At 52.4% G+C, this 57,204-nt stretch carries 60 protein-coding genes, 1 pseudogene and 1 other annotated feature (1 of these 62 only partly in view); of the genes and pseudogenes, 45 read left to right on the top strand and 16 right to left on the bottom strand.

Annotation, left to right across the window (positions count from 1 at the left end):
* The 9 genes in view from DPV68_RS11865 to DPV68_RS11825 are tightly spaced (at most 12 nt apart) and all read left to right on the top strand, a layout consistent with a single transcriptional unit that may run on beyond the window.
* On the top strand, positions 1-652 hold the 3' portion of the coding sequence (locus DPV68_RS11865) for a polysaccharide biosynthesis protein (RefSeq protein ID WP_114167013.1). Its footprint begins 374 nt before the window's first position; only the last 652 of its 1,026 coding nucleotides appear in the window; the start codon falls outside the window, past its left edge; it ends in the stop codon at positions 650-652.
* The gene (locus tag DPV68_RS11860; protein WP_114167012.1) at positions 649-1,833 is read left to right on the top strand and encodes a polysaccharide biosynthesis C-terminal domain-containing protein; all 1,185 of its coding nucleotides are present in this window, start codon (positions 649-651) and stop codon (positions 1,831-1,833) included. Before DPV68_RS11865 ends, DPV68_RS11860 begins: the two co-directional genes overlap by 4 nt.
* Positions 1,760-2,917: a non-hydrolyzing UDP-N-acetylglucosamine 2-epimerase gene (gene wecB / locus DPV68_RS11855; protein ID WP_114167011.1), complete on the top strand. Its 1,158-nt coding sequence runs from the start codon at positions 1,760-1,762 to the stop codon at positions 2,915-2,917. The genes DPV68_RS11860 and wecB overlap by 74 nt, the downstream gene beginning before the upstream one ends.
* Positions 2,914-4,044: a glycosyltransferase family 4 protein gene (locus tag DPV68_RS11850; RefSeq protein ID WP_114167010.1), complete on the top strand. Its 1,131-nt coding sequence runs from the start codon at positions 2,914-2,916 to the stop codon at positions 4,042-4,044. The genes wecB and DPV68_RS11850 overlap by 4 nt, the downstream gene beginning before the upstream one ends.
* A gap of 12 nt (positions 4,045-4,056) precedes the next feature.
* On the top strand, positions 4,057-4,773 hold the full coding sequence (locus DPV68_RS11845; protein WP_114167009.1) for a WbqC family protein: 717 nt from the start codon (positions 4,057-4,059) through the stop codon (positions 4,771-4,773).
* Between the two features lie 10 nt (positions 4,774-4,783).
* Positions 4,784-5,947, top strand: coding sequence for a DegT/DnrJ/EryC1/StrS family aminotransferase (locus DPV68_RS11840; protein ID WP_114167008.1), 1,164 nt, complete (start codon positions 4,784-4,786; stop codon positions 5,945-5,947).
* Positions 5,947-6,918: a glucose-1-phosphate thymidylyltransferase RfbA gene (gene rfbA, locus DPV68_RS11835; protein ID WP_114167007.1), complete on the top strand. Its 972-nt coding sequence runs from the start codon at positions 5,947-5,949 to the stop codon at positions 6,916-6,918. The genes DPV68_RS11840 and rfbA overlap by 1 nt, the downstream gene beginning before the upstream one ends.
* Positions 6,824-7,882, top strand: a complete 1,059-nt coding sequence (rfbB, locus tag DPV68_RS11830) for a dTDP-glucose 4,6-dehydratase (protein WP_114167006.1) — start codon at positions 6,824-6,826, stop codon at positions 7,880-7,882. Before rfbA ends, rfbB begins: the two co-directional genes overlap by 95 nt.
* 12 nt (positions 7,883-7,894) lie before the next feature.
* Positions 7,895-8,506 (top strand): sugar transferase, encoded by a 612-nt coding sequence (locus tag DPV68_RS11825; RefSeq protein ID WP_114167005.1) that lies wholly within the window; start codon positions 7,895-7,897, stop codon positions 8,504-8,506.
* A 52-nt stretch (positions 8,507-8,558) separates the two neighbouring features.
* Here the strand turns inward: DPV68_RS11825 and DPV68_RS11820 are convergent, their stop codons facing one another.
* Positions 8,559-9,218: an excalibur calcium-binding domain-containing protein gene (locus DPV68_RS11820; protein ID WP_198662302.1), complete on the bottom strand. Its 660-nt coding sequence runs from the start codon at positions 9,216-9,218 to the stop codon at positions 8,559-8,561.
* 224 nt (positions 9,219-9,442) lie between these two features.
* Here DPV68_RS11820 and DPV68_RS11815 point away from each other — a divergent pair, with 224 nt between their 5' ends.
* Positions 9,443-10,087: a thioredoxin domain-containing protein gene (locus tag DPV68_RS11815; RefSeq protein WP_114167003.1), complete on the top strand. Its 645-nt coding sequence runs from the start codon at positions 9,443-9,445 to the stop codon at positions 10,085-10,087.
* A gap of 42 nt (positions 10,088-10,129) precedes the next feature.
* Here DPV68_RS11815 and DPV68_RS14865 read toward each other — a convergent pair whose 3' ends face one another.
* Positions 10,130-10,282, bottom strand: coding sequence for a hypothetical protein (locus DPV68_RS14865; RefSeq protein WP_157964174.1), 153 nt, complete (start codon positions 10,280-10,282; stop codon positions 10,130-10,132).
* Positions 10,283-10,501: 219 nt separating this feature from the next.
* Here DPV68_RS14865 and DPV68_RS11805 point away from each other — a divergent pair, with 219 nt between their 5' ends.
* The 3 genes from DPV68_RS11805 (at position 10,502) to DPV68_RS11795 (ending at position 12,846) form a co-directional block, all read left to right on the top strand.
* Positions 10,502-11,743: a UDP-glucose dehydrogenase family protein gene (locus tag DPV68_RS11805; RefSeq protein WP_114167001.1), complete on the top strand. Its 1,242-nt coding sequence runs from the start codon at positions 10,502-10,504 to the stop codon at positions 11,741-11,743.
* Between the two features lie 105 nt (positions 11,744-11,848).
* Positions 11,849-12,583, top strand: a complete 735-nt coding sequence (locus DPV68_RS11800; protein WP_114167000.1) for a DUF3784 domain-containing protein — start codon at positions 11,849-11,851, stop codon at positions 12,581-12,583.
* Positions 12,580-12,846: a hypothetical protein gene (locus DPV68_RS11795; RefSeq protein ID WP_114166999.1), complete on the top strand. Its 267-nt coding sequence runs from the start codon at positions 12,580-12,582 to the stop codon at positions 12,844-12,846. The genes DPV68_RS11800 and DPV68_RS11795 overlap by 4 nt, the downstream gene beginning before the upstream one ends.
* Positions 12,847-12,877: 31 nt before the next feature.
* Here the strand turns inward: DPV68_RS11795 and DPV68_RS11790 are convergent, their stop codons facing one another.
* Together DPV68_RS11790 and DPV68_RS11785 are read right to left on the bottom strand one after the other, a co-directional pair.
* A complete protein-coding gene (locus tag DPV68_RS11790; protein WP_114166998.1) occupies positions 12,878-15,583 on the bottom strand; it encodes an EAL domain-containing protein in 2,706 nt (901 codons plus the stop codon).
* Between the two features lie 116 nt (positions 15,584-15,699).
* Entirely contained in the window at positions 15,700-17,271 is a 1,572-nt protein-coding gene (locus DPV68_RS11785; RefSeq protein ID WP_114167096.1) for a C40 family peptidase, read from the bottom strand.
* A gap of 301 nt (positions 17,272-17,572) precedes the next feature.
* Between DPV68_RS11785 and DPV68_RS11780 the strand changes: the two genes are divergently transcribed.
* Positions 17,573-19,426 carry a sensor domain-containing phosphodiesterase gene (locus tag DPV68_RS11780; RefSeq protein ID WP_114166997.1) on the top strand — a complete coding sequence of 618 codons (1,854 nt, stop codon included), beginning with the start codon at positions 17,573-17,575 and terminating at the stop codon, positions 19,424-19,426.
* A 112-nt stretch (positions 19,427-19,538) separates the two neighbouring features.
* On the opposite strand, the gene DPV68_RS11775 is transcribed toward DPV68_RS11780, so the two are convergent.
* Entirely contained in the window at positions 19,539-19,979 is a 441-nt protein-coding gene (locus DPV68_RS11775) for a MerR family transcriptional regulator (RefSeq protein WP_114166996.1), read from the bottom strand.
* A 321-nt stretch (positions 19,980-20,300) separates the two neighbouring features.
* Between DPV68_RS11775 and DPV68_RS11770 the strand changes: the two genes are divergently transcribed.
* The 9 genes from DPV68_RS11770 (at position 20,301) to DPV68_RS11730 (ending at position 28,688) form a co-directional block, all read left to right on the top strand.
* A complete protein-coding gene (locus DPV68_RS11770; protein ID WP_029594867.1) occupies positions 20,301-20,513 on the top strand; it encodes a hypothetical protein in 213 nt (70 codons plus the stop codon).
* A 71-nt stretch (positions 20,514-20,584) separates the two neighbouring features.
* Positions 20,585-20,725: a YvrJ family protein gene (locus tag DPV68_RS11765; RefSeq protein ID WP_016510821.1), complete on the top strand. Its 141-nt coding sequence runs from the start codon at positions 20,585-20,587 to the stop codon at positions 20,723-20,725.
* Positions 20,726-20,751: 26 nt separating this feature from the next.
* Positions 20,752-20,964 carry a hypothetical protein gene (locus tag DPV68_RS11760; RefSeq protein WP_114166995.1) on the top strand — a complete coding sequence of 71 codons (213 nt, stop codon included), beginning with the start codon at positions 20,752-20,754 and terminating at the stop codon, positions 20,962-20,964.
* Between the two features lie 29 nt (positions 20,965-20,993).
* Positions 20,994-21,206, top strand: coding sequence for a DUF2922 family protein (locus tag DPV68_RS11755; protein ID WP_114166994.1), 213 nt, complete (start codon positions 20,994-20,996; stop codon positions 21,204-21,206).
* Positions 21,207-21,319: 113 nt separating this feature from the next.
* Positions 21,320-24,061, top strand: a complete 2,742-nt coding sequence (locus DPV68_RS11750) for a hypothetical protein (protein WP_114166993.1) — start codon at positions 21,320-21,322, stop codon at positions 24,059-24,061.
* 120 nt (positions 24,062-24,181) lie between these two features.
* Entirely contained in the window at positions 24,182-26,005 is a 1,824-nt protein-coding gene (locus DPV68_RS11745; RefSeq protein WP_114166992.1) for a methyl-accepting chemotaxis protein, read from the top strand.
* Positions 26,006-26,202: 197 nt separating this feature from the next.
* Positions 26,203-27,462 carry a methyl-accepting chemotaxis protein gene (locus DPV68_RS11740; protein WP_232819631.1) on the top strand — a complete coding sequence of 420 codons (1,260 nt, stop codon included), beginning with the start codon at positions 26,203-26,205 and terminating at the stop codon, positions 27,460-27,462.
* Positions 27,463-27,587: 125 nt separating this feature from the next.
* Complete coding sequence (locus DPV68_RS11735; RefSeq protein WP_114166991.1) at positions 27,588-28,337, top strand: SDR family NAD(P)-dependent oxidoreductase; 750 nt, start codon at positions 27,588-27,590, stop codon at positions 28,335-28,337.
* A gap of 93 nt (positions 28,338-28,430) precedes the next feature.
* On the top strand, positions 28,431-28,688 hold the full coding sequence (locus DPV68_RS11730; protein WP_114166990.1) for an AbrB/MazE/SpoVT family DNA-binding domain-containing protein: 258 nt from the start codon (positions 28,431-28,433) through the stop codon (positions 28,686-28,688).
* Between the two features lie 67 nt (positions 28,689-28,755).
* On the opposite strand, the gene DPV68_RS11725 is transcribed toward DPV68_RS11730, so the two are convergent.
* Positions 28,756-29,640, bottom strand: a complete 885-nt coding sequence (locus tag DPV68_RS11725) for a tetratricopeptide repeat protein (RefSeq protein WP_232819630.1) — start codon at positions 29,638-29,640, stop codon at positions 28,756-28,758.
* A 125-nt stretch (positions 29,641-29,765) separates the two neighbouring features.
* On the opposite strand from DPV68_RS11725, the gene DPV68_RS11720 reads away from it, so the two are divergent.
* Positions 29,766-29,993: a DUF3221 domain-containing protein gene (locus tag DPV68_RS11720; RefSeq protein WP_114166989.1), complete on the top strand. Its 228-nt coding sequence runs from the start codon at positions 29,766-29,768 to the stop codon at positions 29,991-29,993.
* A 19-nt stretch (positions 29,994-30,012) separates the two neighbouring features.
* Positions 30,013-30,177, top strand: coding sequence for a hypothetical protein (locus DPV68_RS14985; protein ID WP_198662301.1), 165 nt, complete (start codon positions 30,013-30,015; stop codon positions 30,175-30,177).
* A 12-nt stretch (positions 30,178-30,189) separates the two neighbouring features.
* On the opposite strand, the gene DPV68_RS11715 is transcribed toward DPV68_RS14985, so the two are convergent.
* Positions 30,190-31,314: a S1 family peptidase gene (locus tag DPV68_RS11715; protein WP_114166988.1), complete on the bottom strand. Its 1,125-nt coding sequence runs from the start codon at positions 31,312-31,314 to the stop codon at positions 30,190-30,192.
* Positions 31,315-31,569: 255 nt separating this feature from the next.
* Between DPV68_RS11715 and DPV68_RS11710 the strand changes: the two genes are divergently transcribed.
* The 6 genes from DPV68_RS11710 to DPV68_RS11685 all read left to right on the top strand — a co-directional run bounded on the left by DPV68_RS11710 (position 31,570) and on the right by DPV68_RS11685 (position 34,564).
* On the top strand, positions 31,570-31,851 hold the full coding sequence (locus DPV68_RS11710) for a hypothetical protein (RefSeq protein WP_232819629.1): 282 nt from the start codon (positions 31,570-31,572) through the stop codon (positions 31,849-31,851).
* 281 nt (positions 31,852-32,132) lie between these two features.
* Positions 32,133-32,366, top strand: coding sequence for a DUF6440 family protein (locus DPV68_RS11705; RefSeq protein ID WP_232819628.1), 234 nt, complete (start codon positions 32,133-32,135; stop codon positions 32,364-32,366).
* A gap of 28 nt (positions 32,367-32,394) precedes the next feature.
* Positions 32,395-33,099 (top strand): ABC transporter ATP-binding protein, encoded by a 705-nt coding sequence (locus DPV68_RS11700; RefSeq protein WP_114166987.1) that lies wholly within the window; start codon positions 32,395-32,397, stop codon positions 33,097-33,099.
* Positions 33,096-33,869, top strand: coding sequence for an ABC transporter permease (locus DPV68_RS11695; RefSeq protein WP_114166986.1), 774 nt, complete (start codon positions 33,096-33,098; stop codon positions 33,867-33,869). The genes DPV68_RS11700 and DPV68_RS11695 overlap by 4 nt, the downstream gene beginning before the upstream one ends.
* On the top strand, positions 33,866-33,991 hold the full coding sequence (locus DPV68_RS15195; protein WP_370447076.1) for a VOC family protein: 126 nt from the start codon (positions 33,866-33,868) through the stop codon (positions 33,989-33,991). The genes DPV68_RS11695 and DPV68_RS15195 overlap by 4 nt, the downstream gene beginning before the upstream one ends.
* A gap of 252 nt (positions 33,992-34,243) precedes the next feature.
* Positions 34,244-34,564 (top strand): hypothetical protein, encoded by a 321-nt coding sequence (locus tag DPV68_RS11685; protein WP_114166985.1) that lies wholly within the window; start codon positions 34,244-34,246, stop codon positions 34,562-34,564.
* 162 nt (positions 34,565-34,726) lie between these two features.
* Here DPV68_RS11685 and DPV68_RS11675 read toward each other — a convergent pair whose 3' ends face one another.
* Complete coding sequence (locus DPV68_RS11675) at positions 34,727-35,770, bottom strand: Fic family protein (protein ID WP_232819627.1); 1,044 nt, start codon at positions 35,768-35,770, stop codon at positions 34,727-34,729.
* A 283-nt stretch (positions 35,771-36,053) separates the two neighbouring features.
* On the opposite strand from DPV68_RS11675, the gene DPV68_RS11670 reads away from it, so the two are divergent.
* The 4 genes and pseudogenes from DPV68_RS11670 (at position 36,054) to DPV68_RS11660 (ending at position 37,336) form a co-directional block, all read left to right on the top strand.
* Positions 36,054-36,272, top strand: coding sequence for a DUF6440 family protein (locus DPV68_RS11670; RefSeq protein WP_114166983.1), 219 nt, complete (start codon positions 36,054-36,056; stop codon positions 36,270-36,272).
* 30 nt (positions 36,273-36,302) lie between these two features.
* Positions 36,303-36,440, top strand: coding sequence for a hypothetical protein (locus DPV68_RS15085; RefSeq protein ID WP_232819626.1), 138 nt, complete (start codon positions 36,303-36,305; stop codon positions 36,438-36,440).
* On the top strand, positions 36,427-36,975 hold the full coding sequence (locus tag DPV68_RS11665; RefSeq protein ID WP_232819625.1) for an ATP-binding cassette domain-containing protein: 549 nt from the start codon (positions 36,427-36,429) through the stop codon (positions 36,973-36,975). Before DPV68_RS15085 ends, DPV68_RS11665 begins: the two co-directional genes overlap by 14 nt.
* Positions 36,972-37,336, top strand: a pseudogene (locus DPV68_RS11660) (VOC family protein). Before DPV68_RS11665 ends, DPV68_RS11660 begins: the two are co-directional and overlap by 4 nt.
* A gap of 33 nt (positions 37,337-37,369) precedes the next feature.
* Here DPV68_RS11660 and DPV68_RS11655 read toward each other — a convergent pair.
* The 4 genes from DPV68_RS11655 to DPV68_RS11640 all read right to left on the bottom strand — a co-directional run bounded on the left by DPV68_RS11655 (position 37,370) and on the right by DPV68_RS11640 (position 39,413).
* Positions 37,370-38,092 (bottom strand): SH3 domain-containing protein, encoded by a 723-nt coding sequence (locus tag DPV68_RS11655; protein WP_114166982.1) that lies wholly within the window; start codon positions 38,090-38,092, stop codon positions 37,370-37,372.
* Positions 38,093-38,226: 134 nt separating this feature from the next.
* A complete protein-coding gene (locus tag DPV68_RS11650) occupies positions 38,227-38,562 on the bottom strand; it encodes a DMT family transporter (protein WP_114166981.1) in 336 nt (111 codons plus the stop codon).
* 13 nt (positions 38,563-38,575) lie between these two features.
* The gene (locus DPV68_RS11645) at positions 38,576-38,884 is read right to left on the bottom strand and encodes a DMT family transporter (protein ID WP_114166980.1); all 309 of its coding nucleotides are present in this window, start codon (positions 38,882-38,884) and stop codon (positions 38,576-38,578) included.
* 1 nt (position 38,885) lies between these two features.
* Entirely contained in the window at positions 38,886-39,413 is a 528-nt protein-coding gene (locus DPV68_RS11640; protein WP_114166979.1) for a TetR/AcrR family transcriptional regulator, read from the bottom strand.
* A gap of 111 nt (positions 39,414-39,524) precedes the next feature.
* Here DPV68_RS11640 and DPV68_RS11635 point away from each other — a divergent pair, with 111 nt between their 5' ends.
* The 6 genes from DPV68_RS11635 (at position 39,525) to DPV68_RS11605 (ending at position 45,487) form a co-directional block, all read left to right on the top strand.
* Positions 39,525-39,815, top strand: a complete 291-nt coding sequence (locus tag DPV68_RS11635) for a hypothetical protein (protein WP_114166978.1) — start codon at positions 39,525-39,527, stop codon at positions 39,813-39,815.
* Between the two features lie 447 nt (positions 39,816-40,262).
* Positions 40,263-41,630: an IS30 family transposase gene (locus tag DPV68_RS15190; protein ID WP_114166976.1), complete on the top strand. Its 1,368-nt coding sequence runs from the start codon at positions 40,263-40,265 to the stop codon at positions 41,628-41,630.
* Positions 41,627-42,703: an iron chelate uptake ABC transporter family permease subunit gene (locus DPV68_RS11620; protein ID WP_114166975.1), complete on the top strand. Its 1,077-nt coding sequence runs from the start codon at positions 41,627-41,629 to the stop codon at positions 42,701-42,703. The genes DPV68_RS15190 and DPV68_RS11620 overlap by 4 nt, the downstream gene beginning before the upstream one ends.
* The gene (locus tag DPV68_RS11615; RefSeq protein WP_114166974.1) at positions 42,700-43,452 is read left to right on the top strand and encodes an iron ABC transporter ATP-binding protein; all 753 of its coding nucleotides are present in this window, start codon (positions 42,700-42,702) and stop codon (positions 43,450-43,452) included. The genes DPV68_RS11620 and DPV68_RS11615 overlap by 4 nt, the downstream gene beginning before the upstream one ends.
* A gap of 21 nt (positions 43,453-43,473) precedes the next feature.
* Complete coding sequence (locus DPV68_RS11610) at positions 43,474-44,169, top strand: dihydropteridine reductase (RefSeq protein WP_114167091.1); 696 nt, start codon at positions 43,474-43,476, stop codon at positions 44,167-44,169.
* 100 nt (positions 44,170-44,269) lie between these two features.
* Positions 44,270-45,487, top strand: coding sequence for a hypothetical protein (locus DPV68_RS11605; RefSeq protein ID WP_114166973.1), 1,218 nt, complete (start codon positions 44,270-44,272; stop codon positions 45,485-45,487).
* Between the two features lie 8 nt (positions 45,488-45,495).
* Here the strand turns inward: DPV68_RS11605 and DPV68_RS11600 are convergent, their stop codons facing one another.
* From DPV68_RS11600 to DPV68_RS11580, 4 genes are all read right to left on the bottom strand, one after another.
* The gene (locus DPV68_RS11600) at positions 45,496-46,074 is read right to left on the bottom strand and encodes an anthranilate synthase component II (protein WP_114166972.1); all 579 of its coding nucleotides are present in this window, start codon (positions 46,072-46,074) and stop codon (positions 45,496-45,498) included.
* On the bottom strand, positions 46,071-47,402 hold the full coding sequence (gene trpE, locus DPV68_RS11595; protein WP_114166971.1) for an anthranilate synthase component I: 1,332 nt from the start codon (positions 47,400-47,402) through the stop codon (positions 46,071-46,073). The genes DPV68_RS11600 and trpE overlap by 4 nt, the downstream gene beginning before the upstream one ends.
* 51 nt (positions 47,403-47,453) lie before the next feature.
* Positions 47,454-47,676 (bottom strand) — a binding site (T-box leader).
* A gap of 117 nt (positions 47,677-47,793) precedes the next feature.
* Positions 47,794-49,857 (bottom strand): WG repeat-containing protein, encoded by a 2,064-nt coding sequence (locus DPV68_RS11590; RefSeq protein ID WP_114166970.1) that lies wholly within the window; start codon positions 49,855-49,857, stop codon positions 47,794-47,796.
* A 428-nt stretch (positions 49,858-50,285) separates the two neighbouring features.
* The gene (locus tag DPV68_RS11580) at positions 50,286-51,608 is read right to left on the bottom strand and encodes a nuclease-related domain-containing protein (RefSeq protein ID WP_114166968.1); all 1,323 of its coding nucleotides are present in this window, start codon (positions 51,606-51,608) and stop codon (positions 50,286-50,288) included.
* A gap of 247 nt (positions 51,609-51,855) precedes the next feature.
* On the opposite strand from DPV68_RS11580, the gene DPV68_RS11575 reads away from it, so the two are divergent.
* The 4 genes from DPV68_RS11575 to DPV68_RS11560 all read left to right on the top strand — a co-directional run bounded on the left by DPV68_RS11575 (position 51,856) and on the right by DPV68_RS11560 (position 56,865).
* Positions 51,856-52,230 (top strand): nuclear transport factor 2 family protein, encoded by a 375-nt coding sequence (locus DPV68_RS11575; protein ID WP_114166967.1) that lies wholly within the window; start codon positions 51,856-51,858, stop codon positions 52,228-52,230.
* Positions 52,231-52,402: 172 nt separating this feature from the next.
* Positions 52,403-53,710, top strand: coding sequence for an Ig-like domain-containing protein (locus DPV68_RS11570; protein ID WP_114166966.1), 1,308 nt, complete (start codon positions 52,403-52,405; stop codon positions 53,708-53,710).
* Positions 53,711-53,959: 249 nt separating this feature from the next.
* On the top strand, positions 53,960-54,094 hold the full coding sequence (locus tag DPV68_RS15150) for a hypothetical protein (protein WP_255418325.1): 135 nt from the start codon (positions 53,960-53,962) through the stop codon (positions 54,092-54,094).
* A 125-nt stretch (positions 54,095-54,219) separates the two neighbouring features.
* Entirely contained in the window at positions 54,220-56,865 is a 2,646-nt protein-coding gene (locus tag DPV68_RS11560; protein ID WP_232819624.1) for a S8 family peptidase, read from the top strand.
* Positions 56,866-57,204: the final 339 nt, after the last annotated feature.

The raw sequence follows: 57,204 nt of genomic DNA, 5'->3' as shown, positions 1-57,204 counted from the left end.
CAAGGCGGCCTATCCGATCAACGCGATGGGCATCTCCAAGGCGATGATGGAAAAAGTGTTCGTCGCCAAAGCGAAAGCCGTCGGGCCGGATCAAACGTTGATTTGCGGCACCCGCTATGGCAACGTCATGGCGTCACGTGGCTCGGTCATCCCGCTCTTCGTGGATCAAATTAAACGGGGTGAGCCGTTGACCGTGACTGACCCGTTCATGACCCGCTTCTTGATGAGTCTCGAGGATGCGGTCGAACTCGTCGTCTTCGCCTTCAAACATGCGCATGCGGGCGACATCATGGTGCAAAAATCACCAGCATCCACAATCGGGGTACTGGCACAGGCGCTACTCGAACTGTTCCATGCGAACAACCCGATTAAAGTCATCGGCACGCGGCACGGTGAGAAGTCATACGAGACGCTATTGACACGAGAAGAGAATGTCGTGGCGGAGGACATGGGCGGCTTTTACCGGGTCCCGGCCGACACGCGCGACTTGAACTACGATAAATATTTCAACGAAGGCAGCAAGCGCTTGACGGTCGAAGGTGAATACAACTCGGCAAATACCGAGCAACTGAACGTCGAGCAAGTGAAGCAATTGTTGTTGACCCTTCCTTATATTCAACAAGAACTCGCGAGCTGGGTGAAAGTATCATGAAGATTCTCGTCACCGGTGCAACAGGATTCATCGGTAAGAATCTGGTCGCGGAATTGACCGCCCGAGGCCATGAAGTGTTCTCGTCCACGCGTGATACGTCAGAAGCCGAACTTCAACGATTTTGCCAACACGCCGAGTTCGTCTATCACTTGGCCGGGGTGAACCGTTCGGAAACGGAAACCGACTTTGTGGAAGGGAACACCAAGTCCACGGAGCGATTGATCGCTTCGTTGAACGCTCATGAGAATGACGCGCCGATCATGTTCGCTTCCTCGATCCAAGCGGTTCAAGACAATCCATACGGGCGCAGCAAGCTCGCGGCAGAGAACGTCTTGAGACACGAACATGAGACGACGGGACGCACCGTCCATCTGTTCCGCTTCCCGAACCTGTTCGGAAAGTGGGGACGGCCGAACTATAACAGTGTGGTCGCGACGTTTTGTGATCGGGTGGCGCGTGATTTGCCGATAGAAATTCACGACCCGGCCCGCACGCTGCAACTGGCGTACATCGATGACGTGCTCGAGGCGTTGGTCGGCTTGCTCGATGCGAGAGGACAAACACCGGCCGTGTATGAGGAAGATGTTACAGTCCATCCACCAATCGCGCTCGGCCGGATCGCCGACCTGTTACAGACGTTCAAAGAAAGTCGTCAAAATCTGACTGTCCCGAAACTCGACGATGCGTTCATGAAGCAACTGTACAGCACATATCTCAGTTACTTGCCTGTCGATCGCTTCGCCTATGACTTGAACGTGAATGAAGATGCGCGCGGGTCGTTCACCGAATTCATCCGGACGCCGGACCGGGGACAAGTGTCAATCAATGTGGCGAAGCCTGGAATCACGAAAGGGAACCACTGGCACCACACGAAGAACGAGAAGTTCCTCGTCGTCAGCGGCGAGGCGTTGATTCGCTTCCGCAAGGTCGGAGAGAGCGAGGTCCATACGTATCACGTCACAGGAGAGATGATGCGTGTGCTCGACATCCCGACCGGCTATACGCACAACATCGAGAACGTTGGAACGACCGACTTGGTGACCGTCATGTGGGTGAATGAGGCCTATGACCCGAACGACCCGGACACATACTTTATGGAGGTGCACGATGAAACGACTCAAAGTGATGACCATCGTCGGGACGCGTCCCGAAATCATACGCCTGTCGGCCGTTATTCATAAGCTGGAGCACTCGGAGGCAATCGAGCACGTCCTCGTGCACACGGGACAAAATTATGACTACGAATTGAACGAGGTGTTCTTCGAGGATTTCGCGTTGCGAAAACCCGACTACTTCCTTCATTCCGCGACAGGGGGCCCGATGGAGACGATCGGCAATATTCTCATCCAAGTCGATCCCGTGCTCGAGCTCGAACGTCCGGACGCGGTGTTGATTCTCGGAGACACGAACTCGTGTCTCGCGGCGATTGCGGCCAAACGCCGGAAAATCCCGATTTTCCATATGGAGGCGGGCAACCGGTGTTTCGATCAACGCGTCCCGGAAGAAATCAATCGAAAGATCGTCGATCATACAGCGGACATTAACTTGACGTATAGCGATATCGCCCGGGAATATCTTCTCCGGGAAGGGATTCCGGCGGAACGGATCATCAAGACCGGGAGTCCGATGTTCGAGGTGTTGATGTCGAAACGCGAGGCGATCGAACAGTCGGACGTGCTCGGACGACTCGACTTGACGCAGGACAAGTACTTCGTCGTCTCGGCGCACCGGGAAGAGAACATCAACTCGGATACACACTTTTTGGCACTCGTCGGCAGTTTGAACGCAATCGCGGCACAATATGGACTGCCTGTCATCGTCAGCACCCATCCTCGGACGTTGAAGCGGATTGATGAACTCAACGTCTCGTTCCATCCGTTGGTCCGGCTCCTCAAGCCGCTCGGATTTGTCGACTACAACCACTTGCAACTGCACGCCAAAGCGGTACTCAGTGACAGCGGAACGATCAGCGAAGAGTCGTCCATCCTTGGATTGAGAGGGTTGAATATCCGAGAGACGCATGAGCGGCCGGAGGCGATGGAAGAAGGGGCCGTCTTGATGGTCGGGCTCGAGACAGAACGGATTTTGCAAGGGTTGTCGGCCGTCATGGAGCAGGAGCGGCCCCGCATCGTCAACGATTACAGTATGCCGAACGTCTCCGACAAAGTGGTCCGGATTTTGATCTCGTACACGGATTACGTCCGACGTGAGGTATGGAAAGGCACGACCGACCCTCGTCAAACTGTAAAGGAGGGTGAACGATGAAACAAAAACTCGTCTTTATCGGGAATATCGCTTCCCCTTATCAAGTGAAACTGTGTTACGCGCTAGAGGAATATTTCGATGCTGAATTTTGGTTTTACGAGCATCTCGACCAAAACCGGCCGGACTGGTGGAAGATCCCGCTCGGCGACAAGTGTCGCATATTGAACTACTCAAAATGGTTCCCCAAAATCGGGTATCTCTCACTCGGCTTGATTCCTGAATTGATGCGGTTCAAACCGGACGTCATCTTGCTCGGGGGCTTCATGGCCGGCCACGCCGCCATCGTGCGAGTGGCCAAACTGTTCGGAATCAAGACCGTCGTCATGAGCGAGCCGCTTCGCCCGCTGCAAAACGATGACGATCCGTCGGCTCGGCTGACAAATCCGGAAGACAATCCATACAAGGTGAAGCTGCTCCATTGGCTGTTCAAGGACGCCGACCTCTACTTCGGGATGGGGACGGTGGCGGTCGAACAATTCAAGCATCAACTCGGCTTTGACCCGGACAAGGTTGTTCACGCAACATATGCCCAGGACATCGACGCCTATTTCGATCACGGGTTGAGACGGAAGCGGCCGGGTGATACGTTCAAATTACTGTTCGCGAATCGGCTCGTCGAACGTTATCAGCCGCTACTCGTGTTAGAGGCGTATCGGAACTTATCACACCGCTATTCCCTCGAACTCTATTTAAACAATTCGGGGCAACAACTCGAGGCGTGTCAATCCTACATCGCCGAACACGATTTGAAGAACGTCCACTTCTTAGATGAGATCCGGGCGTGGGACGAGATGCCAAAAGTGTATGAACAAGCGGACATTCTGATTTTGCCGGCCACGTACTCAAACGGGAACGGGACAATCATCGAAGCGAGGGCGTCAGGAATGGGGGTCGTGATCAGCAATCAAATCAACAACGTCGCCCATCACTCCGTCGACGGAAAGAACTGTTATATGTGTGACGTCACGGTCGAGTCGATTGAACGAGGGATCGAACAGTATCTCGAACATCCCGAGCGTCTCATCGAACATGGCACGTTGTCGCGGGAGCTCGTCAAGTTCCACCGAAACGATGTCACGGCCAAAGGGTACTATGACACGTTGCGCGCGAACCAAATCATTTCGTAAAGGAGAGACGTCATGAACGTCGCCATCATGCAACCTTACTTCTTCCCTTATCTCGGCTATTTCCAATTGATTCACGCAGTCGATGCATTCGTCGTGTATGACGACGTCCACTTCATCAAGAAAGGATGGATCCATCGCAATCGCATCTTGCTTGATAGCGTTCCTCATCCGTTCACGTTGTCCGTCCAAAAGATGAGTCAAAATCGTTTGATTGGTGACCATGAACGGGCGCAACCGGATGAGATTGCCGAACAACAGTTGCAGTTGTTGCGACACGCTTATTCCAAAGCGCCCCAGTTCGAACATGCCTATCCATTGCTTGAGCGGGTGATTCGTCACCCGGAACGAAACGTTGGGAAGTATTTGGCATATGGCCTCGAAGAAGTCGCCCGGCACCTCGGCATCTCGACGACGTTCATCCTGTCCTCAGAGCTGAACGCTGGGGTCGGGTTGAAAGGTCAGGCGAGAATCATCCATATATGCGAGCAGTTGGGAGCGACGCATTATATCAATGCGATCAATGGGGTAGACTTGTACGATGCCGACGTGTTCGAGCAGACGGGAATCGATTTATCCTTCATCGAGACCGAGTCGATCGCGTACGATCAAGGACCGTGTCCGTTTCAACCGAATTTGTCCATCATCGATGTGATGATGCATTGTTCCCCACAAGAAATCCGGCTCATGCTCGACCGTTACGCACTCGTCTCGAATCGCCAAGTGACCTAGGAGGTGCTGTATGCTACACATCGTCGATATCCAATCCGCCGCTTTCCCGGCAAATCAGCCTGACCGTCCGCCAAAAGCCATCCCCGTCACGAAATCTGTGCTCCCATCGTTGGACGAATACATGAATGAGATTCGTGAGTTGTGGACGTCAGGATGGTTGACGAACAACGGCGCAAAACACCAGCAACTTGAACGAGAACTTGTCGATTATCTCGGGGTCGAACACGTCTCCTTGTTCACGAACGGCCATTTGGCACTCGAGGCGGCGATCGAAGCCCTCGGATTGACGGGCGAGGTCATCACGACCCCTTTCACGTTCGCCTCAACGAGCCATGCCTTGATCCGTAAAGGATTGACGCCCGTGTACGGTGATATCCGTCCAGACGACTTTACGCTCGACGCTTCCAAATTAGAGCGGCTGATCACGGCGAAAACTTCGGCTATCCTGCCCGTCCATGTGTATGGAAATGTATGCGATGTCGAAATGATCGAGGCGATCGCCAAGCGGCACAACTTGAAAGTGATTTATGACGCGGCCCATACGTTCGGCGTCAACGTGAACGGACGAGGGATCGGCACGTACGGGGACGTCTCGATGTTCAGTTTCCACGCCACGAAAGTGTTCCATACGATTGAAGGGGGTGCGTTGACGTATAACGACCCGGCATTGAAATCCCGTTTCGACCAGTTGAAAAACTTTGGTATCACGGGCCCGGAAACGGTCCAAGCGCCAGGCGGGAACGCCAAAATGAATGAGTTTCAGGCGGCGATGGGGTTATGTAACTTGCGTCATATCGATGAGACGATCGCCCGGCGAAAACGCGTGCGCGAACAATATGATGCGTTGCTCAAAGATGTCCAAGGGGTTCGGATTTTGACACCTCAACCTGGCGTCGAAACGAACCATTCCTATTATCCGATCATCTTGACGGCAGAACAGAATCGACGAGATGAGTTGCATGATGCTCTGGCGCAGGAAGGCATCTTCACCCGGAAATATTTCTATCCGCTCGTGACCGACTATGCATGGAACCAGAATCGGTTTGCGAGCCGTCGCACCCCTGTCGCCCGTGAGATTGCCGAACGTGTGCTGACTCTTCCGCTCTACCCGGACCTTGCCTTAGAAGATGTGACCCGGATTTGTACGATGATTCAAGAAAGGGTGAAGACGTGATGAAAGGGATTATCTTGGCAGGTGGGAACGGAACGCGCCTCTACCCGATGACGAAGGCCGTTTCCAAACAACTGTTACCGATTTACGATAAGCCGTTGATTTACTATCCGATGTCCGTGTTGATGCTTGCCGGGATTCGGGAAATCCTGCTCATTTCGACCCCGCAAGACATCAAAGGATATGAGCGTCTGTTCGGGGACGGTCATCAACTCGGGATCGACATCTCGTATCAAGTGCAGACGAAGCCGGTCGGACTCGCCGATGCATTTATTCTCGGGGCAGATTTTATCGGTGACGACTCGGTCTGCCTCATTTTAGGAGACAATGTGTTTTACGGCCCAGATTTGACGCGCTTCTTGAAGCACGCACAGGCAAAAAAACAAGGGGCGACCATCTTCGGCTATCCGGTCAAAGACCCGCGTGCCTTTGGCGTCGTCGAGTTTGATTCAGAAAACCGGGTCGTCTCGATTGAAGAAAAACCGGCGGTGCCAAAATCGAACTATGCGGTACCAGGCCTTTACTTCTACGACAACCAAGTCGTCGACTTCGCCAAACGCGTCGAGCCTTCCGCTAGGGGCGAACTTGAAATCACGTCGATCAACAACATGTACCTCGAGCGCGGGGAGTTGAATGTCGTTCTGTTCGCTCGTGGGATGGCATGGCTCGACACCGGGACGCCCGAAGGCATGATCAAAGCGTCCGTCTTCGTCCAAACGGTCCAAGAGCGCCAAGGATATTACATCGCCTGCCTCGAGGAGATCGCTTGGCGTCGCGGGTTCATCACACGAGACGAGTTGAAAGATATCGGGTTGACGCTCAAGATGACTGATTATGGACAATATGTCTTATCACTCGTCGAGGAAGGGGAGAGAACGGATGCGAACAATCCTAGTGACTGGCGGAGCCGGGTTCATCGGTTCAAATTTCATAAAACACTTTCGGGCAAAACATCCAACGTACCGCATTCTTAACGTCGATGCGCTCACATATGCCGGGAATCTGGAGAACCTGCGGGAGTTTGAGGCAGATTCGCTCTACCAGTTCGAAAAAGCCGATATTTGTGACCGAGAAGCGATAAACCGATTGTTCACGACGTATGAAGTCGATGAAGTCGTCCACTTCGCGGCAGAGTCACATGTGGACCGGAGCATCACCGAGCCTGAACTATTTTTGACGACGAACGTTCTCGGGACACAAGTGCTGCTCGACACGGCGATGCGGCATTGGAAAGTCACGCCTGACGATAAGTACAGCCGTGCGTATAAGGAAGGCGTCTGTTTCGTCCATGTCTCGACGGACGAAGTGTACGGGTCACTCGGCGCGACCGGTTATTTCACCGAAGACTCGCCGATTGCCCCGAACAGTCCGTATTCGGCATCGAAAGCGAGCTCCGATCTGCTCGTTCGGGCCTATTATGAGACGTACGGGTTGCCCGTCAAGACGACGCGATGCAGCAACAACTATGGACCGTACCAGTTCCCGGAGAAGCTCATCCCGCTCATGATTCATAACTGTCTGTCGAACTTGCCGTTGCCGGTTTACGGTGACGGGCAACAGGTTCGGGATTGGCTCCACGTGAGTGACCACTGCGCGGCCATCGATGTCGTTCGAGAGAGCGGACGCTTCGGCGATGTGTACAACATCGGGGGGCACAACGAAAAAACGAACTTGGAGCTCGTCCGCATCATCCTGAAAGCGCTCGGACGATCTGAAGAGTTGATTCACTTCGTGCCAGACCGTCCGGGACACGACCGGAGATATGCCATCGATGCGACAAAAATGAAAGACGAACTCGGATGGATCCCACGATATCGGTTTGAAGATGGGATCGCCGAGACGATTCAATGGTACGTGGAGCATCCCAAATGGATCGAACGGATCGTGTCTGGCGCCTATCAATCTTACTACGACTCGATGTATTCTTCGTTCCGATAGGAGGGGTTTTCCATGTATGCACGTTTCATAAAACGCCCCCAGGATGCGGTACTCGCATCGACCGCGCTCGTCGTACTGAGCCCCGTCCTCGTGACGATTGCCGGTCTCATCAAGTGGAAGCTCGGTGGGCCGGTGTTGTTCAAACAGAAACGTCCCGGGAAAGACGGTGTCATCTTCGAGATGGTGAAGTTCCGGACGATGACCGACGAACGGGACGAGCACGGGGAGCTATTGCCAGACGAGAAACGTCTCACGCCATTCGGGCAAGCGCTTCGCTCACTCAGTCTCGATGAATTGCCGAGTCTATACAACATCGTCAAGGGTGACATCGCCATCGTCGGACCGCGCCCGCTACTTCTCGAGTATTTGCCACGGTATAATGCCGAGCAGTGCCGCCGACATGACGTCCGCCCTGGACTGACAGGTCTCGCCCAAGTGAATGGCCGGAACCGGTTATCTTGGCCGGATCGCTTTGCGCTCGACGTCAAGTACGTCGACAACGTCACGTTTTTAAACGATTGGAAAATCATTGTGCAGACGGTCGCGAAAGTCGTGAAGAAGGACGGTATCTCGTCGGATACGGCGGCGACGATGGAGGCGTTCATGGGAGAGGAATTTAAATAACAAAGGCATCGCACTTGAGCTCATATGCTTAAGTGCGATTCTTTTGTCGTTGCTACTGTTCGAACGGACCGCAGGCAATGCCATCCCCGTCCATATCCAATGCGAACGAATAAGCGTCATGAGCGAGCTCGACGCCGTCGGGATAATACAGGTTCAACTCTTCGCATGAGTGATACACTTCAAGGAACGCTTCTTCAGGAGGTTGTTCTCTGTAGGGGTTGTTGTCGTAAGAGTGAAAGTTGTCGAGTTCTTTCTGCAATAGCTCATTATCGGACAATGCGACACGCAACTTGTCTTCAAGCGCGTAAATCTCACTGCGCTGGCTTTGAATCGTCTCTTCTAAATCGATTGTCTTCTCGATTAACGTTGCGTTCAATGAGGTTTCTTTATACGCGTATTTGGCTTCGAGTTCTTCGCGAACTTCCCGCTCGATTTCGATGCGCTGCCATTCCAACTCTTCCTCATGTTCCTCGGTCAGTTTTAAGCGTTCTTCATCATGGGTTGACGCTAATGTCTTCAAGTCGGTGGTCGTTTCATTCAATGCTCGTTCGGTTTGATAAACGTAGAAGCTCGTGCCAACTAACACGAGACAGAGTAGCGTCGCGAACATTTTCAGCTTCGTGCGATTGACCGGACGTTCGGCGAACCAAATGAAGACGAGACTGATTGCGCTGAGTAGGCAGACACCTGTAAGGACATACGTGACGGACATGAATAGGCTCCTTTCGTTCGTTTTTCGACTCATTCTCTTATACCACATCCAAATCCTGCCTAATCTTTCCTCCTTATTCATTATTTAGTCAGGTGTATGGTTAGTGACCACAATGGCATGGCTCATCAGTTTTGTCTCCTCGTTCAACAGAACGTCACTCGAGTTTGCCGTTCAGACGTGGTATAACTAAATATGTGAATCATTGAACAAATGGGGGTTTTGACATGAAACGATGTTATCTGCTTTTGGTTGGATTGATCTTTGTGCTCGCAGCTTGCGATCGAAGCGAGGCCGTCGACGCGACGAAGCTGCACACGTACACGAAGTACGAACTCCCGCTCGAGGACAAAGTCGCGCTCGGGGAAGGGGAGCATGAGATCGTGTTCGTCTTCGACTACAGTTGTCCGTGGTGCAAGAAATGGATGGAAGAGGTGCTGCCGGAAATCGAGGAACGCTGGCTTGAGACGGGCGACGCGACGTTCAAAGGTCAACCGCTCGTGTTGTTGAACGAACAGTCTCAACTGCTCGCGAATGTGGATTATAATGTGGAACGGCTCATCCCGGACCGCTACTATGAGGTACAGCGCGCCATCGGGCTCGACTCCGGCTCTGACGGGTTCGGGACGGAAACTTACGCTCGGGAACTCGCGGCTCAGTTCAACCTCAATGTGGACGAGTTGCTTGAGGGCCATGTCGACATCGGGATTCAAAACTCACGCTTGTTCACGCGCGATTTTGGCGTCGCCTACGTGCCGACGGTGTACGTCGACGGCATCCGACTCGTGGACGCGTTCAGCTTAGAGGAAATGGCACATATCATGGAAGGGACGATCAAAGCAGGGGACACGGTGAAATTGCCGCAACAATGAGAGGTTTCTTGCTGAACCAAAATAAGGCATTCGACATCGCTGTCAAATGCCTTGCTGCTTGTTCTGTTTATTTTGTCTGTCTTTGCGCCACTTCCAAACGAACAGACCGATGAGCGCGAGGACGGGTGCCGCAACCCAAGGACGGGCTTCGATGATGGCGACGAGCTCGAAAATCGAGAGCCATCCGCTAATCATGATGAGAATCAGCAGGAAAGTCTTGAGTCCACCTCGAATAGGAAACCAGTAGAACACGAAAAGCGATATTAAAAAGAAAGCGAGCAATCCCATGCGATTATTCCTTTCTAGCCTCATTTTGACTCATTATAGCAGAGAATATTCAGAGAGTGTTAGAGCCTTCCCTTGTGCGCCGCTTTTCGGTACTGTTAGTAGAAGACTATTGAAGGAGGAACTATCGTGAAATTTGGAATCATCGGCCTTGGCTATGTCGGGCTGGCCACCTTGTGCGGGTTAGTGAAGGCGGGGCACGAGGTCATCGGTGTCGAGAAAGATCAACCGAGACTACTTCGTCTCATGAACGGGGACGTCCCGTTCCATGAACCAGGCATGGCAGACGTATTACGTGACTATCCAGGTTCAATCACGTTCACGGACTCGATTGCCGATACGGAAACGGTCGATTATATCGTCCTCGCCGTCGGTACGCCGAGCAAGAAGGACGGAAGCTGTGATTTGACGTACGTCGACGCCGCCTTGTCGGAGGTCAAGTCAGCACACAAAATCATCATCCGCAGCACCGTGCCACCGGGAACGACCGACATGCTGTCCATCATGTACCCGGCCCACACGTTCGCCGTCGTGCCGGAATTCCTCCAAGAAGGACGCGCCCTCGCCGACGTGTTAAAACCGCACCGCGTCGTCATCGGCAGTGACGACCTTGAGATGTGTGAAGAACTCGCGGGCATTTACGGACGTCTCGGTGTCCCGCTCGTCTGCACGTCACCGATTGATGCCGAATTCATCAAATACGCCTCGAACGCGTTCCTCGCCACGAAAATCAGCTTCATCAACGACCTGGCGCGCCTTGCTGACAAGGCTGGGGCAGACATCACGACGATTGCCGACGGGATGGGGCTCGACCCGCGCATCGGACGTTCGTTCTTGAATGCCGGACTCGGCTATGGAGGCTCGTGTTTTCCGAAAGACATGCAAGCGCTCTTGAACGTCGCGCGTGAGAACGAGCTCGACTTGCCTGTGATCGGTGCCGCCATGCATGCGAACGATGCCCAGATGGCATACGTCGCCTCGAAAGTTGAACGAAAGCGCGGGCTCAAAGTCGCTTTTCTCGGCCTCGCCTTTAAACCGGGGACGGACGATATGCGTGATGCGCCTTCCATGACGCTCGCGCGGCACTTGGCGCTCCGTGACGTCGATATCATCGGGTATGACCCGCTCGCCACGTGGAGTTTCCCACAAGCGACGACGGTCGAAGCGGCGCTCAAGGGAGCGGACATCGCCATCCTCGTGACGGAATGGGATGAGCTCGTCAACTTGAAGCCGGAAGCGTTCGACGGGATGCGGACGAAGCGATTGATTGACGCCCGCAACGCCTGGAAGTACGGACGTAACCCGGGTGGCGTCCAGTATGAAGGTGTCGGCCGAATGCAAAATAAGATGAATACGCCGTCTTCGACGTGACGAGAGGTGAGACCCCGCGGGGCCTCACCTTTTATCATGTCTTCAAACGGATGAAACGTCGCCAGCTTTTTTTCGTATACTATGGAAGAAAGGAGTGACGTCTCTATGTGGGGATTCATCATCGCAGCACTTATCTTGTTCTTCCTCGGCTTTGCCGTCCATCGCTTGGGCTGGCACTTCCTCATCTCGGGCTATAATACGATGAAGCGTGAGGACAAAGCGCGCGTCAACATCAAGGCGATGGCGCGATTGATCGGCCTCATGTGTTACGGCTTAGCCACGATTTTCCTGTTGATCGCCGCCATCCATGGGCTCGGATTCGGACTCGACATCCCGGTCGAGCCGTTCTTCGTCCTGATGCTCGCCCTCATCGTCGTGACGCTTTGGCGCGCCCAAAAATACGACGGCAACATTTATGACGAGGACGGACATCTCCGTCCCGGCGCTAAGAAAAAACTTGTCCCGGTCGTTGTCGTGTTGATTCTTCTCGTGACGCTCGTGCCGGGCCTCTGGTTCTGGTTCAGCCAACCGACCGAGGTGACGTTCACCGACACGGCGCTCGTCATCGAGGGCAGTTACGGGGAGACGGTACCGTACGAGGAAATCGAGGCCGTCACGTTGACGTATCGGCCGAGCCTCGACCGCCGGACGAATGGCGCCGCCGTCGGCTCACGTTTGACCGGCCACTTCCGGACGACGGGCGGAGAGGACGTGCTCGTCTTCCTCGACCGGGACATCGAGGCTGCCGTTCGCATCGACTGGAGCGGCAAGCCGATTTATGTGAACGTGGAGTCGAACGAGGCGACGGAAGCGTTATATAGGGAGGTACGACTGAAATGAAGCAACCTTGGTATACACGGCACATGCCGTTCTTTTTCTTGACGTTCTTGTTCGCCCCGCTCGCCCTGCTTCTCCTCGTCTGGCGTTGGGAGAAGTTCGAGGGACATGAGCGGGGCGTCAAGCTGTTCTTCGCCATCGGGATGACGGTGTTCATCGTGTTCGGACTGTTGCCGCGCGGGTCGCTCCCGATCATCTTACCGGTCATCGGCCTGTTGATCGCCCTGAAGCTCGTCTTCCAGCTCATCAAACGAAAAACCGGCTGACATATGTCAACCGGTCGCATGAGGTCCTCGCTTAACGGGGACCTCTTTTTTCATTCACCCACGCCTCGAAAGCGGCTGCGTCGAGGGCGGGGGCGTAGTAATAGCCTTGCCCGAGCTCGACACCTTCGGCGAGGAGACGCTCCAAGTCTTGTTTCGTCTCGATGCCTTCGGCGAGCGAGGTCAGCTCTTGTTCGCTCGCGAAGCTTGAGACGGCCCGGAGGAACGACGTACTGTCTTTCGCTTTGCCGCTGACGTACATGCGGTCGATCTTCACTTCTTGGATCGGCAAATGCCAAATCGCTTCGAACGAGGCGTAACCGGTGCCGAAGTCGTCGATCGAGAGACAGTAGCCGAGGTCGGCGATGTCTTCGAGCCGTTCGAGCTCGTTCGGATGCGACATGATGTCGGCCGACTCGGTCAGCTCGATTTTCAAGTGGTCCGGGAGCCATGGATGTGCGTCAATCAAGTCCCGTAATTTCATGACGATGGACGGGTCGACCGAATGGGCCGACAAGTTGTACGACAACGAGATGTCGGCGAACGGCGTATCGCGCCAGGCGACGAGTTGACAGACGACCAAATCGAGAATCGAGTGGGAGAGCCAAAGGATCTGGTCCGAGCGTTCGGCGATGCGGATGAACTCGTTTGGTGGTACGTCGCCGATGTCCGGATGGTGCCAACGCGCGAGCGCTTCGGCCCCGACGACACGGCCTGTTTCCAGCTCGACCTGCGGCTGATAGGCCACGGTGATATGGCCTTGCTCGATCGCTTCGGGGAGCGCCTGTTCAATCAAAGCGGCCCATTGAAGCTGCGCGAGGATGCTAGCGTCGTACCAGACGAACGGGGTCCGTGTCTCTTTTGCATGTTGCAACGCCTTCATTGCTTCAAATAGACAATCGGTATAGTTCGGCGTCGTCTGCGTCGCCCCGATCTGCAGATGGACGGTCTGGCGTTTTTGATTGATCAACAGCTCGGTCGGGAACAGTTCCAGCAATTCAAGCTCGTCAAGAGTGTTGAGTCCTTTCACATACAGCATGAGCGTGTCATCACGATAGCGCCCGAACAAATGATGTGCGTATTTCTCAAGCCGCTCCTCGACGTGACGGGCGAACTCGGTCACGAGCAGGTCGGCATACGTCGGGTCGTACCAGTCGACGAGATGATGAAAATCATTCAGTTTGATCAACAGGAACGTGCCGTCGATGTCGTGTTTCTCCCATGCTTGAAGGAAACCATACTCGTTGTATAGCTCGGTGGCGAGGTCGAACCGAACGAGCCGGTCGACTTTGCGCTCGCGCTCGACGCGTTCGGTCTCATCTTCGAGGATGAGGTAGTACGTGAGTGTCTCGCCGCGCTTGAGGGGGATGATTTTGACATTCAAGAAGCGAACCCGTTCCCCTTTCAAATGCAGGATGAACTGGGCGCTCGTCCCGTTCTCGTTCACGCCGGCAAGTGCCTCGCGCAACAGGCGGCGTCCCGTATCGGTGAACAGTTGGTTGATTTCATATAAGTTGCGTTCCCCGAAGAATTGGCGGAACATCTCGTTACGTTCGATGAAGTTGTACGTGTCATCGATCAACGCGATGGCGAGACCGGTCTCGGAGAAGAGCGACGACCAGCGCTCGTGGTAGCGGAGCAGGTCGTTCGATTTCGTCTCGAGCGCATGGACTGTCGAATGTACACTGACAGCAATGTCGCGGAGCTCGTCTTCGATGCCGCGGAAGTCATGGTTTGGCGGAAACGTATCCGCGACCGGTTCTGTGCACGGGTCGATGGCGAGGGCCCGTGCCTTTAAATGCGCCAAGTCGTCCGCGTACCGCTTGCGCGTATAGCTCAGGGCGAACAAGAGCCCGGCCGACAACAAGAGTGTGGCGATGAGAGCGGTAAAGGCGAGCGTGGTGTAACGGTCACGCTCGGCCAAGAGCATGTCGTCTGCCGTCGAACGCACGGTTTCGAGGGCGGCGTGTGAATCTTCATAAAAGTTCGCACCGTTGACGTAACGGGCCTCGAGCGTCGAATTGGCTGCCGTCACCCGACCGAGGGCGAGCGCGCTCTCCATCAAATCCTCGACCGATTTGGTTTTGAGCGCCGGGTCGTTCGCGACGATGTCTTCGATCAGCCGGGCCTCGTTCGCGATCCTCGTCACCTCAGAGTCGAGCCGGTCTTGGTCCGGTGTCTCGGCGAGCAGGTTCGTGACGCCCTCGACGAACGACATCTGCATCCGCATGACGGCATCGGTCAGCTCATAGGCCGTGTTCGCTTGGGCGGTCCGTTCAAGTCCTTGATACAGCCAGCGCCGGTTGATCGACTCGATGACATCGAAAGGCACGGCCTCGAATCGGCTCGACCCGTCCTCGTTCAACGTGTCCTCGAGTTGTTCGGAGAAACGGAGCAACGCCTCGCGTTCACGCTCGTCGACCCCGGTCTCGAAATCGTTGAGCAATTGAACGTTGTATTGAAGCGCCCGTTCACGGTACGGTGCCGACAACAGGGCCGTCGGTTGATTCGAGTTCGTCTCGTAAAGCTTTGCCGCATGGTGCAAGACGAGATAGGACTCAACCCCGGCCAAGTCGTCGGCATGACGCAAGTCGCGCACCGTCTCGTCGACGGCGACGTGCTTTTCTTTCCAGTAGTAGCTCAGTCCGAGCCCGAATGACAATACGCCGATGAGACAGGCGACGGCGAGGGCCATCGTGTAAATCCGGTACGGAATGTTAGCGAATCGATTCTTTCCCATCGGACACCTCCTTCTTTCTCTTCCCATTCTCTAGGTCGTGTTCGAGTCTTACAAGGGAAATCCTGCCCAATGAAAAAAAAACCCGACAAAGGTCGGGTCAGCTTATGCGTCAAAGGTCACGGTCGTTTGTAGCCGATGACGCGAGACTTCCAGTAAGGTTCTTTACTGAGCGCGTTGTACCCGAGGCCGTGCGTCCCGGCGTGGATGAACGTGTCCGCGTCGACCATGATACCCATATGGGACGGGCCGGCCGTATATGTATTCTCGAAGAAGATGAGGTCACCCGCTTGCGGGACGAACGATTCGCTGAGCTGGGGCCCGAAATAAGCCCCGGCCCAATAGTTGGCGACGTTCGTGCGCGGGATGTTGACGCCTGACTGGTTGAAGACGTAATAAATCAGTCCCGAGCAATCAAAACCGCCATTGGCCGGGCTCGATGAGGCCCATACGTAAGGCGTGCCGACATACTTTTTGGCGACGGCGATCGTCGCAAGACGGGTCGCTTGGGCACTCTTTCCGTTGATTGCCGTGACGAACGCTTTCGACACGAAACCGGTCGTCCCGTTTTCTAGGACACGGTAGTGCGACGAGGTCTCGCCGACGACGTTCAAGAAGCCGCCGCGGAGTGTCGTGCCGACGATCGCGCTCGAGTCATTCGCCTGTGCGCGGATCGCCGCCGGGCTCGCCGTGAAGAACGTGTGCGCGTCGTAAGATCCCGTCTCCCATGTCGGGGCCGTCGTCGCGCCTTTGGATACGGATTTGACGTAAGATGCCGAGACGAAACCGACCGTGTTGCCGATGTAGATTTGATGCCATCCGTTCGACGTCTGGACGACGCGGAGCGTCTGGCCGGCCGTGACACTGCCAATGACGGCAGCGCTCGTCGCCGCCGAGGCGCGGACGTTGAGGGATGGGGTATTGACGACGTAATCCACTGTCGCGTTGCCCGCACCGCCGTCCCCGGCGTTCGGTGTGACCGGCGCGCTCGGCGCCGTCGTCGTCTGCTTCAAGTAACCGGTGCTGACGTAGCCGCTCTTGCCGTTATACGTGACGTACACCCATGTGCCGCTCTGTTTCGTCGCGTTGACGCTTGTGCCGTTCGGGATATTCGTGACGAGGGCATACCCAATCCCTGGGCCTTGACGCACGTTCAAGTTGGCCGTCGTGACGAACGACTGGCTGATGGTTTCTTCTTTAAGCGCGGGCTTCGCTGGTGCGACCGGTGTGGCCGGTTGACTCGGTGCCGATGTCGAGGCGGCTTTCTTCAAATATGTATTGGCGACAAAACCGGTCTTCGCACCGTATTTGACACGGGACCAACTGCCCTCGGTGTTCAAGACAATGACCGCCTTGCCTTTCGGGATCGTGACGAGGACGTTTGCCTTCGTCGACTTCGAGGCACGAAGGTTCAAGTTGACGGTCGTCGTTTGGACCACACTTGACGAGGTTTGAATGGTGGCCGGTTTGACGGTCTCTACGGCGCCTCCGCTCAACTTGAGTGCTTGGCCAATGGCGAGACGATCAGAGCTTAAGTTGTTGATGGTTTTCAACTGGGCGACCGGCACGTCGTGGATTTGACTGATCGACCAGAGCGTGTCGCCGGCACGGACGACGTGTGTGCTGGCTGCGGCGGTTTCATCGGCCTGGGCGACGATGCTTACGGCGGCGATGGCTGCGAATGAGTACATAAGACCGGACTTAGCGGACATGAGGTCACTTCCTTCTTTTCAATTCCAGTGACGAGATCGACAGGTAAAGCAATACATGTTTATTGTATGGGGTACGCATAGGGCAAGCAATGGTGTAAATGGCTCAATCAGTGGGTTTTTGTTGAAAACGAGGTCAATATTTTTGGGACGGGGATGAGTGGAAAGGACTAAAGAAATAAGGGAAACCGATAATTGACTTTCTGTTGAATTTTGGGAATCAATCGGCAGCGTGATTCATGCTATCATGGATGCATAACGTTTGAACGGGAGTCGGGAACTTATGAACGAGGGGAACCAGTTATCACATATGTATCGCAACCACCAAGAGAAACTGTTCGAACTCATCCGGATGCCTGACGTGACAGAGGAAGCGGTCCGGCAGACGCTCCATTATATGTGCGAAGTCGTAGCCGACATGCTCCATGTCGATACGGTCTCGATTTGGCACTTCGACGAAACCGATGCCTCGATCCATTGCCAAGTCGCCTATTCCAAAGAGCATGGCCCGAGCGAGCCGACGCTGACGATTTTGCGAGAAGATGCGCCGGATTATTTTGATGCGTTGCGGACGAATCGAATTCTGCGAATCGAAGACGTGCGGACGCATGAATGGGTGAAAGACCTGTATCAGCAATACTTCATCGAAGGCCAACGTGTCCAGTCGATGCTTGACGCGCCGATTTATGCCAACAGCCGGGTGAAAGGTGTCATCTGTTGCGAGACGTTCGCCCCGCGTCAATGGACGTTCATCGAGGAGTTGATGGTCAGCACGTTGTCCGACTTTATCGCCATTCTTTATCTTCGGCTTGACCGCCACGTGACCGACGAACGGATGGCCCAACTTGCCTACACGGATGAACAGACCGGTCTGATGAATTTGAACGGGTTTGTCGAACGGGTGGACGCGCTCAGAGAACAAACGCCTCATCAGCTGGGCTCGTTGATTTATATACGAGCGGACGAGTTCCGTTCTGTCGAGACGGCGATTGGCATCCGACGTGCTGATGAGATCGTCATCGAGCTCGGGAACCGGCTCCGGCAAGTTGTGGATTCGACGTTACTGGCCCGAGTCTCGCAATCCGGGTTCGTGCTATGGACGCCTTACGGGGACCGAATTAAAGTCAAAGGGTACGCCGATTTGATTTGCGAGGCGGTGACGAGTGAACCGTTCGCGGTCGAGGAGCTCGACGTGATTTTAACGATGAGCGCCTTCATCTCGATCGAGGACAAGGCCCGCTCGACGCTCGAGCTGATGGACACGGCCCGGATCACGGCCAATGAGCGACACGTGCAACGCGGCGGCATCGCCTTCTATGAAGAAGAGATGAGCGAAAAGGCGACAGCCCGGTTGACGCTCGAGATGAACCTCCGGAAAGGGCTCGCCATGAACGAGTTCACGTTGTATTACCAACCGAAGATGGATGCGGCGACGGGTAAGTTGAACGGATTTGAAGGGTTGATGCGCTGGGTGCATCCGAAACAAGGATTGATTCCCCCGCTCGACTTCATCTCGCTCGCCGAATCGACCGGCGTCATCATCGCGCTTGAAGAGTGGGCGCTCGCCGAGGCGTGCCGTCAATTGAAGACGTGGCACGATGCGGGTCGAATGTATCACCTGGCCTTGAATTTGTCGGCTCGTCACTTCTTATCGGATGGGGTCGTCGACAAACTGGCCTTGATCGTCAAAGAGATGGGCGTCTGTCCGACCTATTTGACGTTTGAGATTACCGAAAGCGTCGGGATGGAGAACCAGCAGCACGTCATCGATCGTTTCATCGCCTTTCGAGAACAAGGATTCTCGATTTCGATCGACGACTTCGGCACCGGTTTCTCGGCGTTCGTCTATTTGAAACACTATCCGATCCATGAAATCAAAATTGATCGTCAATTCATCCAAGTGACGGAGAATGACCCGACCGGCAACGTCATCGTCCAGACGATTATCGAACTCGCCCGCGGGCTTGAGCTGAAGACGGTATGCGAAGGCATCGAGACGCCGGAACAGCTCGACACGCTCCGTTCGCTCGGTTGTGACGAGATGCAAGGGTATTATTTCTCGCGGCCGCTCCCGATCGATGAACTTGAGACGTGGATTGAGGACTATGAGACGACAAACGATGATTTGCCGCGGTGAACGGTGGCGATTCATCCGTTCATTGATGGAATGGACGTACGTCTCGATTATTGCTCAATTATCCCAAAAACAGCCCTTCCTGACGATTCAGGAAGGGCTGTCTCATGTCCGCTCATTCATGCGACAGTTTGGTTTTTAATTCTAACTGGAGTATGTACGCCAATTCTTTATGGGCCAACTGGGAAAAGTTTGTCTTTTTGACGTGTGTCCGGGGCCGTAGCCCGCATTCCAAGGCGATATCGACGATAGTTCGAATCTGATTTTCCGTATAGAAGCGCTTGCGTCCCATCGTGAACGGGGTCGGTGGCAAGACGCCGTCGGTTTCCCATTTGATCAACTGTTGCTGGCTACGCGGAATCCCGGCGACATGAAACGCACGGCTCAGTTCTTTTAGTGGATAGATGGTCAATGGGCGTTCGTTGTACAGGAGCGGCTTCGCGTTTTCGGGGCGATAGTCATCCCAGTCAGTCGCGTAAAACGTCAGATCGGTTTGGTCGAAGTCGAGTTGAGCGGAAGGAATAGGGGTGTTGAGTGCGAAGTCTAAGCTGTTCATCTAGAGTATCTCCTTCTTCAAGTCAAACTGGTCATTTCGAAAATGCCCTCCTCCGTATAGTACCCCATTTTCAAGCAAATAACTGCCAGTTTTTTCAAACCGGGGAAATGAATTCGTAGGACTTTAGACATGTTTTCAAAAAAAGATTGACGCTTATAAAGATACCCGAACGAGTATCGAAATTCAAGGAATAAAGCCGATGGCGTTCCAAAACAGGCATCGTTGGTCCTAGTAGGTCTATAGTGGCTGAGAAAAAATTGTCACGACAGATGAGCAACCATTCACCAACTCCGGTTAATAGGGGCGAAGGAGGTGAGACATATGGCAGTGTATCGAGAATACGCAAGCGTCTTTTATCTCGACACGAAACGGCTCGTTGACGGCAAGGAAAAGCGTCAGCTCGTCCGGTTCGGTCCACTCGGTGCGCGGATGGAGACCGAGGAGATCAAGCAGTTCGGTGATCTGTTGATTCCGCTTCTCGCGGTCGAATCCGCCGCATACGTCGTGTCGCGTGAATTCCACGTGACGTTCTAATTGGAGGAACCCCTGATGCGTGTACCGAAGCGTTCCGCCGGAGCCGCATATGGTGATGACGGGGTGGCCCTATGAGCTGGCCCGAACTCATCTCGAACCTCGGCTTCCCGATCGTCGTCTCGCTCTACCTGCTCCACCGGATTGAGACGCGTCTCGAGCGCATGATTCAATTGCTCGAGCGTCTTGACTCGACCTATCCATCTGAATCGTAATCCATCCCCGAAAGGAGCCATTCCCCATGGCCGTATTGACTGAAAAGAAAGCCACGCTCGTCTTGACGATGTACCACGAGATGAACAGTTTGAAACCGACGAAGAAAACGCAGCGTTTCGGTCCGATTCGGGCGGAACTCACGGCTGATGACGCCGAGGCGTTCGGTCACCTCATGCTCGACTTGACCGAGCAAGAAGACTTTCTCGTGTCGGTCGTTCGCGAATACGATCTCGTCTAATCACACCCACACCCAAGGAGGACTAACCCATGACTGAGACTAAAGTAGAAATCGCATTTTTGGATATGTTCAATAAAGTATCGCGCTTTCGTTTGAACAACGTGAAACAACCGGTTGACGCGTTGAAAGTTCAAGCGCTCGCCGACTTCATGGTCGCCAACGACCCGCTCGGCAAGAACGTCACCAAGTGGACGGAAATCAAGATGATTGAAGGCACGGAGACGGTGTTGAACGTTAAATAATCTAAAAGGCATCGTCTCTTTAAAAAGAGACGGTGCTTTTTTCCTGTTTCTCTTCTAAAATTCAAAAATAAACGATATATTTAAATATATTGAACAAAAGGTAGGTTTTGTAAATGAAGAAATGGCATTATATGATGTTGCTCGTCGTATTCTTGTTTGTCGCGTTTCCGAACGGTCAAGCGAATGCGACCTCAAAATTTGAGACGGGCAAATTGCTCGAGCAAAAAGTGAAAGTGATCAAAGGATCGCCTTTCTACTTAGACTATCACGACGGCGTCTCACGTCTTCATGACTTGAAGAATAAGACGACTGTCCCGATCGATTTTAACGGTAATCTCGGAGCCGACCAATCGTATGACGAAGGCGCGAGAAATGGTGAATATTATACCTTCAAAGCCAGCCTTGACCATACCGAGTTCATGGCGACGTTTGAACGGACCGGGGAAATGATTCGCGTCAACCGTGATGGATCGACCCGCGAATTCGTCCCGCCGTTCGACACAGAATCGATTCGACTTATCACATATGATGCAGGCCGTGACATGATGTTGTGGGAGAACAAAAGCACGAAGCAAGTCATAATGACGGATGCGGCTGGAGTCAAAACATGGGAACGTAACTTCTCACAGCATGAACGCGTCATACTAGCGACGACAGTGGAAGAACTCGTCATCGCCGACACGTACTCGGACGTCTTGCACCGCCTCGACGTGGCGACAGGTGAGACGGTCGAGACGATTAAAATGCCGAACACGGTGACGGCAGTATTTGCTGAACCTAAGACAGATCATCTTCTGTTGGAAGGGTTCAGTGATTTACATGTGTATGATATGAAACAAAAGACGATTAAAAAAGTTGACTTGAACAATCAGTCGCTGTACGGCATCAAGTCTATTACTTATCACAATGGTATATATTACGCGATGACCGATTTCAATCGTTTGGTCACTATCGATTTGATGGCCAACACATTGAAAGAACAAAGATTGGACCCTTTCAACGCCAAGCTCAATTATGAGCTGTTGTCAGAAGGATACTTGTTACAAAACGGTCAGCGCTTATTGGCAACGGAGCGGGTCGATTTCATCCCGGGGCAATTATATCCATGGATGAAGGCAATGAAGCCGACTGGAGATGGAAACATCTGGTCAGGCGAGTCCTATCAATTGATGGCGACCGTGGTGACCATCAATCGGACTTCCTATGAAATCCCGGTCGCTGATTTGGGGACAGACGCAGAAGTCGTTAATGCGACACGCTCATTCGAAGAAAGATATATCGTCCCTTCGTTCGATGAGTCGTTCAGCTACGGGATTCGGTTAGGTTGGGTGACGAGCAAACCGGTCACGTTGAAACCGGTGACGAAAGTACCGTTAAATATCGAGACGTCATTTACCAACGGACCGGTCGGTGAGATTACAGGTACGACTGCGCCGAACATGACAGTATACGTGACATGTGAGAATAATAAATATGCGAGCTGTGACGGCTCTGTCACGGCTGATGAGACAGGACGTTTCACATTCTCACGCGGCATTCTCTGGGGAAATCAAACCATCACGATTTGGGCAGCAGACAACGCGACGTATAACCAAGCCACAAAAGCATCGGTCAAACAAACGTTCCAAATGAACGAACCGTCCGATACGAACATTGCCGAAGTGTTGACCGATACGGCGATGGAAGGTGTGACGATTCAGACAAAACCAAATGCCCGAGTCGAAGTGCGTCAATTGTTCTCACCGACCCACTTCGAAGTCCGTGAAGTGAAAGCAGACGCCGTGGGAGTTGCGAAGTTGACCGAGTACAATCGGGACAAGCCGATGTATTACCGTGTGATTTATCGCATTCTCGACACGAACAGTCAGTATGCCGACCTTTACGTATCAACCGATTACCCGGTGCCTGACGTCACGTGGACGAAACCGCCGAAGACGGGCGACACGACGGTGACCGTTCATTATAACGGGTCCCTCTCTCCCTTGCTCGCAGTTGCTCGAAACGGTCGGGACGAGGCGGCGAAACGTCTCGTTTTAGGGACGAACGTCATCACGTTGAAAGAACCACTTTTAGAAGGCCAGACGATTCGACTAATTGTCAGTTTCCGTCCAGAACTCAGCAAGACATTTGAACAAAAAGTAACGAGCGATGCCCCGAAGACGTTACAGATAAATGATGTGCTCGTCACATCGACCAAGTCGACGTTCACGGTGTTGAAAGATACAGCGGCTTTCTTGAACTTCATTGTCGCTGGAAAACCGATCTCCTACACTGAAGTCGGGAAAGACCGTTATCAAATCTCAATCAAACCAGGGACGTCAGTCGTCATCGAGTCGTCAATCGGCTCAAAAAAGATCAAGATGACCTATAAAATTCCGGCGGCATCCTTAACATCGTTCGCACCGTCTGATGAAATGAGCACGTGGAAAGGGCAAACACTTCCGAACGCCGCCATTACAATTAAGGCTGGAACGAAAGTGATTGGCCGCACGACCGCGAACTCGACCGGTAGCTACCAAGTGAAGTTTGCCCGCCAACGGACCGGGACGAAGCTCGTGTTCGAGGCGAAGACCGGTATAGCTCGTGATGCAAAGAGCGCGACCGTCAAAGCAGGTGTCCGACCTACGGTGAGCACTGGCACGATTCGCTCGACGACGAAATCGATTGTCGTCCGAACGAATGTCCCGTACGGCACGGTCACGATTTATAATGGGAAGACGCTCGTCGCGAAGAAAACCATCACATCGACCTCGACGAACGTGTCCATCAAACCACAAAAGCGTGGTTCAAAATTGACGATTAACGTCGTGACACCGGCCAACCGCAACGGACAGACCGTCAAGACCGTTTTATGATGAAGCGAGAAGGTGACTGAGTTTTCAGTCATCTTTTTTTATTTTGGTCAATCTCCTAAAACTTTTCACATGTGGCGACGATATATGAAGAAACGTTGCATGCGAGAGGGGAACATACATATGTCAATGAAACAGAAGTGGCAAGCGGCGCTGAGCCGATTAGACGTCCGGCGCTTTCAACGGGAACCGAAGCGGCGAAAACCGAGCACGCACAAAAGGAGGCAGGGAGTAGGCAAGAACCTGACCATCCGTCAAAAGCTGTGGGGACTCGTCATCCTCGCCCTCATCATGGTCGCGGGTGTCGGCGGGTATTCACTTTTGTCACTTGCCGATGCGAACCGGCAAGGCGATGATATCGTCAATAACTGGAACAAAGGGCTCGACTACGCCCATGAGCTGAACACGCTCGCGGCGAACTATCGCGCGCTCGAACTTGAACACATCGTGACCGAAGATGCGGCCGCGAAAGAAGAGCTGACGACGAGAATGCAAGATATTCGGACACGGATCAATGAGATCGCCCCGAAATATGAACAGACGGCATCCGGCGAGACAGACAGAGAGTTGTTCGCCAACTTCAGCCGGCAGTGGGAGATGTATCAACGCGTGTCAGATAATATGCTCACGTTCAGCACGTCCGGCAACAACGGGATGGCCCGCTCGTATTATGAGGCCCAGTCCCAATCGACATATGATAACTTCACGCAGCGCTTGACCGAGCTCGTGGCTTATAATTCAGAAGGGTCACAGCGTGTCGGGGCCGACATGGAACGCGAGTTCGGGCAGTCGCTGATCGCACTGCTCGCGGTGACGATCGGTGCGGTCGTACTTTTATTGCTCCTTGGACTGAGCTTACTGCGCTCGATCATCAAACCGATGCGCGTGCTTCAAAAGAAGTTTGAGGAGTTGGCCTCACAAGGCGGCGACTTGACGATGGCCATCCCGATCACATCGAACGATGAGATCGCGCAAGTGAGTCGCTCGTTCAATACATTCCTCGCCACGCTCCGTGACATCATGATCGACGTCGACAAGACGGCAAAAGTCGTCCTCGTCTCGTCAAACGAAGTGGCGACGGAAGTGACCGAACTGAGCCGTTATATGGAAGAGACGTCAGGCACGGTCGAGGAACTGACGGCCGGCATGGAAGAGACGGCCGCATCGTCGCAAGAGATGAGCGCGTCGACGGTCGAGATGGGCAGCTCCATCGACACGATTGTCGACCTCTCGAACGAGAGCGCCCAAAAAGCGGGTGATGTCGAGCGTCGGGCCCACGCTATGCGTGAACAAGCCGTCGCATCGAAGACGGAAGCGAACGCCATCATCGAACAAAAACGCATCGAGCTCGACGACGCCATCAAAGGGGCGCAGTCGGTCGAACAGATCCGTGTCTTGACGAGTGCCATCCTCACGATCGCCGACCAGACAAACTTGCTCGCCTTGAACGCATCGATCGAGGCGGCCCGGGCCGGCGACGCCGGTCGTGGCTTCGCGGTCGTCGCCTCGGAGATTCGCAAGCTCGCCGAGAACTCGCGCCAGACGGTGAACGAGATTCAAGCGGTGTCGCACACGGTCATCGATTCGGTCGCCCGGCTCAATACGAGCTCGGCGGATATGTTGACGTTCCTCGATACGAAAGTCCTCGCCGATTACGACCGGCTCGAGGAGTCGGCTACGCAATACGAGGCGGATGCGAATGTGTTCGGACAGACGGCAGAGACGTTCGAGGCGAACGCGCTCCAACTTCGTCATATGACCGATAGCATCCTCCACGTCATCCAGGAAGTCGCGACGACCGTGACCGAAGGGGCGGACGGGACACAATCGATCTCGGAGAAGGTCCAGCTGTCCGTCGAACGGTTCAGTGACGTCCAGACACGGATGCAAGAGACCGAACAGCGCGCGGTCGAACTGTCGAATCGCGTGTCACAATTCAAATTATGAGGGTAGGCCGCAGCCTTGTGCTGTGGTCTTTTTTGTTACAAAAATTGGAACAAAAATTTTGTAAATAAGGTCAATCCGTCCTGAAGTGATAAACATATATGGAAATCATTTGGCATCGACCGATAGAAACCATGTGATTCACAAATAGAAAGAAATTGAGGTGGGAGAGGACGAGTTCCTCGCTCGCGCTCCGGTTGATGCCGGATGTGACGGCATCGATCATCGAGTCGGGCGAGGCGATGCAAGCCGAATCGGAAGCCGCGATGTTGGCGAAACAAGCACAACTTGAAAGTCGGGGCGAACGTGCCTTCATGACCTCTACGGTGATTGCCGTCATCATTTTCTTGTTGACGCTCGCCGCCGGATATATGCTCCAACGCATGGTCACGGTCCCGCTCCGACAACTGTCGGACGAGGTCGGCATCGTCGCCGATGGTGATTTGACGCGCGCTAATCTTGAAGTACTCACACGCGATGAAATCGGTGAGCTGATGCTTGGCTTCAACCAGATGAAAGGCAACCTTCGTGAACTCATCGACGAAGTGACTCGGAATGCCCAAGAGATTACGGCCCAGTCAGAAGAACTGTATGCGAGCACAGAAGAGATGTCGTCGCAGACAGAAGAGACGACACGGATGATCGAACAAGTCGTCAGTGAGACGATCAATCAAGCGGCGGCTGCCTCGAAAAGCGGACAAGCGGTCGCGGCGGCCGATGAGGGTGTCGAACGGATCGCGACCTCGATCGGGACGATCAGCCAAGACGTCCAGACGAGCTTAGCGCTCGCTGAACGCGGCGAACAGACGATTCAACAAGCGAAACAAGAAGTACTCGCACTCGAATCCGAGACGGTCATGACCGGCCAGTCAATCACGGCGCTCAAACAGCAGTCAGACGAAATCGCCCTCATCACTGAGGTCATCCAGTCGATCACCGACCAGACGAACCTGCTCGCCTTGAACGCGGCCATCGAAGCGGCCCGGGCCGGGGAGCAAGGGAAAGGCTTCGCCGTCGTCGCTGAAGAAGTACGGAAACTTGCGGAACAGTCGAAACAATCGGCGTCTCAGATCGCCGGCTTGATCGAGTCGATTCAAGCGCAATCGAACGCGGTGCTCGAACGTCACGCCATCAGTGCCCGTCGCGTCGAAACGAACACGGCGCTGCTTGAAGAAGCGACGGCATCGTTCCAACAGATCGTCGGGCAATTGCACGCCTCGGTCGAGAACACGGAACAAATCCGCGTCGCCTCGAACGAGATTGCGACAACGACGAAACAAGTCGCGACAGCGGCGATCCATATGGCGAGTGACAGTGAAGGCATGGCCGAGACGATGCGCAGCGTCGGGGAGACGGCCGACGCCCAGCTCGCGATGATTCAAGAGTTGAACGGCGTCGCCGAGTCGCTCGGTAATATGACCGGAGACTTGCAGACGCTCATCGGACGTTTCCAAACGTAATGGGGACCGTCCTTTCCTGTTCTAGGGAAGGACGGTTTTTGCGTGTTCCAAGGATTGAGGGGACGGCGTTACGGGAATTGTGGAAGAGAGACAACATCTCGACTACAGTGAAAAGGGGACACATCATGAAATATACCGTCATCACCGGGGCAAGTTCAGGCATTGGCTATGAAGCGGCGAAACAGTTCGCCAAGCAAGGGAAGTCGCTCGTGCTCGTGGCACGCCGCCACGACGAGCTCGAGAAGTTGCGAAGCGAGATCAAATCGATCTCACCGAAGAGTGACGTCATCATCAAGGCGAAAGACTTGTCATACAGCGAGAACGTATACGGGCTGTATGAATCGCTCGCCGATCTCGACATCGAGACGTGGGTCAATAACGCCGGGTTCGGGGACTCGAATCTCGTAAAAGACGTCGAGGTCGGGAAAATCGAGAACATGATCCGCTTGAACGTGGAGGCGTTGACGGTACTGTCGAGCCTATACGTCCGCGACTATCATAACGTCGAAGGGGCGACGCTGTTGAACGTCGCATCGGTCGTCGGCTATCACATCGCCAAAAAAGGCGTCACGTATAGTGCGACGAAATTCTTCGTCAGTGCGTACACGGAAGGGCTCGCCCGTGAGCTCATGAACGACGGGGACAAGCTGCGGGTGAAAGTGCTGGCGCCGGCCGCTACGGAGACGGGCTTTGCGAACCGTGCCCGCGAAGAGGACGACTTCGACTATAGCCAAAACGTCGAGAAGTATCATACGGCCGAAGAGATGGCCGAATTCTTAGTGCAACTGCTCGAGAGCGATCAAGTCGTCGGCATCGTCAATCACGAGGACTACTCGTTCGAGTTGCGTGGTCCGATTCATCCGTATATGGGGTAAGTAAGTAGATGAAGTGATTGTGCTCTGAGGAGTCATGTGAGATATATTAGGCACATACATTGTGTATGAGACGTGTTCAATGGGAGTGATAGTATGGATGAGCAAAAGCAATATGAGAAAAGATTAATCAAGCATGGCGACTCCATTTGCATCCCTATTCCAACGAATGTGTTGCGACAATTGAAGTTAGATGTGGGTGACGAAGTCTCGATATTGACGATAGATGCGGGCATCATGATTCGACCGATTGAGGACGCACGACAAACGGATATCGATGCAAACTTTTCTCACGAAATGGAACGAATCATGGAACGGCACGATCGTACGTTCAAGGGTTTGGTGGGGCGTTAACGATATCAAAGAATACATCAGCAAACAGCCCGAACCCTTTTAAAGAGTTCGGGCTGTTTATTTACACTTACGACGAACGCATCGAATCCCCGTAGCCCCCGGTCAAGCGGTGCGTGAGCCGGTGATACCAATAGCGGAGACGCAAGCGGTATACATAGAGACGTGATGTGTTCGGCAAGACGACGTTGTCGATATAATCGGCGAACATGGCGCGGAACATATGGTCCTCGCTGTCGTCATACGTCGCGCTCCACATGCCGTGCTCTTCGACCTCGAGCAACATCGCGATCGTCTCATCGTCAAGCTGATGGTTGTCTTCTGGCAAGCGCTTGATGAGCATCTCGACCCGATGGCTACAGATGGACGCGTAGAGCGAGTGGGCGTGCGGGTTGCGCGGGTTCGCGTTCAAGTACCCGATGGCCGCCTTGAGCAAATCGTCATTCATCTCGAGCGGGATCTCATCGAACACTTGGAAAAAGTCGAGCAACATCGGCACCGTCTCTTCGTTGAATCCGGCGAGCCGGACGTAATGCATCAAGTGAAGACCGGCCTCTCCGTGAAACTTGCGCTTGAAGTAATGGACGGCGATGGCGCGCTGGACGATCGGCACGTCCGGATAGCGTTCGACGGCACGAAGGAAATGCTGCTCGGCCTCGAACAAGAAATTCGTGTCGTCGCTCAAGATGCCGTGGAGGCAGTGAATCATATAATGGTCGCCTTTCATGCTCGCGGCTTCGAGCACGTCACGGGCCCGGCCGAACTCGCCTTCACGGATGAGCGGATACGCCCGCATCGCCGGGAAAAACGGGTCCTCAGGAAAGTTCGTCTCGCCGCGGACGACGAGCGATTCGATTGCTTCAGCATTATAATCATCAATCATTTCTTCAAGGAGCATCATCTCGAGGAAGGTGCGCTGAAAGTCTGGATGATGTAAATCAATGGTGTGCTTCATAAAAGTTCCTCCCAAGTAAATGAGTGTGGCTTCATTATACCGGGCAATCGATTGGACGAGTAGATTTTTTTCAAGAAATGGGAAAAGAAAAAGGAAAGGTTTTCCGAAGAAATGGAGGAATGGAGATGGTCACGTTCACAGGCTATATCGTCGAGCTCGAGCCGACGCGGATTCGGGTCGCACCGAACGTGGACGCCGAGCCGTTTGATGGCATCGTGTTTCATTGGGTGGAGCCGCTTCGAGAAGATGAGACGCCGCTCGCCGTCGGGCAATACGTGCGCGTCGAGCACGATGAGAAGATGACCCGCTCGCTGCCGCCCCAGGCGACGGCGCATCGGATTGATGTGCTATGATAGTCTCGAGGTGAAACGAATGGGACAGTCGAATTTTTTGTGGATGGGTGTCGTCATCGCCATCAGTGCGCTGATCGTCTGGTTGTTGCAGGACGTGATGCCGTTTTGGATGTTGTCGATCATCCTGCTCCTATTCGGAGCCGCGGTGGGGAACATACAGCGGCGTACTCGAAAAGACACGTGAAAAAGCACGTCATCACTCAGATGACGTGCTTTCTTCGTCTTCCGTCGGCTCGTCTTCGGCCGTTTCTTCGGCGACCGGTTTCTCCTTGGCGACGGGAGGCTTCTCTTTCTTGTCAGGTGTAGCAGTTGGTTTCGGCTTGTCTTGTTTCTTGACCGGCGCCGTCGCTTCCGCTTCTTTGTCTTGAGTAGCCGGTTGTTCCGGCTCGACCGGTTCGGCTGGTTCGGTCACGGGAACATCGGGCTCGGCCGGTTGCTCCGTGACAGGAGGCGTCTCGGGTTCTTCGGCCGGTTGTTCCGGTTCGGCTGGAGGTTCTTCTTCGACCGGTGCCGGCTCTTCGACAGGAGGCTCGGTCGGTTCCGGTGTTTCAGGAGCTGCTTCTGGTTCAGGAACTGGCGCTGGTTCCGGTTCGGGAGCCGGAGCTGGTTCGACCGGGTCCTCACGTTTCGGGACCGGTGTGATCGGTGCGACCGGTGCGAGTTCAGCGGCCGGCGCACTCCGTTTCGTCGTCGGTGGCGGGGCTGGTGTGTCCGACTCAAGGAATGACAGGACGTCTTGTTCGAACAGCGCGACCGGGAGCGTCTTCGTCGCCAAATGAATGCCGAGTACACGGCCACTGGCCGTGACGATCGGGCTGCCGATGGCGCGGTTCGGTAAATCGAACTCCCGCTTATAACTGTCTTCTTCGAACGTGAGCGTTCCTTCAATCTGTTCATCCGGTGTGAGGGTCACCACGGATTCGTCCGATCCGACAATCGCATGGCTGAACGAGAACGGAGGTGCTTTCACTTTTTCGATGCGGATGACGGCGATGGCGTCGGTCCGTCCGACGACGGTTCCATTCACTGTCTTGCCGCCTTGTTTTAATGTGACACGGGTAATCCCCGCGACGTTATAGGCTGCCGTCAATACGTCTTGTGGGCTGATTAAAAACCCGGAGCCCGTTCCAATTGTATAAAGGCTGTCTTGTAGCGCCTCAAGGTCGACGGCTTTGGCATTGTCGGCCGAGACCGTCTCTTCCGTGATGTTCAAATCGACTTTGTCGGCGAGCGATTCGCTCGAGCGCGGGCTGTCGGTAAAATAGGCGTTCGTTAAAAACGAGACGAATGCGATGATTGCTAGGGCGATCGGGATAGCCATCCATTTTATGCGACGCGGACGATGGCCGCACGTCGGACAAACGGTAGTTTTTGAGCGGGTCTTCGTTCCGCAGTGGGGACAAGTCACAAGAGGACACCTTCCTTCATTGACATAGATGATATGCTTATTCCTCAAATGTTCATGGGATAAACAATAATTGACCAGGTTTAGAAATAGAAATCGGGAATTGAATAACGAACGCTTTTTTGAGATGTCTAGGATGACTCTAAACTTATGAATACGAGGTGACTTCCCTTGATTGTAAAATGTAGCTATTGCGGATTTGAACAGTTCGTCAAAGACTGTAAGTTTGACCGTCTCTATCGCGAAGAGTATGAGACAGCGATTCTCGTATTTTGTGACCGTACATGTTGCGACTCGTCCCAGGTCCCAATCTCGAAAGGATATATCAAATCCTTGATGTGGCTAGGTGGATGGTCACTCGTCCGATTGATGACGACGGAAGAGTACAAAGCTATGAAACGGGCAAAACAGATATTAGAAGCCGGTCTCGCGCAAATGGACACTGATTCTTAATGCATTCGCTCCGTCTAACGTGATACGGTCAGCTTTTTCCTCTTTTGTGAGACCGCTGAAGAACTTCTTATGAACGTCCACTCGTTTTTCATTTATCTTCGAACCACATGACGGCCATTGGGGTATGTTCGAGTTGCACGATTTAGAGCCAAGCACCTTGATCGGTATGGCAATTTCAATCAGTTCATGCATGGCGACGAGCATGTTGTCCTATATTTTCGCGGTACATCTCTGAGAAGGTATTTGTTTTATGATTTTGAGTCTAAAGATTATGATGAGAAGTGACTAAGGAAAGGCGGGATCATATATTATTCAAACAGAAAGCGACAGACGAACTGGCGGAGACGAAACGGTTCCACGTCAAATTAACGGAACAACTGCCGGAACTCGGTCAAATCACCATCCTCATCGACACGGCGACCGGCGTGAACTACATTCAGACGTGGGTCGGGACAAGTGGCGGCATCACGCCGCTACTCGATGCAAACGGGGAGGTCGTGGTCGACGACCGGTAGTACGACAGATCAAGAAAGGAGAAGACGCATGCACATTATCGAATTCAAAAACGTGAGTCATGGAGACATTTTACATAACGTGACGGGTTATTTCCGGGAAGGACGGATCACGACGTTTGTCGGTCCGAGCGGTGCTGGTAAGACGACGTGCCTGAAACATATCAACGGCCTGTTATCACCGGACGCCGGAGCAATTTATTTTAAAGGGGAGAACATCGATTCGATTGACGTCATCGAACTGCGCCAACGTGTCGGTATGGCGTTCCAAAGTGCGCCGATGATTGATGGCACGGTGTATGACAACATGAACCTGCCGAAAGCCATCTTCGGCGAGACGCTCGAACGCGAGCGGGCGGCGGACCTGCTGCAGAAAGTCGATTTGAGCGGTATCTCGCTCAACCAACCGATCAAGACGTTGTCAGGAGGGGAGCGCAGTCGCGTCGCCATCGCCCGGACGCTCGTCAACAAGCCGGACGTGCTGTTATTGGACGAGATTACGGCGAGCCTCGACTATCGGACCGTGAAAGAGATTGAGCGGTTGATTGTGAGACTGCAAAAAGATTTCGGGGTCACCGTCGTCTGGATCACGCACGACTTGGATCAGGCCCGACGTGTCAGTGATGACATGTGGTTCTTGCGAAACGGGGAATTGATTGAGTTCGGCGACGCGACATTCATCGACGAGTCGGACAACCCGATGATCGGTCGTTTCGTGAGGGGGGAAGAGCTATGACGTTCATCGAACTGATGACCTCGTTGATTTTCGTCGCCATCCCGCTCGGTTTAGCGCTGTTCTTGAAACTCGGGCTCGAACGCGACATCTTGATCGCGACGGTGCGCTCGATCATCCAGTTGCTCATCATCGGCTACATTTTGACGTTCGTCTTCGAGAGCGACAGCCCGGTGTTCATGCTGCTCATGATTCTGTTGATGATTGGGGCGGCGACGCAGAACATCATCAAGAAAGGGGACGGCATCCCAGGCATCACATGGATGATTCTGCTCACGCTCGTCACGGTCGAGACGTTGACGATGGGGCTCATGCTCTGGCTCGGCATTATCCCGTTCGAGCCGGAGAAAGTCATCCCGATTAGCGGCATGATCATCGGGAACTGTATGGTATTGTCGCTCCTGTTCTTGAACAAGTTCAAAGACGAGGTCGAGCGGAGCGATGAAGTGATTGAACTCATTTTATCGTTCGGCGGCACACCGAAAGCAGCGATCGAACGCAGTTTGAAGAGCGCCATCCGCACGAGCATGATCCCGACGGTCGAGGCGCAAAAGACGATGGGACTCGTCCAACTACCGGGTATGATGAGCGGTCTCATCATCGGCGGGGCCGACCCGATGGAAGCAGTGTTGTATCAGTTGCTCATCTTGTTTCTCATTTTGACGACCGCGTCCATCTCGGCGGTCATGGTCGGTTATCTCGCGTATCCACGCCTGTTCAACCAAAAACTTCAGTTCGTCGGGTTGACTTATCGAAAGGGGAAAACGACATGATTCAAGGCATCCATAACGTGCAAATCACGATCCCGAAAGGCGAGGAAACCCGTGCCCGTGCGTTTTATTGCGGCGTGCTCGGTCTTCGCAATATCGACAAATCCGAGTCGCCTATGCGGTGACCGATTTAACGGAGTTGGGATAGAAACTCGAGGCAGAAGGAATCAAACGACTTGAAGATATTCCAATTCCTGCATCCAATCATTTCGAGTTCCGCGACCCGTTGACAATGGTTATTTTTTATTACATTTTCCTCCTCTCTTTATTTGATGAAATCACAGGAAATGACAGGACAGATCATGATACTCCATTGTACACTTTTTAAAAGACTTTTAAAAAGTGTACAATGGAGTAAATAAAGGGAGGAAATGATTATGGGTATGAGAACACTCGATGTTCCAACCACTTCAATTTCTGATGTCAAACGGTCGCCTATGGAAGCGTTTCAAAGAGCTGATCGTGAAGCAGCTGGCGTATACGTCTTTAACCGTGAAAAAGTTGCGGGTGTCATGCTTACCCAACAGCAATACGAGTCACTAAATAAAGAAATTGAAGAATTGTACAGCCGATTAGATGATTTGACAGTCGAAATGCGAATATCCAATAAAAATGTCCGCACATATTCTGATTCGGAAGTTCGTGGAGCACAAGTAAATCATCCATCGACTATTGATGAAATGGATGGGTGGGAATGATTATTGTATCAGCTTGAGTGGACGCAATATTCAAAGGATGACTACGATGATCTCGATGGTAGCCAAAAGATATTTGTGGATAAAGCAGTGAACTAAAAAAGCCTTACAACCATTCTAATGTCGAATGGACGTAAGGCTTTTAGTGTGGAGGATTTCCTCACATCATTGTTTAATCCACTTTGCGTTTCTTCCCGAACCGGTTGATACAATCATCCCTTCATTTCGTAACTCACGAAGCACGCGGTGGATTGTCGCTTCACTAATATCAGGGTGTGCGCTTCGGATATCCGTTTTCGTGAAAGAACCGATTTTCCCCTCAATGAAACGTCGAATTCGGACGGTCTTGGTTTCCGTCCCAGATGAAAGGTGGCCAACGCGATCTTCAAGTTCTTTATATGCGTACAAGATGACACTAAGCAGATAATTGACCCACGGAAATGGATCTTGTCGATTTTCATGCCAGTGAATCGAGGATAGCCGCAACGATTCGTAATAGCCTTCTTTTCGAGACTCGACAATTTTCTCTAGACTGATGTAGCGTCCGACTTCAAAACCATGTTGATACAGCATTAACAACGTTAACAAACGTGCCATGCGACCATTACCGTCATTAAATGGATGAATAGATAAAAAATCTAAGATGAAGAGACTCGTCAATATAAGAGGGTCGACATCTTCTTTTTGCCGTCGTATTTTTAGACTATCACATAATTCTTGAATGGCAGCAGGCGTTTCAAATGCTGGAACTGGAATAAAACGTGTACGACGAGTCCCATCTGAAAACGTTTCGCTGATCTCATTGTCGACGTTTTTCCAGCGGCCACCTTCGACGGGGACGAATTTATACAATTCTTTGTGTAGTTGAAGTAAGATGTTCGGATTGATTGGAATATCCTGTGCCGATGCATGAATCAAATTCAGAACATCGCGATATCCAGCAATTTCGGATTCCGATCGATCGACTGGATCCGTTGTCTTCGCCATAATGGTATGAAGTCGACTTTCCGTCACGAAGATACCTTCGATTGCATTCGATGCTTTCGTCGACTGAATGACGGCCACGTCGCGCAACGTATTTAACGTTTGAGGCGCTTGTTGTTTGTAAAGGTCTTGCTTTCCTTTATACTCATTGATCCGTCCGATGAGGCGAACGGTTTCCATCGGGAGAGCCATATTCGTTAAGAATGTGTAGTCATAATTTCTCAAAATTGCCTACCCCGTTTCATAGTCATCATAGTCTAAACGTAGTCATAGTTCGAAAAAATGAATAGGTTTATTTGAATTATAACGTATTTAAACTAGTTCATAAACGAGTAAACCTATTCATTTTTAGCAAAAATGAATAGGTTTACGGATTTGCTGAACAAATAGGTTGATTCCATCTTTCATGTCAAAAAGGTGAAATGTCGTATTTCCCATTTCACCTCGCTCATTCATTGAAGCCAGGGTCATGTTGCGTACAGTTAGAATGATAGGAAGGTGGGATATCATGTTATTCAAAAAGAAAGCAGCAGAAGAAGTGGCGGGAACGAAACGGTTCCATGTCAAATTGACGGAACAACTGCCGGAACTCGGCCAAATCACGATCCTCGTCGATACGGCGACCGGCGTGAACTACGTCCAGACGTGGGTCGGGACAGGTGGCGGCATCACGCCGTTACTTGATGCCAACGGGGACATTGTGGTCGACGAAGTGTCTACTTTTTAGTACGACAAATCGAGAAAGGATTGAAGGCGCATGTATATCATCGAATTCAAAGACGTGAGTCACAAAGACATCCTACATAACATCACCGGCTATTTCCGAGAAGGTCGGATTACGACGTTTCGTCGGGCCGAGCGGTGCGGGGAAGACGACATGTTTGAAACATATTAACGGGCTGTTGTCGCCGGATTCGGGTGACATTTATTTCAAAGGCGAAAACATTCGCCACATCGACATCATCGCGCTCCGGAAACAGATTGGGATGGCGTTTCAAAGCGCTCCGATGATTGACGGGACAGTATATGACAATTTGAATTTGCCAAAAGCGATCTTCGGGGAGGCGCTCGACCGAGGGAAGGCGGAAGAGTTGCTCGGGAAAGTCAACTTGGAAAATCTCTCACTCGACAAATCAATCAAGACGTTGTCGGGCAGGGAACGGAGCCGGGTCGCCATTGCCTGGACGCTCGTCAACAAGCCGGATGTGTTGTTGCTCGATGAGATCACGGCGAGCCTCGACTATCGGACGATGAAAGAAATCGAACGACTCATTCTCAAGCTCATGCTGTACCAACTCCTCATCTTGTTTCTCATTTTGACGACGGCGACGATTTCGGCCGTCATGGTCGGTTATCTCGCCTATCCACGCCTGTTCAACCAAAAACTGCAGTTCATCAGATTGACATATGAGAAGGAGAAAACGACATGATCATAGGCATCCATCACGTACAAATCACAATTCCAACAGGTGAAGAAGCGAGAGCCCGAGCGTTTTATTGCGACCTGCTCGGCCTGAATGAAATCGACAAACCGGAGTCGCTTCAAGGACGAGGAGGGTTTTGGCTTCAAGTCGGCGACCAAAGCGTCCATGTCGGCACCGAGGACGGGGTTGACCGCTTGTCGACGAAGGCGCATGTGCCTATGCCGTGACAGACTTGACAGAGTGGGGACGGAAACTCGAAGCAGAAGGGATTGAACGGATGGCGGGCATTCCGATTCCCGGATTCGACCGATTCGAGTTCCGTGACCCGTTTAGCAACCGGGTCGAGCTGCTTCAAGCAAAAAAGTAGGCAGGAAGCTTAGATTAGCTCCCTGCCTAGTTTTTATTTGACGAACACTTGTATCGCGCCGATGCCGCCTTCAAACGACACTTCTTTACCGCCGATCAAGATTGTCTTATAGACGCTCTTTTTGTAATGTGGTGTTTTCTTCATTTCCGCGATGAACTGTTTCGACGCTTGACTGCCGATCCCGAACTGGGTCTCAGCATATCGTTTGATTGCCGAGTTGACGACAGCCAATTTTTGTTTCGTCAGATCATATGCTTCCTGTCCGAAATCTTCAGGTTCGATATAATGCATAGATGTGTAGTCTACCATGTTCAAGTACAAATAAGACTGGATCGTCGAAGCATTTTTAAAATCTACGAGGAGAGTCTCCTCATCTCGCGTGTCGAATTTTAGGATGAAGTCCTCATCCTTCTTTTCTAGAAATGCAGCCAAATGTTTTTCCGCTGCTGGTCGCGTCATGCCTTTTGCGACCGGTACGGGTTTAATTGTAGTGAAAGGAACGTAGCCTGTTGTCTTTCCGTATTGGACTTTCGCCCATGATCCTTCGCGTTTCACAAGCTTTACTGTTTTGTTTTTGGCGACGGTGACGAGCGTTTTGTGATTGCGATGTTTCCCGGCTTTGACAGGAACGTTCGCTTTTGTGTGGTAATAAGACGTAGCATGTTTCGATAAATCCGCGGATACGGTGGAAGCAGTTGCCGCAAACAATAAGAAAGACGATAAGACGAGTAAGAACATATGGGTCAGTCGTTTCATGTGATTGATTCATCTCCTTTTCAGCAATATGAAAAGTATACCAATAAACATTACGATTCCCCTTATTTTGGAAATTGGAGGATTGCGGATTGAAAAGGAACTCTGTTACAGCAACGCCCGTTCCTGTTGTTCGATCAAGTCAGCCGCTCCTCTCGTTTTTCGACATTCATGACGATGACGCCGAGCACGATGACGATCAGGCCGATACTGTTCAATGTCGACAGTACTTCCCCGTACACGAACACCCCGATCAGTCCGGTCGCGACCGTTCCGAGTCCGGCCCAGACGCTGTAGGCGATGCTGAGTGGGATCGTCTTCAAGACGAAGCCCATGAGTATGAACGAGATCGCGAAACTCACCAAAAGAACCACGCTCGGCACTAAGTTTGTGAACCCGTCCGACAGCTTCAGCATCGACGTGCCGAGCACTTCGAACGAGATCGAAAACAGTAAGAATACATAACCTTTCACACGTGTCCCTCCTTCATACTTTCATCAAGACGAGCCCGACGATGACGAGTCCGATGCCGATAACGGTCTGTTTGCGAACGTGTTCCTTGAAGACGAGAAAACCGATCAACGCCGTTGCGGCCGTGCCGACCCCGCTCCAAAACGCGTAGGCGAAACTGAGCGGGATGGACAGGAGAGCGAGCGACAATAGATAAAACGCCGTCACGTAGCCGAGGGCGACACCGAGGATCGGCAATCGGTTCATCGACGTCGCGTTCAGTTTCAACATACTCGAGCCGAACACTTCCGAGACGATGGCCCCTATCAAATAGACGAAGCCCATCTTAACTCGTTCCTTTCGCCAACGCATCAGACTTCTCGCGGATGATACGGGCGGCCCGATCTTTGAACGAGTCACTGTAGCCGTACGTCATCGCGAACCAAAATCCGTCGCACAAGAGACGTAACTCGAGTACACGATCGGCGTCCAAACCGTCAGCGGCAAATTGTTCGTCCCATCGAAGCGAGGCGTCCGTCCACAGTTTACCGCTCATCTTGTCTTCTTGCGACGAGATGAAGACGGCAATCAAGTCGGCATCCTCGGCTGCTAAATAGTCGAGCGTTGCCAGTGCATACGCGCGTGTGAACGGGTAGGGCGCATCTGTCAGATGTTGATTGATCCGTGTTTCGAACTCTTCGATGGCCATTTTGTTCATCTGTTGGAGCAGATTGCTTTTGCTATCGAAATGATACAAGACACCACCTTTTGTGATGCCAGCCCGTTTTGCCAATCGTTCCATCGATAGCTGTTGAATGCCATCTTGTTGGATGATGGCAGCCGCGGTCCTTAATAAGGATTGTTTCTTACTCATTAATCTTCCTCCTCACTATACTGAGCGGTCAGTACAGTCGTTGTAGCAAAACTATGTATGGGTTGTCGATGGAATGAGGGGATGGGATAATTAGTAAAAAGGAGGGGTGGGATGACGAAACGTCATTATGCACCGCTTTATACCAAGCTCGCACTTTTCTTGGTGACACTGCTAACGCTGTTCACATTGAACGGTCGCATGTTTCCGAATTTAGACTTACTGACAGCGATCTGGGTGTACCTTGCCTTGGACCTTGCGTTACTCGCCACACTCATCTGGGGACTATTCTCAAAAGACAAGTTTGTAAAAGTGTTCACCCTCGTCGCGTACATCGGATTGATTGTGCCATTATCGATTTGGATTTTTCTGTTGCTCCTCGCGAATGGGATCTCGGAAGCATGAGGGGCGATCAATCAAACGTGCCATTTTTGATGCGGCCTGTCCTGTTTTTCATCTTGTTTGCTTTGTGCGGGCCGCTCGCGTTGGCACTCGTCGTCATTTACTGGCGCGATCTGCCTGAAGATATCCGGGGCCCTCATCTGATAATTGCCATCATCTTTTCGCTATTTTTTATCGTGAAAATGCTTCTGGACGGCCTCCCGCAAATCATCCTCTTCTCGTTGGCGTACACGTTCGTGTTATTTCTCACCTACAGTATTCTAGTGAGAAAGCGAGATAAGAAAAACTGAACGCTAACCTTCAGAAAGTGGTCTCGCACCACTTTCTTTTTATTTTGCGATGAATTATAAAATTAAGTGCAACACCTGAACGTGAACGCAAAAAAGCCCATAGCGACGGCCTCGTGTAGAATGAAGTCACCACAACACACATTCAGACGGAGGAATCGCTATGAGCTACACCCATCTTACCACAGCGGAACGCGTGAAAATAGAGACCTACCTGGAGCTCGGGATGTCCATCCGGTCCATCGCGAGACGGCTCGGGCGACAGCCCTCGACCGTCTCGCGGGAGATCAGAAGTAACCCCGGCTACACGGCCGAACGCGCACAGGAGCGCTACGCCAAGGCGAAGCGAAACTGCGGCGCCAAGACGAAGCTCGACGACAGGATGCGCCGGACGATCATCGAGAAGCTGCGGGCGACCTGGTCCCCGGAACAGATCGTGGGTCGTCTCTTCGACGGGAAGATCGCCTTCTCGACCATCTATCGTTGGATCTATTCGGGGCTGATCGACGTGCCGGTGACCGTGCTCCGCCAAAAGGGCAAGCGCCAGAAACCGATGGAGACACGTGGTCGGTTCAACATCGGTCTGTCCATCGCCAAACGTCCGAGAGAGGTGCGCACACGCGAGACATTCGGCCACTGGGAGCTCGACACCGTCGTCTATGACATTAGCCAAGAAGGCGGGTCGGACATGTTTTGGATCACCCGCGTCCCACGGACGGTCGCCATCATGTTGACCGGTGCCGCCATGGCGATGTCAGGGCTCGTCATGCAACTGATCACACAAAACCGTCTCGTCGAACCGACGACGACCGGTACGCTCGAATGGGCGGGGCTCGGCCTGCTCGCTGTGTATCTGCTCGTCCCGGCTCCGACGCTCATGATGCGCATGACAGGGGCGATCGTCTTTTCATTCATCGGGACGATGGTCTTCTTTTGGTTCTTGCGGTCGGTCAAACTCCGCTCGTCGTTGATCGTCCCGATTATCGGGCTCATGCTCGGGGCGGTCGTCTCGGCCGTTTCAACGTTCCTCGGTCTATTCTTTCAAGCGAGCCAGATCATCGAAGGGTGGTTCGTCGGGTCGTTCGCATCGGTGCAGGTCGGACGTTATGAATATTTATGGCTGATCATTCTCGTCACGTTCTTCATCTTCATCCTCGCGAACCGCTTGACGCTCGCAGGGTTAGGAGAAGACATTGCGACGAGCCTTGGCGTCAACTATAGCCGTCTCATCTTGATTGCGACAGGACTGATCGCACTCGCGGTCGGTGTCGTGGCGACGGTCATCGGTAATTTACCGTTTCTCGGACTGATCGTTCCGAATATCGTCTCGATGTTCCGCGGGGACGACCTGCGTAGTAACTTACCGTGGGTGTGTGTCATCGGGATGGGCACGGTCCTCGTCAGCGACTTGATTTCACGCACGATCATCATGCCGTTCGAACTGCCAGTATCGCTCATTCTCGGAACAATGGGGTCGATTGTATTTATCATGATTCTCTTGAGACAACGGAAGACGGGAGGGGTACGATGAGCACACTCATCGAAGACAAGGTGAAGCCACGGGAAGCGTATGGCGTCGATGGTCGATCCGTGCATACGGAAGAACGATGTGCGACGGCATTTCGCTCGAAAAAAGAAGAACGCCGCTACTGGATGTTCCTCATTGCTTTCATCATCGGGGGATTGCTTTGTGCGTTCGGGTTACTCGTCTACAACAATCCGGTCCCGTTCGACTCACCGTCGTTTATCCCGGTCGTCGAGCGTCGGGTCGTCGCCGTCGTCACGATGGCGATTGCCGCGCTCTGTCAAAGCTTGGCGACGGTCGCGTTCCATTCGGTGACGAACAACCGGATCATCACGCCATCTCTGCTCGGATTCGACGCGCTCTACTCGACGATTCAGACGAGTATGATCTTCTTCTTCGGGGCGGGTGCGCTGATCGGTTTTTCGGGAACGGGTGCCTTTTTGACCCAAGTCGGCCTCATGGTGCTCATGAGTCTGCTCTTATATGGCTGGCTCTTGTCCGGGAAATACGGCAACCTGCAACTGATGCTTCTCGTCGGGATCATCATCGGGACCGGGTTGAATTCAGTGTCCTCGTTCATGCGCCGCATGCTTGCGCCGTCGGATTTTGACATCCTGCAGGCCCGGCTGTTCGGGTCGGTCATGCATGCCGATGCCGCCTACTTCCCGATTGTCATTCCGATCGTGATTGTCGTCGGGGTGCTGTTATATAGCTTCTCGAATCGCTTGAACGTCGTCGCACTCGGGAAAGATGTGGCGACATCGTTCGGGGTGAACCATCGCCGGAGTGTCATCTTTACGCTCGTCCTTATCTCGCTGTTGATGTCGGTGTCGACAGCCTTGATTGGACCGCTCACGTTCTTTGGATTCTTGGTGGCGACGCTCAGTTATCAAGTCGCGGCGACGTATGATCATAAATACGTCTTTCCGCTGGCGTTCGCGCTCGGCTTTTTCGTCTTGACGAGCGCGTATTTTTTCATGTATCACATTCTCAACATACCAAGTGTCGTGTCCGTCATCATCGAACTGTTCGGCGGTATCATTTTCTTGGCAGTCATCTTAAGGAGAAAATCGCTATGATTCAACTTGATCAAGTACAAAAATCGTATTCGGATGACGTCCAAATCGGCCCGATCAATCTCGATATCCCGAAGGCCGGCTTCACATCGCTCATCGGGCCGAACGGGGCCGGCAAGTCGACGACGCTCATGATGATCGGTCGCCTCCTTGACTTGGACGAGGGTCAAATCCAAGTCGCCGGGATGGACGTGTCGAGCACAAAATCGAAAGACTTGGCGAAAATCGTCACGATTTTACGGCAAGAGAACCATTTCGTGACGCGTCTCACCGTCCGTCAACTCGCAGGTTTCGGACGCTTCCCATACTCGAAAGGACGATTGACGCAAGAAGATGAACGTATCATCTCGAAATATATCGACTTCCTCGACTTAACGTCGCTCGAGCACCGCTACCTCGACGAACTATCAGGCGGTCAGCGCCAACGGGCGTACGTCGCGATGGTGCTCTGTCAAGAGACGGAATACGTGTTGCTCGATGAGCCACTCAATAACTTAGACATCGCCCGCTCGGTCCAGATGATGGAATACTTGCGCCACGTCGCCGACGAGTTCGGGCGAACGATTGTGACCGTGCTCCATGACATCAACTTCGCGGCGAAATATTCGGACCGGATCTGCGCGATGAAGGACGGGAATATCGCTGCCTTCGGTACGGTCGAAGAGATTATGGACGCAGACATCTTGTCAAATATTTTCGAGACGAAACTTGAGATCATTCAAGGGCCTTATGGACCGATCGCGGTGTATTAATAGAAGGAAGGGATGAAGACGATGCAGATTTACTGGACACCGATTCAACAAGTCGTACAAGAAGCACCGGATACATACACGTTCAAACTTGAACTGCCCGAGGGCTTCATGTGGGACGAAGGGGCACACACGCACTTCGCGCTCGAAGGCTTCAACAAAGAAGACAGACCGAATCGGAGTTTGATCCGACACATGTCAATCTCGACGTTGCCGCATGAAGGCGCGATCGGTATCACGACCCGGGTCAAACCGGAGTGCTCGACGTTCAAATCAATCTTGCGTGACATGAACATCGGGGATGAGGTCGCCATCTTCAAGACGCATTCGAACGCGCCACTGAAGCGTGACGGGAAGAACGTGTACTTGCTGTCGGCCGGGGTCGGGCTCGCGACGTTTCGCCCGCTCGTACTTGATTATTTGGCGAAAGGGGAAGGAGTGCTGCACCTCCATTCGTTGAATGTCGACTCGTCGAAAGAATATTTGTTTAACGATGTGTTCGCGTCAACGAATGGATTCACAGCCGAGTTCGTCGACAATCGACGCGCCTACCATGAGGCAGTCGAAACACTCGCCGCAGACAAGGATGGCTTGTATTACGTCGTCGGCAGCGATGACTTCTTGCGCGAGACGATCGTGACGCTGCGTGAGCGGGGCATCGCGCGTGAACAAATTGTGCTTGATAAGCATGACTTTCAACTCGATGACTTTTTGAATTGACTCAGACCGGGGACCCGTTCCCCGGTTTTTCAATGCATCCTGGTACCTGAACCATTCATTTCCCTTTATACTAGGTACAACGGTCAAAGGGGGAACTCACATGGAATACTTGTATCTATTGCTTGGGATCGCATTCGTCGCGGTCGCTGTCCTCGTTTGGAAGAAGCGTCAGACAGCGGTTGAACCACCAGTCCCGCTCGATTCAGAAGACGATCCAATCGTTCCGTCGAGCGTCGCGCATGAATTGGTCAAACATGAGCAATCGGCGACCGTCCTGCCGGTCGTCATAGAAGACGTCACGAATAAAGAAGAGATTATGGTCGGGACGGACATGGCGCAACTGTTGAAACGGATGGTTCAATCTGTCGGCGTCCCGGCTGCGATGCAATCGCTCGGCCAAAAGCCTGCGTACGAACTCGTCTTCTCACCTGAAGTGGAGTCCGCTCTAAAGAAGGGCGTCTATTCATTGAAGAAGTCAAAAGAAGACGGGTATTGGCGAGCCATCGTGGTGGATGGGAAGAATGTGATTAAAGCGCAAGCGAATTTGAAGCAAGTGAACCCGCTCCAAGTGAGGCGAATCGCCTTAGACTTGGCGACGACGGTCGTCGCCCAAGAGCATTTACGCGAAATCAAACAGGCGCTCGACAAGATTGAGACGGTTGTCAACAAGTTGGTCACGATGAAGTTGAATGAATATCACGGACAAGCGCGCAGTTCGTTCAGCTATTTGGACCGCGTATACGTGTTCTTGAAAACAGATACTGTCGACAGCAAAATCACCCACCAACTTGAAAACAACTATAAGACGGACATCGACACGGTCTATGCGCTTCTCAAACATATCGATACCCCACTCGGGAAATTGAATGAACTGAAGAAACGAGCGCTCGTGTTCAAAGAAGCGACTAAAATTCAAGCGATGAAAGACGTCATCGGTGAGTTTCAAGAGTACGAAGAACTCGTCTATATGTTCCTTTTGAGTCTACAGGGTGAAATCCATGCGATGCGCTTGTTAGGCGACCCGGAAGAAACGATCGAGCAAGCAACGAGACAAGTGAACGCGATTGGCCAAGAATTTGAAGCGAAACGACAAGCGTTTCACCAAGGCCTGCAAAGCTACGAGCAAGAGTTCAAAGTCCGCTTCGCCTTGGCGAACCGTGAACGACATCAAATCCAGCTGATCGCGAACGAACGTGCGGCGGTGGAAGACCGGTCCGCAGCTCGAACAATTAACCGCGATTTCAAGGCAGAAATCGAACCGCGAAAATTATTCATCGTCTCAGAAGGGGACGACGTCAAAGTGTTGGCGAATCGATAAATCAATGCTCAGACCGAGGACACGTTCTTCGGTCTTTTTGTGTGACACAACGCGACGAATCGCTCGAATAAGTCCCGTCCGTCCGGTGTGCCAATTGACTCGGGATGGAACTGGACGCCGTACGTCGGGTGTTCGGGATGTTCGAGCGCCATGATGACACCCTCTTGCGTGTGAGCGGTGACATTTAACTCCGTCTCGTGGACGACGAGCGAATGATAGCGCATGACGTCCATCGGCTTCCCATCGAAGAGCACACCGGGTATGGTCTCAATCATCGACGTCTTGCCATGCATGACCTGTCTAGCCCGTCCGACCGTCCCGCCGAACGCCTCGGCGATGACTTGATGACCGAGACAGATACCGAGGATCGGGACGGTGCCAGAAAGTTCGCGGACGACGTTGAGCGAGACACCGGCGTCCGCAGGGCCACCGGGACCTGGCGAGATGATGATGCCGGCCGGATCGAGGTCACGGATCGCGTGGACCGTCAGCTCATCATTGCGGATGACTAACACGTCGCTGAACCGGGCGACATCCTGATACACGTTGTACGTGAACGAGTCGTAGTTATCGATGAGTAAAATCACGCGAACACCTCCAGTAACGATTTGGCTTTATGCAACGTCTCTTCATATTCCGATACCGGGTCCGAATCAAAGACGATGCCGGCACCAGCTTGAACATAGGCCTTGTCGCCTTGAACGATCATCGTCCGAATGGCGAGGGCGAAGTCGAACCCGCCCCGGACGTCGAGATAGCCGACGGCCCCGGCGTACACTTCGCGTTTCACCGTCTCGAGCTCGTCGATGAGTTGCATCGCCCGAATCTTTGGGGCTCCGGAGACGGTACCGGCCGGGAGACAAGCCCGCAGTGCGTCAATCGGATTCAAGTCGTCACGCAGTTCGCCCTCGACCTCGGAGACGAGATGCATGACGTTTTTGAAGCGTTCGACTTCCATCTGTTTCGGGATGGTGACCGACCCAACTTTAGCGACGCGGCCGATGTCGTTGCGGCCGAGGTCTAAGAGCATCCGATGTTCGGCCAGTTCTTTCTCGTCTTGAGTCAAGTCAGCGGCGTGGCGCATATCCTCTTCGACCGTCTTTCCGCGCGGGCGGGTGCCGGCGATCGGGTTCGTCGAGACACGAGTCCCAACGACTTGGACGAGACTCTCCGGAGACGCCCCGAGGACGATCGCTTCGCCGAGGTCGATATAAAACAAGTACGGGCTCGGGTTCTGTTTCCGGAGCGTCCGGTAAAAGTGGAACGGGTCACCGGTGAACGTCGCATCGATCCGTTGCGACAACACGAGTTGGAACACCTCACCGGCGAGGATGGCTTCTTTTGCCTGTAAGACGCGCTCGATGAATTCGTCTTTCTCGGTCAAAATCCGTTCACTCGTGCGGACGACAGGGGCGAGCTCGTGTGTCTTCGCCGTCTCGAGCTCAATCTTCAATCGCTCGAGCCGCGCGGAGCCGTCGTTGTCACCCGTATCGATCAAGATGACTTGTTCTTCGAGGTGGTCATACAAGACGACCATCTCATAGCGCTGGAACAATGCGTCCGGCAAGCCGCGCGTTTCGCCTGGTGTGTTCGGGATTGGCTCGTACGTGCGCAGCAGATCATAGCCGATATAGCCGACGGCACCGCCGATGAACGGATAGGGGGCGTCTTCTGTGTCCCGCTCGATCAACTCAGATAAGACGGCGAGCGGATCGTCCGCTCGCATCGTGCCCGAGCCGTCCGTCACGGTATTACCGTCGATGCGGATCGTCTCGACCGGGTTCGCCGCGATAATCGAGTAGCGCCCGTGTTTGCCTTCGGCCCGGCTCTCGAGCAATATTTTTCGTTCTCCTTCTAAGCGGTGGAAGATCGCCACCGGTGTCAGTTCGTCGCCGTTAATGATCAATTGTTCCATGTCATCTCCTCCTTCAAATAAAAAATCCCCCGCTCGACATGTCTAAAAGACATGAAGGACGGGGGACCCGTGGTGCCACCTTCGTTGGGGGAGTTCCCCCCACTCATCGCGAACCATCATTCGCTATCCTCGGTAACGGGAGGACCCGTCAGAGCCTACGTATCGGTCTGAACGCTCAAAAGCCCATTCACGCGAGACACGTCACCGGTTCGCATCGACCACCGGCTTTCTGAAGACGTCCCTTCGTGCTACTCTTCTTTCTCATCGCGAGTTCGTATGATGTTATCGCTACTTTAACGGGATGAAGCATGATTGTCAAGATGAGTAGCATATTAAACTTAAAGAAAAATAATGATGGTGCCTAACATTTCGGTTCATTGGGGTAATCAATTTATTTTACTTTGATGTATCCATAACGTTCATCGTTCTGAATTAATCCGATTCCGTCTTCTAAATTAGAGACCCAGTCATAAGTTGCTGCTACAATGACTTTTCCGTTTAAATCTAGATATCCCCACTTCCCGTGAGCATCTTCAAATGGAACACCGCCAGGAGCGATTTGACCAATCATTTGATAACTTTTGCTGATAACTTTTCCGTTCGTATCAATCATTTGATCGTATCTCTTTCCTTTCACCATTTTACTTACAATGGCTCGATGCTCACTATATTCGGTGGCTCCGTAATACGAAGGAGTGACAACGATTTTCCCATTTTGGTCGGCAAAGCCGTACTTGCCGTTTTTCGAGACTAAAATACGATTGTGTTGGAGAGAACCTTCTATCGAATAACCAAGTTTATTTAACACAATTGAAGCTTTCAATTCTTTCCCTTGAGTATTAATTAAACGTTCTTTTCTATTCCAAGTGACCGTTATGGTTTTACGTTCTTTATAAGGCATCCCCCAACCGAAACCGTGCACGTACTCATAGCGAGGTGTCACTACCCATTTTCCTCTCGCATTCATAATTCCATACTTCTCTTTACTTTCGACAAAGACGTTTCCATCTCCAAAGTAGTGACCTCTTGTATATTTAGCAGGGATGACCCATTTTCCAGATGTATTAATGAAGCCGACTTTTCCTTCAGTGGTTTGCACTTTTGCGAGCGATTGACCATCGAATTCAATTGGGATAGTGGAAGATGGCGCAAAAATAGTTTTTCGTTTCAAGTCCATAAGTCCCCATCTTCCATTACTTGTCTTATAGGTGACAAGCTTCGGAGTAACGACCGTCAAATCTCGATAGTTTGGTGATACGATCAGTCTGCCAGTCGAATCGCTCAAACCAATCGCCCCGTAAATGGTTTTATGATTGGTGGTACAGACTTCGACAAGACCATGGTTGAACGCACCGATTCGGAATGAACAACCGGTCACTTTCGGCTTACCAGTCGTTTGTCCATACTCATCAAGAAGAAGAATTTCTCCGTAAGTTGTCATAACTTGCATTTTTCCTTCAGACGGCCAACTGGCATTCCAAAATTGAGGTTTATATAGGATGGTCGGAAGCTTGACAGGAAGAATTTCTTTTTTATTAGCGGATAAGACGCGACTGCCGTCAGACTTCCAGTATAGCTGATCCCCGTCTTTAGTCAGCGCAATCGTCATTCGGTCGTCTAACCCGACCGAGATGACCGGAGGTGTCTCCATCCGTTCAGGCGTATTGACTTCCCGTTCGCCAATATAACCCCAACGCCATACGGAACCATCTGCTTTAACTGCGATTGTTTGGTTGTACGAACTTGTAAAGTCGATGGCGTTTGAAAAATCTTTTAGTTGTCGATATTTTAGCGGCTGATGTTCACCAATGTAATCCTCATTTACGGATATTCCTTGCCACACTGTTCCATCCGTTTTTTTAACAAATAAACCGCTATATGTTGACCAGAGGTGTTGGACATTTTGAATAGGTTCTTTTGTCAATGTGACACCCACCCAATCGATGAATGAAAAATCAGCGAACCAGAGAGAGTGATCGTTTTTCAGGAGATAGGCACCATCTCCATGAGGGATGACTTGTTTGATATCTGTTAATTCTTCTCTCGTATTATACACTTTCTCTTCAACATAAATGGATACGGTCTGATCATTATGTAGAATCGTTTGACCTGTATAGGAGTGGACATCTTGTAGATTGAGATTACGTGCTATGGCTTGTGAAGTCGAAGTTTCCCACGTCCATATGTCGTTTCCTTGTAAGACATCGATTGAATAGCCGTCAGTCGTTATTTGTCGGACGTTTTTAAACGGTAATCGTGTTTTCTTCGGTAGTGACAAAGTTGAATTTTCTTTAAATGAATAATGATCGACTGTACCATCCTCATTCAATATATAATGTCCTGAAGTGGTTGCTTGAACACTTTTCTTACTGTTAGCGAAACTAGTGGATGGGGACAAAAGTCCGAATGCAATGAATAAAATAAATAGAAAAACGAATGTGTTTTGTTTTCTCATCCTGCTTCCTCCTTCATCATCTCTCTATTAGTATAAAGAGAATTGGGTGTGAAGGTTGCCGCTTTGGTGTTGCAGGGAAATGAGTATTTGAAAAAATGATTCCTTTCTCCGTAAAAAAATACGCTAGGCATAAATGATATTGCAGGCGTCCTTCCGTCGAGTCCATCGAAAATTGTTAATAAGGACGAGAACAATAAAAAACTCGCAGCTTGAACTGCGAGTGTAAATAATCAACTTACTGTCGGTCAATCTTCTTTTACCAATCAGCGGATAGGCGATCAAGAACGATACCAGTGGGAAGATGATATTCCAAGATGTACGATAGAAGGAGTACAGGTCATACAAGAATCCCATGGCCAGTTCGATACCGGCGTTACACAACAGCGTGACGAGCTGCCAGAGGAACGGATCGATATATTCGAACATACTCATTTCTCCATGTCGTTATACGTCGACAACATCACTTGTAACGCATTCGAGACATGGGTGATGAACAGCATATTTTGGAGCAGATGATCGTATTCCTTCATATAATCCAGGTGCTTGAACGCTTTTTGCCCGAGGTTATGGGCTTTGAACAAGTTACGTAACGATTCACACGTTTCTGGAGAGAGTTGGTCCGGACCACGGGAAATGACCGTGTACAGCTGGTTCGGACGGATGACGACCCAATCCGTCTCGTTCTCAATTTTGGCGTTAGCGTTGGCAATCACGACGACCGGGTGGACGGTGAGCCGTTCACCGGTTTGGTCATAAATGAACTTTTGTGAGCCGTACACTTGTCGGTTCATCTGGTCGAAAATTTTAGACGAGTACTCGTCGACTTGCCAATCTTCGGTTTGGCTACGACGCGCATACCAGACCCCATCCTTGGAGATTTTAATGTACTGGTCACCTTTGGATTTGATGTTTTTAACTTCGACGGTGAAGATGCCTCGTTCGGAGAAGACGAGGGCGTCGCTCTCGACGGTGTGGCGCTCATCATAGGCGATGCGATTGCCGTACAGCGTCGTATAACTGTCTGCGTACTTGTCTAACTCTTCGATCACAACTCGTTCGCCTTCGATCCCGGCAGAGAGTGCCATGTATTGACCGTTCATCTCGTAGCTCCGTACTTTCATCGCGTCAAGCGTGTCGACGAGCGGTCTTGGGTGGATCAACGCCTGTTGGAATGATTCCGGGAGATTTGACTCACGGATAAATGTATTGAGGCGCTCGACATCGATGAGGCCGCTATCAAGCAACCGTCCATAGCGGGCGAACACTTCCTTCTTCTGACGCAATCGGTCTTCACTCAAATGGTCTTGACGAAGCTCGTTCAGACGAGGTGACAAGTTTGTCAATGTCGCCGCCGCTTCTTCGTTCGTCCACTCGACGGTCGGTTCATCGGCGAGGGCAAGGACGCCTCGGTCATATTCCCACGGGAGTGTGCGGAACTGCTGATCGAGCAACGTGATGTAACGCTCGGTCCGTTTCTGAACGCGTGCCTCTTTCGTCAATGTCGCTTTCTTCTCGATTTTTCGACGATATCGCTTCCGGAAAAGAAGGGACGGCAAATTGTACACCATGGCAATCAAATAGCCCAAAACAAAATAAGTAAAGGCTAGTAGAACGACGGACCAACCAAACCCTAAGTCAGAGATGACGGTTTCGACGCCTTCCCTTCTAAATAACAGCTCGAGTGAAACGAACACTACCATGAGGATGAGTGCAATTTTTGTATTTGACCTGACGTACTGTTGAAATTTCATAAGGACTCCTCAGCTTTCTGTAGTTGATTTTATTTCAGTATAGCGAGATTGTAGAGGGCGAAACCGTGTTTTTTCCTTATAAAGGAAAAGAGTTTTTGAAAAATTGGATTGTTTCTAAAATCGTGTACCTGTATCGAGAGAGACGGGAATGGAGTTATGAAAGTGAGAGCGGTTCTGACCAGGCAACATCGCTCCTGTCGATTAAATGAAATTATGCTATGATGTACGATGAAAGGAAGGTACAGCCATGGAAACACTCAATTTGAAACAACTTTCTGACGACCGGGCCGCGTGGCAACTTGCCGGTGACCTTGAATCGATGCGGTCCATCATGCATGATGAATTTCGTTACGTCGACTCGAGCGGGCGTCAGTTCGATAAAGAGACTTTTTTAGACCAGTTCGTTGACCCGGCCGCCGTCCAATGGATCGCCCAAGAGACGGTCACGTTCGATGAGACGGTCAAAGGCGACATCGCCGTCGTCCAATTGCTCCTTGAAGAGCGCTTCATCCTCGGGACGAACGCATACGAGGGCAGGTTCTGGGCGTTACATCTCTATATAAAAGAAAACGGCACATGGTTCTGGCAAGGCGGACAGGCGACGATGATTCACGAGACGTAAACGAGCGGCATCTCCATAGCGGAGGTGCTTTTTGTTTACTCGAAAGAAAGGGGAATGAAATTCTAAAAAAATATCCACTAAAATTAGAAAAATATGTACCTCTTTTTAAAATAATCCAGTAAACTGAATTTGTTGACTATTACGAGAGTTATTTTAGGAGGAACTATAGATTATGAAACAACCGAAACATTTGGCTCTTTTCCTTGCCGGGACGCTCGTCTTTGGCGGATTCACACCGGCCTACGTCTCAGCGTCGACGACGGTCGATGTGACAGCGCCAGTCGCTCCGACAGTGTCGGCTCCACTCCATACGTCGACGGAACTTGTCATCTCAGGTGAGGTCGGCGCGAAAGCCGAAATCGTTATCAACAGCAAGACGTATGTCCGGACGATTTTAGAGTCAGGATCGGCGACGTTCAAGATGGCCCCACAATCAGTCGGTAAAATCATCGACGTCCGTCTCGTCGATGCGAGCGGCAATGCGAGCAAAACGACGCGCGTCATCGTCGCAGAAGATGCAACGGCACGTCCGGCGGCACCGACCGTCAAACCGGTCACGAACTCATCCCGCGTCATGACTGTGCTCGGCGAGCCAGGTCAAAGTCTCATTGTGACGATCGGCAGCTCAACGTATTCAGGCAAGTTCGATGCGAGCGGCACATACCGCCGTACGATCTCCCTCCAAAAGGTCGGCACACCGATTTCGGCGCAGGCGAAGTCGAATAAAGGCGCACACAGTGACCTCGTCAAGACGAAAGTCGTGACGGACCGTTACGCCCCGAAACCGGGCCGTATCAATCAATCCGTCACGACGACATCGACCGGTGTTGCCGGTAAAGCGGAGCCATATGCGACAGCGCTCGTCACAGTCGGCTCTAAGACATATTCGGCACCAGTCATGTCGACGGGCAAGTTCGTCGTCAAAATCCCGAAACAGAAAATCGGTCAAAAGATGACGCTCGTCATCCGTGACGGTGCCGGCAACAAGAGTACGCCAGCTACGATCACGGTGCAACACGCGTTCTACAACAACTTCCATCGCATCACACCAGAAGGGATGCCGTTAATCCTTCATAAGGAAGTGTTCTGGTCGGACGGGTCGACGCGCTACGACCAGACGTTCGTGCCGTTCTTCCTCGGTGAGAAATCAAAGGCAGGTCTTCACTTCTTGTTGAGCTCTTATGCCGAGGACGGCGAGCCGATCTACTTTGAGAAGCTCCGCATCCGTGTCGGCAAGGCGACATACGAGGAGAAGATCCTTCCAGAGGACGCCGGTTATATCGAGTATGATGATGGGACGCTCGAAGAGACATATTTAGTAAAATCGAATCCGAAACTCGTCAGTTTCTTGAAACAGCACGTCCGTCCGGAGAATCGGATCGTCGTGACGATTGAAGGGGAAGACTACGACCTCGAATTCGCACTTGCAGGCGCAGAGAAGCGTGCGTTCATGCAAACACTTCAATACGCAGGATATTAATAGGGGGCCGGTGGCGACACCGGTCTTTCTCATGGGGAGAAACACGTGATGAATCCGAACGCATCATCGATGAACCGTTGGGGCAAACATCTCCTTACGCTTGTCGTTTTGAACTAGTGACTTCGTTCAACGTCATCGGGGAGAATTCCTATGAGACGTATATGCGCCAGCAGTATGGGGTCGCGTCCATTTCTTTTAAAGAAGAAAACCGTTCCTATTGTATGGTACGCGGGAACAAGTTTCGGGTTTATGAATGTGGAGGAGACCGAGTACGGGCATGACTACGGCAACCAGGTCACGTACAAATTCGTTAAGGTAGCTGGTATCAACGTCGATTTGACTGAAGATGAATACAATCTCAAAGTACTCGAAAAGAAAAAATGAACGATGGACAATTATATGACGACTGAATGAAATATAACGACATCTTTTCGTAACATTTTTGAAACATAGTCCGATAGTGTACGTAGAACAGATAGTCGATCACATTGATGAAAAGAGGGGAAATGATGAAACATCCGTTAAACCGCCTGATGGCCATCCTGACCATCCTGGCACTCGTCGTCGCGCTCGTCCCACCGAGCGTGTCGGCCGATTTAGGGGCAGGCATGACCGAGGCGCCGTTACTTACACCAGGGGAGGCTGTGGCATTCACGACCGGGACCGAAAAAGTCAACACTTACTGGTTCAAGATGGAGCGTCAAGCGACGTCGATGACACATATGGAAGTCACGCTCGAGGCAACGAAGCTGACGAACATCTCGATCTATCCGAGCGCCAACATGGCCGCGAAAGACGAGACGTTCGACCGGTATCGTTCGAGCGCGACAGAAGAAGACAAGGCCCAGACGGCCAAAATCGCTTTCCCGTACGCTTGGGAAGGGCCTTACTATATCAAGGTCGAATACATGCCGATGGAGAGCATGGGAGACGTGCCGGTCATGGAAGGGGAAGAAGTCGATGTGTCACGACTCGCTTCGGACATCAAGCTCGTCTATAACCCGGTCAAGCTGCCGGTGAAGTATGAGCAAGTGGGTGGCGACATGTGCGCCGTCGAGTCGGTGGTGCAACCGGAAGCGGAGCGCGATACGCTCCTCAAGCTCATCCGCCGCGTCCAGACGGAAGTATTGAACACATCCGAGCAAGGACGTGAGCTCGCATCGCTCTATTACCGGGCGTCACCGTATATCGTCAAAGCGGTCACGTTCGACAACACGAAACGCCAGGCGGCCTATGCCGACTTGTTGACGCTCCGTCCGTTACTGTCGGCACTCGTCGATGGGAAGAGCTATACGCTCACGAACGGGGACGCGGCAGCGATTAATCGGATGCACACGCTCGTCAAATCGAGCGTGCCGGACGTACTCGCCACGGACATCGAGGCGATTGCCGGCAAGATTGGTATGAACGGGCTCGCTGGGACCCCGCTGGACGAACTATTCGGCAAGGTCGGCATGACGGTGAAAACCGTTGATGCACCACGTTACATCATCAAATATAAATCGTCACCAACAAAGTCGATCGGCAAGATGAATGCGCTCCAAAACGTCTCGGCCGAACGCCTCGACATCGGTCGTCCGGGCGACCACTTCGCCCTCGTCGACGTCGAGACGGCGAGCCGGGACATGCAGGCGACGGCAAAAGCGACGATGTCGAAGGACCCGAACGTCGAATATGTCGAGCCGATTCAATCATACGAGGCGTTCGCGACCGACGCGAGCTTTGATTATCAATGGGCGATCAACCAACGTTCGCTCCTCAAGCCGTTCGCCGATTCTGGCGTTGGCCTTGACCGTTACGAAGCGTTGAACCTCCCGTCGCGGTCGATCAAAGTCGCCGTCCTCGACACGGGCGTCGATTATCGTCTGCTCGACTTGAAAGGGAAAGTCGATATTCAAAACGAGAAGAATTTCGTCGACCCGAACGGGGAAGGCGACGCGCTCGACGATCACGGTCACGGCACGCACGTCGCCGGTGTCATCGGTGCGACACGGGACAATGGCGTCTCGATGCGTGGGATGATGCCAAAAGTCTCGATTCTGCCGGTGAAAGTGCTCGATGCTGGCGGTTCGGGCGAGACGGACAACATCGCGCTCGGCATCAAGTATGCAGTCGATGCCGGCGCCAAAGTCATCAACATGAGCCTCGGTGGCGGCCAGAGCCAGACAATCGGTTATATGTTGAAATATGCGTATGACCGTGGTGTCATCGTCGTCGCGGCGACAGGCAACGACGGCGATTCGTCCGTATCGTATCCGGGCTCGTCGAAATATACGATCTCGGTCGGGGCGACGAACACGTTCGGCCTCGTATCGGACTATTCGAACTTCGGTCTCGGGCTTGACGTCGTGGCGCCGGGCTCGAAAGTCGCAAGTCTCATCCCGGACGGAAACGTCGTCTATATGGACGGCACGAGCATGGCGACTCCACACGTCACGGCGATCGTCGCCCTTTTGAAGTCGACACACCCGGACTTGACCGTCGAGCAAGTGCGTACGCTCCTGCAGCGTACCGCGGACCCGATCGCCTTCTCTGGAGGTGACGCGGTGCAAACAGACGAGGAAGGCTACGGAAATATCGATTATGAGGAATACGGGTTTAAGTTCCCGAAGTATTATGACATCCTCAGCGGCTACGGGAAAGTGAACCTTTATCGAGCCGAATCCATGCTGAAACTGAACGCAAACGGTGCGAGAGCGACGGACAACGCCGCGGTCTTTAACGTCTCGGCGAGATCGGGCACGGTCGTCGCCGTATACAACGAATCGAAACTGATCGGGAAGGGCACGGCGCATCAAGGCCGCGCCGCGTTCAAGCTGATTCCTCAAAAGGCGGGGACGGTGCTCCGTGTCGTCTATGAGAACGGTCAACTCGCCACGGGGGAACGTATTCTCGTTCAGGCAGGGAAACGTCCAGGCCAACCGGTCGTGACGCGTCCGGTGACCGGGGCGAAGACGGTGAGCGGGAAAGCGGAAGCAGGAATGGTCGTCATCGTCCGCAATGCGAAATATCAACTCCTCGGCAAGACAGTGGTCGGGCTCGACGGCACATTTACCGTCAAGACGCGCGCTTTAAGAAAAGGAGAGAAGCTATTTGTCCACGTGGTGGACACGAAAAATCGTGCCGGCAAGATGACCCAACTGACTGTACGTTAACTAAGAAGACAGGCGCATCTGGATTTCCAGGTGCGCCTGTTTTTGCTTCAAAGAGAGACATGACGATGTCTTTTCGCATATACGAAGACAAAAACGTTCAAGCCTCACGCCCTCTAGGTCGAAAGGCCGTGTCCGAACAATCACTGAGACGTTCCTTCCTCTGGTCGACTAGATATAAAGCCTGAGCGATTTCGATTTCAACGTAAGTAGTTGGCTCATAGGGTACAATGGATAACGAAGGACAAGATGGATAATTGTGGTTTTAATAAAGAGGTCAATGTTTTTGGTTTGGAAATCAAATAGACAAAAGATGGATGTTTAAAATCTAGAATGTAAAAT

Origin of the sequence: Exiguobacterium sp. TNDT2 (genome assembly GCF_003331145.1) — a bacterium.
Taxonomy (GTDB): domain Bacteria; phylum Bacillota; class Bacilli; order Exiguobacteriales; family Exiguobacteriaceae; genus Exiguobacterium.
The sequence above is the reverse complement of the archived record's forward strand: the minus strand, read 5'-3'. Positions and strand labels throughout refer to the sequence as shown.

Coding starts and splice junctions, on each gene's coding strand:
- DPV68_RS11590 (WP_114166970.1), bottom strand. CDS start 49,857: ATGAGAAAACAAAACACATTCGTTTTTCTATTTATTTTATTCATTGCA.
- DPV68_RS11695 (WP_114166986.1), top strand. CDS start 33,096: ATGACGTTCATCGAACTGATGACCTCGTTGATTTTCGTCGCCATCCCG.
- DPV68_RS11840 (WP_114167008.1), top strand. CDS start 4,784: ATGCTACACATCGTCGATATCCAATCCGCCGCTTTCCCGGCAAATCAG.
- DPV68_RS11780 (WP_114166997.1), top strand. CDS start 17,573: ATGAACGAGGGGAACCAGTTATCACATATGTATCGCAACCACCAAGAG.
- DPV68_RS14865 (WP_157964174.1), bottom strand. CDS start 10,282: ATGATTAGCGGATGGCTCTCGATTTTCGAGCTCGTCGCCATCATCGAA.
- DPV68_RS11580 (WP_114166968.1), bottom strand. CDS start 51,608: ATGAAATTTCAACAGTACGTCAGGTCAAATACAAAAATTGCACTCATC.
- DPV68_RS11640 (WP_114166979.1), bottom strand. CDS start 39,413: ATGAGTAAGAAACAATCCTTATTAAGGACCGCGGCTGCCATCATCCAA.
- DPV68_RS11770 (WP_029594867.1), top strand. CDS start 20,301: ATGGCAGTGTATCGAGAATACGCAAGCGTCTTTTATCTCGACACGAAA.
- DPV68_RS11775 (WP_114166996.1), bottom strand. CDS start 19,979: ATGAACAGCTTAGACTTCGCACTCAACACCCCTATTCCTTCCGCTCAA.
- DPV68_RS11860 (WP_114167012.1), top strand. CDS start 649: ATGAAGATTCTCGTCACCGGTGCAACAGGATTCATCGGTAAGAATCTG.
- DPV68_RS11575 (WP_114166967.1), top strand. CDS start 51,856: ATGGAAACACTCAATTTGAAACAACTTTCTGACGACCGGGCCGCGTGG.
- DPV68_RS11655 (WP_114166982.1), bottom strand. CDS start 38,092: ATGAAACGACTGACCCATATGTTCTTACTCGTCTTATCGTCTTTCTTA.
- DPV68_RS11605 (WP_114166973.1), top strand. CDS start 44,270: ATGGAATACTTGTATCTATTGCTTGGGATCGCATTCGTCGCGGTCGCT.
- DPV68_RS11570 (WP_114166966.1), top strand. CDS start 52,403: ATGAAACAACCGAAACATTTGGCTCTTTTCCTTGCCGGGACGCTCGTC.
- DPV68_RS11735 (WP_114166991.1), top strand. CDS start 27,588: ATGAAATATACCGTCATCACCGGGGCAAGTTCAGGCATTGGCTATGAA.
- DPV68_RS11670 (WP_114166983.1), top strand. CDS start 36,054: ATGTTATTCAAAAAGAAAGCAGCAGAAGAAGTGGCGGGAACGAAACGG.
- DPV68_RS11795 (WP_114166999.1), top strand. CDS start 12,580: ATGAAGCAACCTTGGTATACACGGCACATGCCGTTCTTTTTCTTGACG.
- DPV68_RS11825 (WP_114167005.1), top strand. CDS start 7,895: ATGTATGCACGTTTCATAAAACGCCCCCAGGATGCGGTACTCGCATCG.
- DPV68_RS11845 (WP_114167009.1), top strand. CDS start 4,057: ATGAACGTCGCCATCATGCAACCTTACTTCTTCCCTTATCTCGGCTAT.
- DPV68_RS11700 (WP_114166987.1), top strand. CDS start 32,395: ATGCACATTATCGAATTCAAAAACGTGAGTCATGGAGACATTTTACAT.
- trpE (WP_114166971.1), bottom strand. CDS start 47,402: ATGGAACAATTGATCATTAACGGCGACGAACTGACACCGGTGGCGATC.
- DPV68_RS11730 (WP_114166990.1), top strand. CDS start 28,431: ATGGATGAGCAAAAGCAATATGAGAAAAGATTAATCAAGCATGGCGAC.
- DPV68_RS11790 (WP_114166998.1), bottom strand. CDS start 15,583: ATGGGAAAGAATCGATTCGCTAACATTCCGTACCGGATTTACACGATG.
- DPV68_RS15190 (WP_114166976.1), top strand. CDS start 40,263: ATGAGCTACACCCATCTTACCACAGCGGAACGCGTGAAAATAGAGACC.
- DPV68_RS11685 (WP_114166985.1), top strand. CDS start 34,244: ATGGGTATGAGAACACTCGATGTTCCAACCACTTCAATTTCTGATGTC.
- DPV68_RS11760 (WP_114166995.1), top strand. CDS start 20,752: ATGGCCGTATTGACTGAAAAGAAAGCCACGCTCGTCTTGACGATGTAC.
- DPV68_RS11785 (WP_114167096.1), bottom strand. CDS start 17,271: ATGTACTCATTCGCAGCCATCGCCGCCGTAAGCATCGTCGCCCAGGCC.
- DPV68_RS11715 (WP_114166988.1), bottom strand. CDS start 31,314: ATGGCTATCCCGATCGCCCTAGCAATCATCGCATTCGTCTCGTTTTTA.
- DPV68_RS11560 (WP_232819624.1), top strand. CDS start 54,220: ATGAAACATCCGTTAAACCGCCTGATGGCCATCCTGACCATCCTGGCA.
- DPV68_RS11850 (WP_114167010.1), top strand. CDS start 2,914: ATGAAACAAAAACTCGTCTTTATCGGGAATATCGCTTCCCCTTATCAA.
- wecB (WP_114167011.1), top strand. CDS start 1,760: ATGAAACGACTCAAAGTGATGACCATCGTCGGGACGCGTCCCGAAATC.
- DPV68_RS11620 (WP_114166975.1), top strand. CDS start 41,627: ATGAGCACACTCATCGAAGACAAGGTGAAGCCACGGGAAGCGTATGGC.
- DPV68_RS11610 (WP_114167091.1), top strand. CDS start 43,474: ATGCAGATTTACTGGACACCGATTCAACAAGTCGTACAAGAAGCACCG.
- DPV68_RS11745 (WP_114166992.1), top strand. CDS start 24,182: ATGTCAATGAAACAGAAGTGGCAAGCGGCGCTGAGCCGATTAGACGTC.
- DPV68_RS11755 (WP_114166994.1), top strand. CDS start 20,994: ATGACTGAGACTAAAGTAGAAATCGCATTTTTGGATATGTTCAATAAA.
- DPV68_RS11725 (WP_232819630.1), bottom strand. CDS start 29,640: ATGAAGCACACCATTGATTTACATCATCCAGACTTTCAGCGCACCTTC.
- DPV68_RS11635 (WP_114166978.1), top strand. CDS start 39,525: ATGACGAAACGTCATTATGCACCGCTTTATACCAAGCTCGCACTTTTC.
- DPV68_RS11765 (WP_016510821.1), top strand. CDS start 20,585: ATGAGCTGGCCCGAACTCATCTCGAACCTCGGCTTCCCGATCGTCGTC.
- DPV68_RS11800 (WP_114167000.1), top strand. CDS start 11,849: ATGTGGGGATTCATCATCGCAGCACTTATCTTGTTCTTCCTCGGCTTT.
- rfbB (WP_114167006.1), top strand. CDS start 6,824: ATGCGAACAATCCTAGTGACTGGCGGAGCCGGGTTCATCGGTTCAAAT.
- DPV68_RS11750 (WP_114166993.1), top strand. CDS start 21,320: ATGAAGAAATGGCATTATATGATGTTGCTCGTCGTATTCTTGTTTGTC.
- DPV68_RS11815 (WP_114167003.1), top strand. CDS start 9,443: ATGAAACGATGTTATCTGCTTTTGGTTGGATTGATCTTTGTGCTCGCA.
- DPV68_RS14985 (WP_198662301.1), top strand. CDS start 30,013: ATGGGACAGTCGAATTTTTTGTGGATGGGTGTCGTCATCGCCATCAGT.
- DPV68_RS11820 (WP_198662302.1), bottom strand. CDS start 9,218: ATGTCCGTCACGTATGTCCTTACAGGTGTCTGCCTACTCAGCGCAATC.
- DPV68_RS11740 (WP_232819631.1), top strand. CDS start 26,203: ATGCCGGATGTGACGGCATCGATCATCGAGTCGGGCGAGGCGATGCAA.
- DPV68_RS15195 (WP_370447076.1), top strand. CDS start 33,866: ATGATTCAAGGCATCCATAACGTGCAAATCACGATCCCGAAAGGCGAG.
- DPV68_RS15150 (WP_255418325.1), top strand. CDS start 53,960: ATGAATGTGGAGGAGACCGAGTACGGGCATGACTACGGCAACCAGGTC.
- DPV68_RS11645 (WP_114166980.1), bottom strand. CDS start 38,884: ATGGGCTTCGTCTATTTGATAGGGGCCATCGTCTCGGAAGTGTTCGGC.
- DPV68_RS15085 (WP_232819626.1), top strand. CDS start 36,303: ATGTATATCATCGAATTCAAAGACGTGAGTCACAAAGACATCCTACAT.
- DPV68_RS11615 (WP_114166974.1), top strand. CDS start 42,700: ATGATTCAACTTGATCAAGTACAAAAATCGTATTCGGATGACGTCCAA.
- rfbA (WP_114167007.1), top strand. CDS start 5,947: ATGAAAGGGATTATCTTGGCAGGTGGGAACGGAACGCGCCTCTACCCG.
- DPV68_RS11720 (WP_114166989.1), top strand. CDS start 29,766: ATGGTCACGTTCACAGGCTATATCGTCGAGCTCGAGCCGACGCGGATT.